The sequence below is a fragment of the Erythrobacter sp. RANMB8 genome, assembly GCF_056848235.1.
This window is the reverse complement of sequence record NZ_JBREHG010000015.1, coordinates 1-55711: the sequence shown is the minus strand read 5'-3', so window position 1 is coordinate 55711 and position 55711 is coordinate 1. Positions and strand designations below refer to the sequence as shown.

Genomic DNA, 55711 nt, shown 5'->3' with positions numbered 1-55711 from the left:
TGCCAGCACCGCAGCGGCGTGATAGGCCTTGGCCCGCGCCTTGGTGGCCTTGGACACGATCCCGTCAAACCCCTGCCCGCGCAGAATCCGCACCGGGCCGTCAATCTCGGCAAAGCTGACCGCGATGGCGTTGGGCGCGGGTTCGACCGCCGTTGCCGTCGGCGCGAGTTCCAGCGCGGCGCGCCAGCCCGCCTTGCCCGCCCATTTCGCCAGCCGTTCGGGATCGAGCGCCAGGACGATCTCTGCCGGATCACCCGCCGCCTCGCCTTCACCGTCCGCCGCGGCGGCTTCGCCACCACCCGCGCCCGGCGCGGCGCTGCGCAGGTGGATCACCGCCGCGATCCGGTGGCGGCACACGGCCACCGCCTTGCAGGCGCAGTCGGCCTTGCCCGGCCCGCGCGCGTCCAGCGTGACGCGGTGGCCGTCAGCCTCGACCAGCAGCTGTCCGGCATCGCCTGCCACCACCTGCACCTTGCCCTCCTCGACATCGCGGTGGGCGCGGCGGACGAGGCCGGGGTTGGCCAGCGTCGCCAGCGCGGCATCGTCAAAGGCGGCGAGGGCGGCGTGGAGCGCGGGGTCGATCACGTGATCACCCCGCCGATCCATTCGGCGAAATGTTCGGGCGTCAGCGCGGCGACCTGCATCCCGCACCCGGTCAGCCGTTCGGCCATGCGCCGGTCATAGGCGGGGGAGGCATCGTCGCTGAGCGCGCCCAGCCCCAGCAGCGTCACCCGCGCCGATGCCATGCGCCGCGTCGCCGCGAGCATCCGCGCCACCGATCCGCCTTCCTCGAAATCGCTGACCAGCACGAACACCGTGCGGCTGGGCTGGGTGATCAGCCCCTCGCAATATTCCATCGCCCCGGCGATGTCGGTGCCGCCGCCCAGTTGCACCGCCATCAGCACCTCGACCGGATCATGCGCCTCGCTGGAAAGATCGACGATCGAGGTGTCGAACACGATCAGCTTGACCTCCACCGCCGGCAGCGCGGTGAGGATCGAGGCCATCACGGCGGCATAAATGGTCGATGACAGCATCGATCCCGACTGGTCGACGCACAGGATGATCGTCCACGGCAACCGGCGGCGGCTGCGCCCGTGGAAGCGCAAGGCATCGGCGATGATCACCTGCCGCCCGGCGTCCCAGTTCTTGAGGTTGGCGCGGATCGTCGCCTGCCAGTCGAAGGTCTGCATCGACTTCAGCTGGCTGCGGCGGAAGCGATTGGGGCGCCCCGCCAGCGCGGCTTCGACCTTGGGCTTGAGGCGGCGGACGATCTCTTCCACCACCTTGCGCGTCACCTCGCGGATCTTCTCGCGCATCGCCGGATCGGCCCCGCCCTTGTAGGCGATCAGCGCCTTCAGCAGATCCTTGTTCGGCTCCAGCGCATCCAGCACATCGGGATCGCGCAGCAGATCGGTCATGCCGAGATTGTCGATCGCGTGGGCCTGCACTGTCTCGTAAACCGATTGCGGGAACAGGGCGCGCAGTTCGCCAAGCCAGCCCAGCGCGGTCAGCTGGCTGGGGTCCATGGAGCCGAAGCGGCCCGTCCCGCGCTTGTCGCGCCGCAAGCCGCGTCGCTCCATCTCGCGGGCGTAGAGGTAATCCATCGCGCGGTCGGCACGCTGCTGGTCGCGGGTCATGCCGTCGGACGGCAGGTGCTTTTCGGCATAGCGGCCCAGCACCATCCGCCAGCGCCTGAGGTGTGCGGGATCGGCGCTCATGCCACACCGTCCCGCGCCAGCACATCGGCCAGCATCCGGTCGAGCCGCAGGTTTTCGTGCATCTCGCTCTCGGAAATGCCGATGTCGGTCGCCAGCGCGCCGGGCTTTGCGCCGAGCCGTGCGGCGACATCTTCCGCCAGCCGGTCCACCTCGCGCGGGTCCAATGGCATCAGCGCGAGGCGCAGATAGGGCAGCAGTTCGGTGAAGGCCTCCTCGTCCAGCCCGGCGATCACGGCGTCGAGCGTGTCGATGATAACCGGCAGCGTCCACAGCAGCTCGCGGGCGATCACGATCACCCCGCCCAGAAAGGCCAGTCTGTCGCGCGGATCGACATAGCCGCCCGCCAGCTCGCCGCGCAGCCGCGCTTCCAGTTCGCCCGCGTCGATCAGCCCGCCCAGCAGGGCAAAGGCGGTCACCGCGCCATCGAGCATCGGGTCGAGTTCGCGCTGCCGCAACCCGGCAAGCGCCTGATCGGCCAGCGCCAGATCGACCGGCGCATCCGAAGAGCGCGCCAGTTCCACCGCCCCGCGCAGATCGGCCAGCGCCTGCACCGCAGCGCCCACCTGATCCGCGCCGCAATCGGCAAGTTCGGGCAGCAGCAGCACCAGCCGCCGCCATGCAGCCTTCACCAGATGATCGAGCGGGCCGATATCGCTGATCCCCAGCACCTCGCGCCCGCGCCGCAGCAGCACCAGATCGGTGAAAGCGGCGACCACCGAGCCGAGTTCGGGGTCTTCGATCACCTGCTCCTCGATCAGCGCCAGCACCGCGCCTGCCTCGGCCCCCAGCCCGGCGCGGCAGGCGGCGGCGAACAGATCGATCGCGGCCAGCGCGCTGCGGCCCTTGCCCGCATCGGCCAGCGCGGCAATGCGGGTGGCAAGCACGAAGGCGAGCGCCTCGCCGATGGTATCGGCAGCCTCGGACAATTCGATCAGCCGCGCCTCGACCAGCGGCGACCAGCACACCGCCCACATCTCGTGCAACCGGTCGAGCGCGGTGTCGTTGCGGAAATCCGGCCCGCCGGTGCGTTCGGCAAAGGGCGTGCCGAGCAGCGCCATGGCGTGGGCAAAGCGGCTGGCGTCGCGGTGGCGGGGCTTGCGGTAGATATCGAGTTCGCGGGTGCGGCGCTCGCCATCTTCGGTGCTGAAGCCCAGCGCCCTGGCCTGCGCCCGCGCCGCCTCGACCAGCGGGGGGGAGCCGGTGCCGGGCGGCACTTCGCCCAGCGCCGTGCCGGTCAGCCAGGCACGCAGTTCATTGAGCAGCGGCACCTGATCGGCGGGAATCTCGTCCTTGATGAAGCTGGAACGGACCGCGTCGATCACATCGTCGCGGGTCGGGAACGGCCGCCCGCGCAAGGCCGCCAGCCGCTGTGCCTGTTCGATCGCGTTGGCGATCACGGGGAAGGACGGCGCCTCGCCCTTGCCACTGCGCAGGTGCGCGGCAAAGCCGGTGACGAGATCGGTCGCCAGCCCCGCCGCGCCATCGCATCGCACCTGCCACAGCCGGTCGTAATAGCCCGGCAGCGGCAGGCCCGCGCTGTAACCGCGCAGGGCATCCAGCTGCCGCATCCCGTAACGGATCAGATAGGATCGCCCCGCGCCCGCCTTGGCCGCCAGCGGCTTGGCAGGATCGGGCGCGAACACGGCTTCGGCGTGGAAACCGCCGACAATCGCGATCACCGGCCCTGCCACCTCGCCCCGCACCGCGGTGATGATCCGCCGCATCTGCGCCTCGCGCTCCAGCGTGCCGTCACGCGCCATTTCGGCAGGGTCGGTCGCCCCCCTGATGCAGGCGCAATAGCGGGCGACATCGGCGAAGAACCCCTGCCAGTCGGGCGCGGCAAGGCGGGTTTCGAACAGCTGGTCCCACACCTCGTTGCCATCGCGGCACCCCAGTTCGCGGGCCAGCGCGGTGACATAATCGCCCACGGTAAAGCCGTGCTCGCTCCCCAGCAGGGAACGGTCGGGCTGCTCGTCATCCGCTCCCTCGCCAGCCCCCTCGCCTGACCATGCCCGCGCAGTCGAAGGCAGGTCGATAAACCGCGCCGGAACCCCCAGCGCCTGCGCCGCCTGCAAGCCGACAAATTCGGGCGAATGCGCGCAGAACGGAAAGTAACTCGCCACGCGTCGCGTCTTCTGCCCTGCGCCCGCCTCCGCCTCGCGCAGCGACACGATCGCCACCGGCGGCCGCGTGCGGGCATCGCACAGGCTGGCGATCAGCGGATCGAAATCGCACGGGCCTTCGATACAGATCGCGGCGGGCTGCACTTCGGCAATCAGCCGCTCCAGCTGCGCCGCACAGGCCGGAGAGTGGTGGCGCACCGGCACCACCCACAGATCGCGGGCCGCATCGTGGAGGATCGGAGCATCCACCCGCAATCAGCCCAGCTTCAGTGCGCGGGCCGCCTGATAGAATTCCTTCCACGCGCCCGATTTGCCCGCCCGTTCCTTCGCGATATGTTCGACATAGGCGCGCAGGCGCTTGCCATCCTCGGGCGCGTCTTTCAGCACCACCCCCTGCAATTGCCGGGCGACATGGGCGGCCGACAGCCTGCCATTGTCGAGATAGGCGGCCTCCAGCGCGGCGGCGTGCATCACGTTGACCGCTTCGGCGGTGGACATCACCGCATCGGGCCGGTTGAGGCTGACGCCTTCCGCCGTGCGCCCGGTGCGCAGGTCCTGAAAGGTGCGCACCAGCACTTCGGCCACTTCGCGTTCGCCGCTCACCGCAACGCCCGCCGGGCCAAGCCGTTCGGCAAGCTGTTTCAGCACCAGTTCGCGCTCGAACTCCGGGTCATTGATGGGGTGCACGGTTTCGAAATTGAAGCGGCGTTTCAGCGCGCTCGACATTTCGTGCACGCCGCGGTCGCGCAGGTTGGCGGTGGCGATGACATTGAAGCCGGGCGCGGCGCTCGCCACGGCATCGGGGCCGAGTTCGGGCAGGGCCAGCGCCTTTTCCGACAGGATCGAGATCAGCGCGTCCTGCACTTCGGGCGGGCAGCGGGTGATTTCCTCGAACCGCACGATCCGGCCCGATCGCATCGCGTTGAGCACGGGGGACGGCACCAGCGCCTTTTCGGATGGCCCCTCGGCCAGCAGCAGGGCATAGTTCCAGCCGTAGCGGATGTGATCCTCGGTCGTGCCGGCGCTGCCCTGCACCACCAGCGCCGATGTGCCGCTGATCGCGGCGGCGAGCAGTTCGGACAGCAGCGATTTGGCGGTGCCCGGCTCGCCCACCAGCATCAGCCCCTGCTGGCTCATCAGGGAAACGATAGCGCGATCGACCAGCGGATCATCGCCATAGAACTTGCGCGCCACCCCCAGCTTGGGATCGCCCAGCAGAAACCGCCGCACCGCGCGCGGGGACAGGTGCCAGCCGGCCGGCTTGGGCGCGGTGTCACCGGCGGCCAGCGCGGCGAGTTCGGCAGCATAGCGCGCCTCTGCCGGCGGGCGGATCGCGACCAGTTCAGTATCCATGATAGGCCTTCTTCTTCCAATCGGGATCAAGCCCCGCACCCTTGTCGGCAATGTCGTGGAAATCGCGCCAGCTTTCCGCCAGCAGCACCGGCGGCACTTCCGACAACAGCATCGGTCCGCCCGCCGTGGCACCGCGCAGCCTGCGGAACGATAGCGAGATCAGCGCGGATGTCTGGTTCTCTTCGGGCAGCGGACTGCCGGTGAATTCGATCACCACCATCACCCCGGCATCGCGGAACTGCTTGTCATAGGTATAGAACCAGCCGCCATCCTCCGCCGCGCCGCGCTGGTAGCCGAGCTTTGTCGCCGCGCCGCGCAGCTTGAAGCTTTCGATCATCCAGCCTTCGCGGTCGGTGATGGTGGTGGCCTTGGCCTGCGTCACATCCAGCACCGGCAGATCGCGGCCCAGCTGGTCGAAGGGCGGCTCGACCGCGTAATCGGCGAGATGCTGGCGCCACGCCGCAACCGCATCAGCCGCCAGCAGCGATGAATGGGCAAGGCGGATTGTGGCAAAGCCTGCCAGCGCCACATCATTATCGGCGGCGTCGGTGTAGCTGCCATCGCCCAGCGGGCGGAACAGGCCGAGCGGCTGGCCGATTTCATCCAGCCCCTGCCACACCAGCCGCGCCGCGATCCGCCCCACCAGCGGGTGTCCGGCAAGGAAGCTCTCCCATTCGACCACCTCCCATTCGCGCTGGAGGAACATCGCCTCCTGCAAGCGCAGGCCCTGTGCGGCCAGCACCTGCTTTACCTCCTTGCGGGCGTTGCTCAGCTGCTTCTTGGCGGCATCCACCAGCGGCTTTTCATCGTCGATGCGCGGGCCGGGCAGCGCCTTCACCTCGCGCCCTTCTGGGTTGAGGATCACGATCTCGTCGCCCGCGCCCAATTGCAGGCGGTAGGTGCGATCTTCCCCGCAATCGAGCTCCTGCGTGCCATCGGCGTCAAACCCGCCGGTGGGCACGGTGCGATCGGCCAGTTGCGCCGGGGTCCAGCCGTTGCGCGCCGCGATATCATCGACCAGCGCGCCCGCGAAATCCTGAACGCTGCGCTGCTTCATGCGGTTGGCCGCGCCCAGCAGCACCTGCAAGGCGGCACTGGTGCCGATCGCGGCGAGCACCTCCATCAGCGCCTTGGCCTGCGAGATGCGCGAGCCGTGGTCTTTCAGGAACGGCCGGATGCGCTGCGCCGCGTCCGCGCCGTTGACCCTTGCGGCGAGCGCGAGGATGCCCTTGCTGTCGGTCGCGGTGCCGAGATAGACGCTCGCCTTCTGCCGTTTCAGCTGCGCGAACAGGGCGGTGCGGTCGGTGATGAAGTAATCCGCGCTGTGCGGCCAGCGTTTCACATTGGCGATGTTCTGCGCCAGCACCGCATCGACATTCTGGGCGGCGTAGGCGTTGGCCTCTTCCTCGGTCGGGCGGCGGGTGTCCTCGTCGATCCAGCCGGTCAGCACCATCCAGCCGAGCCGGTGCGCATCGCCCGGCGCCAGCCGGTCGAGCCACAGGTTGATCAGCGCATTGCCGCCCGGCTGCTTCAGCTTGGCCGCCAGCGTGATCCACCAGCGCGGCAACACCGGATCGACCGGCGTGCCATCAGCCCAATGGAGCGCAGGGAGCATGTCGAAGGCGAACCAGTCGAGCCCCTTGGGTTTCGCCTTGGCAAGGCCCGCCTGCGCTTCCTTCACCAGCAGCGCGGGGTCGAACAGGTGCGACACATCGTCGCCCAGCCGCTGCAAGGCGGTGATCATCGCGGCGCGGCCGACGTCGCTTTTCTCCTTGGCCAGCGCGGCGCGGATTGCGGGAAGCTGCTCCACCGCCCCGCGCGCCGCGAGCCATTCGGCGGCCAGAGCGCGGACATCCTGCTTGCCATCGCCCAGCTGCACCGCAATCGCCCCGTCGATCCCCGGCGTGTCTTTCAGCAGCCCGCGGGCCGCATCGCGCACCTTGGCGCCGCTGTCGCCCGCCAGCACCATCAGCCGCGCCTGATAGCGGGCCGGCAGGATCGGGAAATGCTCCAGCAGATCCAGCCCGCGCTGCACCAGCTTGGGCTCGCTCCCCGATTGCGGTACCAGCCCCAGCGCCTGATCGATCTCGTCAAACCGCCCGCACAGCGCGGGCCATAGCGGCGCATCGAAGCCCGGCAGCGCCGATCCCCAGCGATATGTCAGCTGGTTCGCGATGAAGTCCTGCCCGCCTGCCTCGATCCACATGGCGATGAACTGGCGCAGCGCCTCCCCGTCGGTCAGCCGCGCCTGCAACGCCCGCCCGACCGGCCCCGCCCAGTCGCCGAACAGGCCATGGATGTAGCAATTGGTCATCCCCACCGCGAACCGCGTGAGATGCCGCAAGGTCAGGCGCGGATCGTGGAAGAAGGCTTCGATCGCGGGATGCTTGAACTGGTGGAACCGCATCCAGTCCAGCGCCGGATTATAGGATGAAGCGGTCAGCCGGGTATCGCCCTCGGCCAGCCGCCCCAGCGCCTTCAGCGTGCCCTTGTCCTTGGGGCTGAACTGCCTCGTCCAGTGCCAACGCTGCCACAGGGCCTCGGCCTTGCCCTTGGCCAGCAGCGTGTTGAAAGCCTCCACCGCCGGTTCGAGGATGGCGAGCACTTCGGGCGGCACCGGCGTCGGCTGCGGCAGCACCAGCGCCCCGCCGGCATCGGTCCATTCGCCGCTGACCGCGGTATAGCCTTCCGCGCTATCGGGCCGCAGCGGCGGCGCGGTATCGTCGGCCGTCATGGAGGCTGCGGGCGCCGCTGCTCCGCCAGCCTGATCGAGCACGGCGATGACCTTGGGCGCGCTTTCGCCTTCGCGCCACTTTGCCAGCAGCGGCGGCGCGGCCTTGCCCAGCGCCCCCATCGCCAGCTCTACCAGATCGGCCCGCCCACCGGGCGCCGCCTTCGCGAAGCGGGCATCAAGCGCCTCGGCCAGCGCGGGTTTGTCGCACACGGTCAGCGCCTGCCTTGCGCTGGCCCGCACCTTCTTGGCCGAACCGCAGGCGAGATCGATCAGCAGTTCGCGGTAACTGTCCGGCAAGCCGAAACGGCCCATCGCCGCCGCCAGCTCGCTGCGCACATCGGCGGCCAGCGCGGGGGTGGCGGCGATGATCGGCCCATGCATCGCAGCCAGCCACTCGCCCAGCCCGGTAAAGCGCGCCGCGGCATTGCCCGCGCCATAATTCCACGGATCGCGGGCGAAGATGATATCGAGCACCGGGCCAAGCGCATCGCCCCCCTGCGCCGCCAGATCGGCGAGCACCGCCACCGGCTGCGGCTTGCGGTTGCGCGGCATCCACATGGTGACGACATGGCGCAGCCAGTCGGGCGATTTTTTCGTGCCGAAAAAGCCCCAGTCGTGGGTCAGCGGGTGGATTGCCGCCATCACCTCGCCCAGCCGCTGCATCTGGTCGATGCGCCAGTTGCCGGGATTGGCGAGCAGCGCTTCGGCATCGCGGTCGGGCCATACGCGGGCGCGGTTCATCCACCCCTGCTGCACCACGGTCTGCCCGAGATTGAGGATCGCGGAAGGATTGTCGCCCTCGGCGATGTAGCGCACCGCATCGCGATCAAGCCCGCGCACCACCTTGCCGAGCGGGGCGAAATAGCCGTTCAGCCGCGCCATCGGCAGATCGCCCCCGCCGGTGATTCCCCCGCCTGCGGCCCGCAATCCGCCGAGCAACCTGTTGAAGAACGACCCGGCCATGACCCCTCCCGTGAAACCCGCGCAAGGGGGTAACCGGCAGTGGTATAAGAGGAAGTTACCATGGCAGGCAACAGCGCCCAAGGCGGGGTCTGCGCGGCCGCTAACCCCGCTTCAGGATCAGGTAGAGCGCGCCTTCGCCGCCGTGGCGGATATGGGCGCGGCGCACGGCGGTGATCGCGCTGCCATGACGGCTCGCCGCCAGCCAGTCGAGCAGCTTGGCGCGGATGGCGCCGCGCTTGGCCATCCGGTCGGCCGGATCGACGGGCCGTTCGCGCCCCGCCACCACCAGCACCACCCGCGCCTGCATCGCCCGCGCCTGATCGAGCCCGGCCATGATCCGATCGTAAGCCGTATCGAGCGTGTGGCCGTGCAGGTCGAGCGTCAGGTCAGGCTCCAGCCGCCCGCCCTTCACCCGCCGGTCCCAATGGGAATCGAGGCCCGACGGCGCAGGAGCGGGTTGGGATAAGGCTTGGGGCGGACGAGGCTTGGTCGCAGGGGTTTTGGCGGCAGGCTTCACAGGCTTGACGAACTTGCCCGGCGGCGCGGGGGCGGCGGTCTTGCTCGCCCCTCCGCCACCTTCGGTGGTTCCCCTCGCCGGACGGGGAGGATCGGGACGGCGCTTGCCCGGCAACGGCTTCACGCTCGCTGCCAGATGCGCCCATGCCGCCTGCTCGCCGACAGAAAGCCCGCGCGGCGTTTTCATCGCGTGCCGAGCCGGGCGGCGGCGTCTTTCGGGATCAGCACGAAGGCGCGCCCGCGCCCGCTCATGCCACCCGCGATGACCCGCGCATCCGGCCCTGCGCCCCAGAAGGTGTCGAAGCGGTTGGCGCCCTTGATCGCCCCGCCGGTATCCTGCGCCACCCACAAGCCGTTGGCCTCGCGCCGGTCGAGATCGAGCCACACCGGCGCGCCCAGCGGCACGAAAGCCGGGTCTGCCGCGACCGAATTCTCGCGCCGCACCGGCACGCCCAAGGCACCCAGCGGCCCGTCGCCCTTCAGCTCGGTGAAGAAGATCCAGCTCTTGTTGAGGCGCATGAGATCGCGGCCTTCGGCCGGGTTTTCGCGGATATAGGCCATGATCCCCTGCATCGATCCCGGATATTGGCCCGGCCCGCTGCCCAGCAGGCCGCGCTCGCGCATGACCCCGCCGATGCCGGTATATTCGCGCCCGTTCTGCCCGGCATAACCGATGCGGATCACCTCACCTTCGGGCGTGATCAGCCGGCCGGAGCCCTGGATCTGGAGGAAGAAGAACTCCACCGGATCGGCGGCGTAAGCGATCACCTGCGCCTTGCCGTCGAGGGCCCCGTCCTCGATCGCGGCACGATCGTGGTAGAGCACGAAGCGGCCCTGTTCGTCATAGCGCCCCAGCGGCGGGCGGCCGGTGCGTTCGGCGGGCGGCACGTCATCGGGCCAGCCGCGAACGAGATCGCTCGGCATGGCATAGACCGGCACCGCATAACCGGGGCGCCGCGTGCGGCTGCCTGCGATTTCGGGTTCGAAATAGCCGGTGGCAAAGGCCTTGCCATCGCCGACCTGCACGGGGGTGAAGGCTTCCGCAAAGAAGGCCCGCGCCCGTTCGGGCTGCCAGCTACGAGCGGCATCGCAGGGTCTCTGCCAGTCCTCGCGCCGGGTCAGCCCGCTGGCATCGTCACGCGCCAGCAGCTTGGGGCAGGATTCGATGAAGCTGGCCAGCGCGCCGCGGGCGTCGGCATCGCTCACCGACAGGGCGGCAAAGGCCGGGCCTGCCGCGACCCCGGCGAGCACCGCGTTGGCGACCGCAGGCGCCGCGCCGCCAGTCGATACCGGAGGCGGCACGCTGCCCTGCGGGATCAGCCGCCCGCAGCTTGCCACCATCAGCAGCATCGCGACAGCCAGTAGGGGGCGCATCACAGGCTCCTGCGGAATTATCGGACCCTTCCGGCCCCGATCAGCCCTCGTCGGTTTCGTCGAGCAGCCAGTTGGGATCACGCGCCGCGGTGTTGCGCGAGAAGGTCCAGACATCGCGGCTTTCGATCGCATCGTCGAGCGATCCGGCGATGACATTGCCATCCCGGTCGCGGGTCACGGCAGCGACATCGGCGACAAACAGCAGCGCGATGCGGGCGGTGCGCCCGTCGAGCGAGGCCGAATGGATGCGGGTTTCCTCGATCCGGATAAGGGTGTTGTCCATCGTCTCGCCCGCCGCCTCGCGCGCGTCGATCGCGGCGGTGAAACCGGCATAGACATCATCGTCGCACAGCTCGCGCAGCGTCTCGCGGTCGCCGGTCCAGAAGGCTTCGAGCACCATGCGATAGGCACCCCGCGCCCCTTCGAGGAACTGTGCGATGTTGAAATTGCTGTCGGCGGCGGCAATGTCGCGCAGGCCGCGTTCGACCGCGGGCATCACGCCTTCCAGCTCGGGCGGGCGCGCAGGCACCACCGGCGCAGCGGCGGCCGGGCGCGGCAGACCCGCATTCGGCCCGTCCGAATCGAAGCGCTGCGGCACCGATTCCTCCTCCTGCTCGGCACGGCGTCCGAGCACCGAATAGAGGCGCAGGCCGAGGAACGCGGCCACCATGGCGAGGAGAACGATTTCGAGCACTGTATTCATCCGATCTGCGTAGGGACACGCGTGCAGATACGCCCGCACACGCCCCAAGGTTGTCACACTGCCTTAAATGGGGTTGGATTACAATTCGCCAACAGGGATTAGGTTGCCGCACGGGCCGGATTGCCGCAGTTGCGGGGCGGCCACGCCCCTGCTAGGCGCGCTGCCAGCCTTGCTGCGTGCGCCGGCGCGTGCACACAGCGCAAATCCTGTTACCCAATTTGAAAGACACAAAGCAGCCATGGCCGACGAAGAAGGCGTCCTCACCGATCTCGACAACCTGAACAGCGGCGGCCCTGTGCCCAACGGCGCGGACACCCTGCCCGCTGTCGGGATCATCACGCAGTATGTGAAGGATCTGTCGGTCGAAAACCCGGCTGCGCCCGATGTGTACCAGTGGCCCGAACCGCCGCAGATCGACGTGCAGTTCAACATCGGTGCAGAGCCGATCGCGGCCGACATGCACGAAGTCACGCTGAAGCTGACGCTGACCGCCGCTTCGCAGCGCGGCACGATGTACATCGTCGATCTGGCCTATTGCGGCCTCATCGGGATGCGCAACGTGCCCGAGGATCAGGCCCACGCCTTCCTTTATGCCGAAGCGCCGCGCTTGCTGTTCCCCTTCGCCCGCAGCGTTGTTGCCACTGCGGTGCGCGATGCCGGTTTCCCGCCGCTGATGGTCGATCCGGTGGACTTCAACGGCCTCTACGCGCAGCAGCTCGCCTCGCGTCAGGCCGAAGCAGCCGCCGGCGGCGAACCGATCAAGCCGGTCACCGGCAACGCCTGATCGCTAGCGCCGGAAGGCACGCGCCATGAGCCTGCTGAAGAACGTCGGCACCATCGGCGGGCTCACGCTGGTCAGCCGGATCGGCGGGTTTGCCCGCGACATCCTGCTCGCCCGCGTGCTTGGGGCAGGAGGCGTTGCGGATGCGTGGCAGCTCGCCTTCCAGCTGCCCAACCTGTTCCGCCGCCTGTTTGCCGAGGGTGCCTTCGCATCCGCCTTCGTCCCGCTGTTCAACCGCCACATGGCCGAGGACGAGCACGCCGCCCGCCGCTTCGCGGGCGAGGTGCTGGCCGTGCTGCTTCCCATCCTCGTGCTGTTCGGCGCGCTGATGATGCTCGCCATGCCGTGGGTCTTGTGGGGCTTTGCCAACGAAGACCTGCGCGGCGATGCGCGCACCTATGAACTTGCGGTGCTGATGGGGCGGATCGCCTTCCCCTACCTGATGTTCATGAGCCTGGCGACGCTGGTGGCGGCGATCCTCAATTCGCTGTCGCGCTTTGCCGCTGCCGCCGCTGCGCCGATTCTGCTGAACATCTGCCTGCTGGTGGCGCTGGTGTGGGGCGCGTTCCAGCCTGCCGGAGAGGCCACCCGCGCCGCCACCGGCGTGGGCCTTGCCATCGCGGTTTCGGTGAGCGGGTTGTTGCAGCTGGCGTGGCTTTACTGGTTCATGCGCCGCGCCGGTTTCCGCATTCCGCGCCTGACGCCCAAGGTCACGCAGCGGGTGAAGGAAATGGGCGTGCTGATCGTGCCGGCGGTGTTCGGCGCAGGGGTCTACCAGATCAGCCGCTTCATCGACCTCGCCTTCATCCGCGGCCTGCCCGACGGGAGCCTGACCTACATGGCGATGGCCGACCGCTGGAACCAGCTTCCGCTCGGCATCATCGGCATCGCGCTGGGCACGGCGATCCTGCCCGCCCTGTCGCGCTACATTGCCAGCGCCGAGGACGAGGAGGCGGTGCGCCTGCAAGCCAATGCGATCGAACTCGCGATGCTGCTGACCCTGCCCTGCGCGGTGGCGCTGTTCTTCACCGGCTTCGCCTTTGTGAAGGCCTTCATGGAAGGACAGGCCTTCACCGCCGAGGATGCGCGGATCACCGGCATGGTCACATCGGCGCTGGTGGTGGGCCTGCCTGCCTATGTGCTGGTGAAAGTGCTCACCCCCAATTTCTTCGCCCGCAAGGATACGCGCACCCCGGTCTACACCGCAGGCGCATCGCTGGTGGTGACGGTGGGCCTCAACATCGTGCTGGTGCCGCTGCTGGGCGTGGTCGGCCTCGCGCTGGCAGGGGCGGTGGGCGCGTGGGTCAATATCGCGCTGCTCGGTGCGATTCTGGCACGGCGCGGGTTCTTCCGTCTGCCCGCCCGCGTGGTGGGCCGGATCGGACGGATCGCGCTCGCCTCAGGCCTGATGGGCGCCGCGCTGTGGGGGCTGATGCAGGTCATCACCCCCTGGCTCGACGGGCCGTTCACCCTGCGCCTTGCAGCGATCGGCGCGATCATGGGCGTCAGCCTTGTCACCTATGGCGCAGCGACCGTGCTGTTCGGCGTGCTCGACAAGGCGACCATCCAGCGCCTAATGCGCCGCCAGAGCTAAACCACAGGAACCATCCATGCGCGTCGTTTCCGGCATCCAGCCCACCGGCAATCTCCACCTCGGCAATTATCTGGGGGCGATCCGCAACTGGGCCGCGATGCAGGATTCGCTGGAGGCGGGTTCGGAAGCGTTGTTCTTCCTCGCCGATCTTCACGCCATTTCGCAGCCGCATGATCCGGCGGGGCTGAAGGCCGCCACCCTCGAAATGACCGCCGCGCTGGTCGCCTGCGGGATCGACCCGGATCGCAGCGTGCTGTTCAACCAGGCGCAGGTCCCGCAGCATGCCGAACTGCAATGGCTTTTGAACGGCACGGCCCGGATGGGCTGGCTCAACCGCATGACCCAGTGGAAGGACAAGGCCGGCAAGAACCGCGAAGGCCAGTCGGTCGCACTGTTTACCTACCCGGTGCTGCAAGCCGCCGACGTGCTGCTCTATCAGGCGACCCACGTTCCGGTGGGCGAGGACCAGAAGCAGCATCTGGAGCTGGCCCGCGATATCGCGCAGAAGTTCAACAATGATTTCTGCACCGAAGACGCCCCCGTCTTCACCCTGCCCGATCCGATCATCCCGGCCGAGGCCGCCCGCATCATGTCCCTGCGCGATGGCAGTGCCAAGATGTCGAAGTCCGATCCCAGCGACATGAGCCGCATCAACCTGTCGGACGATGCCGACACCATGGCGCAAAAGGTGAAGAAGGCGAAGACCGATCCCGAACCGCTGCCGTCAGAGGAAGCGGGGCTGGCAGACCGGCCCGAGGCGCGCAATCTGGTCGGCATCTATGCCGCGCTGTCGGGGAAATCGGCGGCCGAGGTTCTGGCGGACTATGGCGGGCAGGGCTTCGGCGCGTTCAAACCGGCGCTGGCCGATCTGCTGGTGACGGCGCTGGGGCCGATCCGCGAGAAGTTCGTCGCGCTCAAGGACGACCGCGAGGCGCTGGACGCGATCCTCGCCCGCGGCGCCGCCAAGGCCCGCGAACGCGGCGCACCGACGCTGGATGCGGCCTATCAGGCGCTGGGGCTGGTGCGGCACTGAGCTTCGGCGTCCTGCGGCGGAGCGGGGCACAGCCAGGGCGAATATTCAATCGCCATTCATGCGCATGGGATAGTATCACGCGCGCAAGCACCGGTGCCATCATTGCACTGGTGACAGAACAAGGGTTGTGTCATGTTGCCCATGATGATCTCGATCAAGCCTCTCGCCCGTATCGGGCTTCCGCTCGCGTTGCTGGCCGGTCTGTCGGCCTGCGCCGCCCCCGGTTTCAAGGCCGATGTGTCGCGCTTTGCCGTGCCGCTGCCGGCCCCGGCGGGACAGACCTTCGCCGTTGTCGCCGAAGACCCCAAGCTCGCCGGCGGGCTGGAATTCGCGATGTATGCCGATGCTGTCGCGAAGGAGATGCAGGAACTGGGCTATGCCCGCGCCGCTTCGCCCGAAACGGCGGATATGCTGGTGCGGTTCGATTACGGGGTGGATAACGGGCGCGAGCGCGTCCGCACCGATCCCGGCATCGGCGCAGGCTTCTATGATCCCTTCTGGGGCCCGTGGGGCCGGTTCGGCGGCTGGGGCTTCAATCGCGGCTGGGGTTTCGGCTTCAACGATCCGTTCTTCGGCGGGCCGAACGTGCGCAGCTACACCATCTACACCAGCGGGATCGACCGCAGAGCCGATGGCCAGCGCCTGTTCGAAGGCAAGGCCGAAGCCGTGTCGCGCACCAACCGCCTGCCCAATCTCGTCCCCAATCTGGTGGACGCGATCTTCACCGGCTTCCCCGGCAATTCGGGCGAGACCCTGCGGATCACCATCCGCGATGATGAAAAGACCGTGCGCCCCACCAAATGATGGTGTAGAGCGTTCGCAAGAGACCCTTGGACGGGGAAAGAGAGGCGGCGCCAGGGGATCGGCGCCGCCTTTTTTGTTGGGTAATGCGCGATGGCGGAGAAGCCCACCCCGCTGCGACTAGCCTCACCTTAGGTTCGGCAAGTCTCGCTCCCCTCCCGCTTGCCCTCGGCCTTCGCCGGGGCGGGTATCGGGGCGGGGGGTGGGAATCAGAGCTTCGCGTGCCCGCCGGTCGAGCCGAACCCGCCCTCGCCCCTTGTCGTTGCGCCCAGTTCCGCGACTTCGTCCCACACCGCCTGCACGACGGGCGCGAGCACCAGCTGCGCCACGCGGTCGCCGCGCTGGATCACGAAGGGCTCGCTTCCGTGGTTGATCAGGATCACCTTCAACTCGCCGCGATAGTCGCTGTCGATCGTGCCGGGGGTGTTGGGCACCGTGATCCCGTGCTTGAGCGCGAGGCCTGATCGCGGCCGCACCTGGATTTCGTAGCCTTCAGGAATCGCCAGCGCGAGGCCGGTGGCGACCGCGTGGCGCGCACCGCAAGCGATGGTGACATCCTCGGCCGCAACCACATCCATCCCCGCCGCACCCGCCGTGGCATAGGCCGGCAGCGGCAGGCCTTCGCCATGGGGCATGCGTTTTACTTGCACGGGGATCGTCATGGTGCGCTACCGCCTTCGGCTACTTGAGCGCGGCTCATTCCGCCGCCTCCGCGTGGAACACCGCCGCAATGCGTTCGGCCAGCGCCATGGCGACCGCGGCCTTGGGCATTTCGTCGAGCGTTTCGACCCCTTCCGCGCTGACGATGTGCACGCGGTTCATGTCGCCGCCCATGACATCGCCCGACACATCATTGGCCACGATCCAGTCGCAGCCCTTGCGCTTGCGCTTCTGCTTGGCGTGGTCGAGCACGTGCTCGGTCTCGGCGGCAAAGCCCACTACCAGCGCGGGGCGGTTGGTGCCGCCTGCGACATTGGTGAGGATATCGGGGTTTTCGGTCAGCATCAGCGCCGGCGGGGCCGAGCCGCGCTTCTTGATCTTCTCTCCGCGATAGTCCTTGGGCCGCCAGTCGGCGACCGCCGCGACCATCACCGCGACATCGGCAGGCAGGGCGCGCTTGACGGCATCGGCCATCTCGACCGCGCTTTCGACATCGATGCGGGTCACGCCTGCCGGGGTTTTCAGCGACACCGGCCCCGCCACCAGCGTCACCCGCGCACCAAGCGCGGCAGCGGCGGCGGCGATCGCAAAGCCCTGTTTTCCGCTTGAGCGGTTGGCGATGTAGCGCACCGGATCGATCGCCTCCCACGTCGGCCCGGCCGTGACAAGCACGTGGCGTCCGGCGAGCGGGCGGTGACCATCTTCCAGCCCGAAATCCGCCCCTTCGGCCACTTCGCCGAGCACGGTTTCGATCGCGTCGGGAACAGCAGGCGCGAAGAATTCGGGCGCGCTCTTGCGCGGATCGACCATGTGGTTGATCGCGCCGGCATCCATCGGCGGCGCAGCATTGGCGCTGCCTTTCTTCGCCAGCAGCGGCCCGCCCAGATCGGGCGCAAAGTCGGGCGCGGGGTCTTCGGGCGGCAGCATGGCGGCGTCTTCGGACGGGAGCAGTTCCTCGTACTCCGCCTCGATCTCCTCGTGGCTACGCTTGGCGGTGGAACGCGGGATGATGCGCGACAGGAAGCCGCCCAGCCCGCCCGCCGGTTCGATGTCGATCGCGCCGTCATCCTCGGCCTCGATCGCTTCGACATCGACCGCCGGACGCGGCAGCACGGGCGCGGGTTCGGGCACGGCAATGTCGAAATGCGCGGCAATCTCGCGCCAGATCGCTTCGGGTTCGGGCAGGCGGCCATAGCCAAATTCACCGCAGGCCATCGGCCCCTTGTCGGGGTGGAGCACGGTCACGCCCGCCGATTGCAGCAGCGCGATGTTGCGCTGCGTCGCGGCGTGTTCCCACATCTTCACGTTCATCGCAGGCACGGCCATCACCGGCTTGTCGGTGGCAAGGATCAGCGTGGTCGCCAGATCATCGGCAATCCCGTTGGCCATCTTGGCGAGGAAATCTGCGGTCGCCGGGCACACCACCACCAGATCGGCTTCTCGGCTCAGCTGGATGTGGCCCATCTCGGCCTCGTTCTTGAGGTCGAACAGGTTGGTGTAGACCTGGTTTTCGCTGAGCGCCGCGAGCGCCATCGGGGTGACGAATTGCTGGCCGCCCTTGGTCACGACGCAAGTGACATCGCCGCCGCCCTTGCGGATCAGGCGCACCAGCTCGCACGCCTTGTAGGCCGCGATGCCGCCGCCCACGACCAGCAGGATGCGCGGGAACTTGCCCGTCACCGCCCTGCTCCGATCCGTTCGCCGGTTCCGACCATCGCCCCGCTCAACTCCTCTGCCGCGCTGTGCCTTGCCGCGACACCTCTAGACGCGTTGATGCACAGCGCCAAGCGGCCTGCGCGGCATCACGCGTGGCATGCTTGTGGTTAAGATTGCGCTTAAGCCCGCGCAAATCGGTGCATCAGCCGATCCAGCCGGCCGCCAGCGCACCCCACACCGCGCCCGCGCCTGCCAGCCCGGCGAGGATATAGCCCAGCCACCCGGTGCCAGCGCGCTTGTCGGTGATCAGCGGGATTTCGGGCAGCGGCGGCGGTTCGGGGGCGCCGCCCTTGGGCGGGAACATCTCCTCCACCCGGCGGATCAGTCCCGGCAGGCGCAGCAGGGTTTCGGTATCGGTCTTCAACCGGTCGGCGAGCGCCGCTTCCGGCCCCAACTCGTCGCGGATCCACTCGCGCACATAGGGGGCGGCCGTGTCCCACATGTTGATGTCGGGATTGAGTTGGGTCGCGATGCCCTCGACCATCACCATGGTCTTTTGCAGCAGCAGCAGGTGCGGCTGGGTCTGCATGTCGAAATCGCGGGTGATGGCGAACAGCCCGTCGAGCATCTGGCCGACCGAAAGCTCCTTCACCGGCTTGCCGCGCATCGGCTCGCCCACGGCGCGCAGCGCGGTCGCGAATTCGCCGACCGAATGGTAGCTGGGCACATATTGCGCCTCGAAATGGATTTCGGCGACGCGCTGGTAATTGCCGGTGGTCAGCCCGTAGAGGATTTCCGCCAGCCATTGCCGCGCCCGCCGGTCGATCCGGCCCATGATCCCGAAATCGATCGCGACGATGGTGCCGTCATCCTCCACAAACAGGTTGCCCTGATGCATGTCGGCATGGAAAAATCCGGTGCTGATCGCCTGCGTGAGAAAGCTGATGACGAGCTTTTCCGAAATCGCCGCAAGATCATGCCCGCGCGCGCGCAATTCGTCGACGCGGCTGATCTTGATCCCGTCGATCCACTCGATCGTCATCACCCGGCCATTGGTGCGGTCCCAGTCGACATTGGGGATGCGGTAGCCCGGAACCCCCGCCATCTGTTCGGCGAGTTCGCTGGCGGAGGCGGCCTCGCGCCGCAGGTCGAGTTCGGAATTGGTCCAGCGCTTGAAATTGGCGATGGTGAGGCGCGGACGCAGCCGCGATGCCTCGCCGCCCATCGCCTCGACATGGGCGGCGGCCCATTCATAAGTCTGGATATCGCGGGCGAATTTCTCGCGGATGCCGGGGCGCAGCACCTTGATCGCGACTTTGCGGCCATCGGTGGTGACACCTTTGTGCACCTGCGCGATGCTGGCCGCGCCGACCGGCTCGGGGTCGATTTCGGCGAACAGGTTTTCAAGCGGCTGGCCGAAGCTCGATTCAATCGCCGCCCTGATCTGCGCGAACGGCACCGGCGGGAGCGAATCCTGCAAGGACAGCAGGTTGTTGGCCGCCTCCTCGCCGACAAGATCGGGGCGGGTGGCAAGGCTCTGCCCCAGCTTGATCGCTGCCGGGCCGATGGCACGGAAGGCGCCGGCATAATCGCGGGTGCCGCCCTTCCCCGTAAAAGTCGCCAGCCGCGCCAGTCGCACCAGATTGCGCACGGCGGCAGGCGCGTTGGGATCATTCTCGATCCCCACAAGCGCACGGCGGCGGGCCAGCGTCACGCCCCAGCGGGCGAGGCGGGAAAGGTGGACGACAGAAGATGTCACTGCTTCAGATCTTCCACCCCGAATGGATCGCCACGAGGCCGCCCATGATCGGTTCGACCTTGGTGTTGGCGAAGCCTGCCTTGCGGATCATCTGTTCGAAAGCCGGCATCGGCGGGAACTTGCGGATCGATTCGGCGAGATAGCGGTAGGAATCCGCGTCCCCCGCAATCGCCTGCCCCATGCGCGGCAGAAGGTGCTCGGAATAGATGTCGTAAGCCTCCTTCAGTCCCGACCATTCGACGGTCGAGAATTCAAGGCAGAAGAAGCGGCCACCCGGCCGCAGCACGCGCAAGGCTTCGGCCAGCGCCTTGTCGATATGGGTGACGTTCCGGATGCCGAAGGCGATGGTGTAGGCATCGAAGGTGTTCGAGGCAAAACTGACGCTTTCCGCATTCTGGCAGGTGAAGACGAGACTGCCGTCATCCTCGTCGAAACCCCGCTCCAGCGCACGTTCGGCGCCCACATCGAGCATGTCCTGATTGATGTCGGCGACCGTGATGTGCGCGCCGCGGGCCGCCATGCGGAAGGCGATGTCGCCGGTGCCGCCTGCCATGTCGAGGATCTGCTCGCCCGGCTGCGGCTTCACGCGCTTGACGAAACGGTCCTTCCACAGCCGGTGCATCCCGCCCGACATGGCATCGTTCATGATGTCGTATTTGCGGGCGACGCTGGAGAAGACCTCGCCGACCTTGCGGGTCTTTTCCTGAGGGGTGACCTGCTGGTAGCCGAAGGAGACGGTTTCGTCGGTGGTTTCGCTCATGCGCCGTTCCCTAGAGGGAATTGAGCCCAGCGCAAAGGGTGTTACAGGCACCTTTTGTTGCGTTTGCCGCGCCGTGCGGCCCGCGAGCGGAAGCGAGCACAGACCAGAATGCCTGAACTGCCCGAGGTCGAAACCACTGTCCGGGGTCTCGCCCGCTTTATCGAAGGCGAGCGGATCACGCGCGTCACGCTGAACCGGCCCGACCTGCGCCGCCCCTTCCCCGCCGATCTGGTGCAGGTGATGACCGGCGCCACGGTCAGCGCCCTCTCGCGCCGCGCCAAATACGGGCTGATGCATCTTGATCGCGGGGCGACGATGATCTTCCATCTCGGCATGAGCGGGCGCTGGCGGATCGACCCCGAAGTGCCTGACACCCACGATCACCTGCTGCTGGAGACCGCGCACCACCGCTTCGCCCTGTGCGATCCGCGCCGCTTCGGTTCGGTCGATCTGGTGGCGAGCGACGCGCTCGATCGCTGGCCGCAATTCGCCGCGCTCGGGCCGGAACCGCTGGGACCGGGGCTGACGGCGTCCCACCTGAAGACCGCATTGCAGGGCAAGACCCAGTCCATCAAGCTGTGCCTGCTCGACCAGCGGATCGTCGCAGGGCTCGGCAATATCTATGTGTGCGAGGCGCTGTGGCGCGCGGGAATCCGCCCGACGAAGCCCGCAGGCAAGGTCACGCAGGCCCAGCTGGCGCGGCTGGTGCCTGCGATCATCGCCGTGCTCGAAGCCTCGATCCGCGACGGCGGTTCGACCTTGCGCGACTATGCCCGCCCAGACGGCGAACTGGGCTATTTCGCCAGCAGCTTCGATGTCTACGGACGCGAGGGCGAGGCCTGCCGGCGGGACGATGGCGGCGTGATCCGGCGGATCGCGCAAGGCGGGCGCAGCACCTGGTATTGTTCCACCTGCCAGAACTAGGCGAGAATCGTTGACCTCGGGCAGCTTCGCGACTATGCGCGCTGCTTTCCGGCGGTCGGACCCTGAGTCTGCTCGCCCTTTTCGAGCACACCCACGGATTTCATTCCGGTCGCTCCACGCGGCCCGAACCAAACGCGAGACAGACACGAATTATGGCCAACACGCCGCAAGCCAAGAAGCGCATCCGCCGCAACGCCAACCGCGCCGAAATCAACGGTGCGCGCATCAGCCGCATTCGCAGCTTCATCAAGAAGGTCGAATCGGCATGCGAAGCCGGTGACAAGGAAGCGGCAGCTGCGGCGCTCAAGGCGGCCCAGCCCGAAATGGCCCGCGGCGTTGCCCGCGGCGTGCTGCACAAGAACACCGTGGCCCGCAAGATGTCGCGCCTGACGCGCCGAGTCGCCACGCTCTGATCCGATTCGCACTGCTCCCGTAATCATGCCTAAGGGGTGATTACGGGTTGCAGGATGCGCCATTGCGCCCAAGGGCCGCGCCTCACCAGCGCGGCCTTTTCGCGTTTGCGCTGGCTGCAACACCGGCGCCCCTGACAAACCCTAGGAATCCCCGCGATTCGCACGATGTTAAGGGTCAATTTTCAGCAAAAACAGTCACTTGAACGCAAGTCTGCGGCATAGGGCCGAGTCAACAGGAATATTTCACTTTTTTTAAAAGTCCGCGCTTGCGCAAAGCCGCGATGCGCTCTTTACATGAACTCCACCCGCCGCGGGACAGCGCGGGTTTTTACAAACGAGCCGACAGGGGGGTTCTCCGGAAACCATGTTTCCGGGGGAGGGAAAGGCATTGCCTGTCGCGGTGGGACAAATCGACTTGCAGGTCATGCGATCTGCGGGACAAGAGTGAATCGGGGACGAGATTGTGCACAGGATCGACAAGGCACGGGCATCCGGCCGGCAGGCGGATGAACATCTGATGGAAGACTCCGAAGCCGTAAATCTCGCCGCCGACTGGTCCGACATCAGCCAGGGCCTGCGCAAGGATCTTGGCCACCAGCTGCACAGCCAGTGGATCAAGCCGATCCAGCTCGGCGGGCTGAACCGCGAAACCGGCGCGCTCGACCTTTATCTGCCCACCGAATTTTCGGCCAACTGGGTGCGCGACCGGTTCCATGACCGGCTGCAACTGGCGTGGAAGATCGCGCGCAGCGAAGTGCGCAGCGTCAACATCCAGGTCCACCCCGGCCGCCGCCAGTTGCCCGATCTGCGCCTCGACGATGGCCGCCGCCCCGCCAACGATGGCGCAAGCGCGATTGCTCTGGCCGCAGGCAGCCTGGGCGATGCGAGCTTCACCTCCTCGGTCGGGCTTGACCCGTCGCTGACCTTCGCCGCCTTCGTGACCGGCGAGGCGAACATCCTCGCCTGCAACGCCGCGCAGCGAATGGCCGCGCTGGAGCAGCCGCAGTTCTCGCCGCTCTATCTCAAGGCCGCGACCGGACAGGGCAAGACGCACCTGCTGCACGCGATCGGGCACGGCTATCTTCAGGCGCACCCGCGTGCGCGCATTTTCTACTGTTCGGCCGAACGCTTCATGGTCGAATTCGTGCAGGCGCTGAAATCGAGCCAGACGATCGAGTTCAAGGCGCGGCTGCGCAGCTTCGATCTGCTGCTGGTGGACGATATCCAGTTCATCATCGGCAAGGCGAGCGCGCAGGAAGAACTGCTCTACACCATCGATGCGCTGCTGGCCGAAGGCAAGCGGCTGGTCTTCGCCGCCGACCGCGCCCCGCAGGCGCTGGACGGGGTGGAGCCGCGCCTGCTCAGCCGCCTGTCGATGGGTCTGGTTGCCGATATCCAGCCCGCCGATATCGAGCTGCGCAAGAAGATCCTGGTGTCGAAGCTGACCCGCTTCGCCCCGCTCAATGTGCCCGAGGATGTGATCGATTTCCTCGCCCGCACCATCACCCGCAACGTGCGCGAGCTGGTGGGTGGCCTCAACAAGCTGATCGCCTATGCCCAGCTGACGGGGCAGGAAGTCTCGCTCCAGCTGGCCGAGGAGCAGCTGACCGATATCCTGTCGGCCAACCGCCGCCGCATCACCATCGATGAAATCCAGCGCACCGTGTGCCAGTTCTACCGCATCGACCGCGCGGAAATGAGCAGCAAGCGCCGTGCGCGCGCCGTGGTGCGCCCGCGGCAGGTGGCGATGTATCTGTCCAAGGTGCTCACGCCGCGCAGCTACCCCGAAATCGGGCGCAAGTTCGGCGGGCGCGACCATTCCACCGTGATCCACGCGGTGCGCCTGATCGAGGACCTGCGCCAGCGCGACGCCGACATGGACGGCGATGTGCGCAGCCTGCTGCGCCAGCTGGAAAGCTAAGTTACAGGCCCACCCCCGGCCCCTCCCGCAAGCGGGAGGGGTGATTGTGGCGTGACCAGTTCCTCTCCCGCTTGCGGGAGAGGTTAGGGGTGGGCCCGGCTTTCCCCGTCCCCGCCTTCTCCCTGCGATTTCGACAGGCTGATCCACAGCCCTGTCGACAGACGGTGCACAGGCTGTAAACAGCCTGTCCATGCCCCATCTGCGCCTTTCCTCCGATCTCATCACCCTGCCCGAAGGGTGGATTCCCGCCCTCGTCAGGGGCGCAAAATGCCGTTGCCCGCGCTGCGGTGAGGCGGCGCTGTTTCGTGCATGGCTCAAACCCGTCGACCGCTGCGGGCACTGCAAGCAGGACTGGTCGGTGCAGCAGGCCGATGATTTCCCCGCCTATATCGGCATCTTCGTGGTCGGCCACCTGCTCGCGCCGGTGGTGATCGCGATGATCAGTGGCGGGGTTTCGGCGTGGCTGACGCTCGCCATCACCCTGCCGGTATCGGTGATCATGCTGCTCGCCATGCTCCAGCCGACCAAGGGCGCGGTGATCGCCTTCCTGTGGTGGCACGGGATCGGCGCCTTCCGGCAGGAGCGGCGCAAAGCCGACGACCAGCCGTGAGCCTTTCGCCAGCCCCGTTATCTTCGGCACGGCTCGACCGGTTCGCCCGCCATATCGTGCTGCCCGAAGTCGGCGGCGCGGGGCAGGTGAAGCTGGCGGCGAGCAAGGTCGCGATCATCGGCCTCGGCGGCATCGGCAGCCCGGCCCTGCAATATCTCGCCGCAAGCGGGATCGGGCGGCTGGCGCTGGTCGATGATGATGTGGTCGATGTGTCGAACCTCCAGCGCCAGACGATCTTCACGCAGCGCGATGTCGGATATGGCAAGGCGGTCTCGGCCCGCCGTTGGCTCGCCAATTTCGATGACGCGTGCCAGGTCGATGTGTCCGATGCGCGCATCACGCCGGACAATGCCGCCAGCCTGATCGCAGGTGCCGATCTGGTGATCGACGGCACCGACAATTTCGCCACGCGCCTCGCCATCTCGGACGCCTGCGTGGCAGCGGGCATCCCGCTGCTGTCCGCCGCCGTGGGCCGCTTTCAGGGGCAGGTCGCAGCCTTTGCCGGGCACCTTTCGGGCGAGGCGTGCTATCGCTGCTTTGTCGGCGATGCCTTCGATGCCGAGGATTGCGACACCTGCGCCGACGACGGCATGCTTGGCGCGATGGCGGGCTGGGCGGGCACCTTTGCCGCGCTTCAGGCGATCAGAGTGCTGCTGGCAGGCGTGAGCGGCATGGGCGATCCGCAGTGGGGGCGGCTCCACATCCTCGATGGCCTCGCGCCGGGGATGCGCACGATCCGCATTGCCAAGGATGCGAGCTGCCGCAGCTGCGGTTAACTCAGTCGACCTCGAACCACTGCCTGCGCTTGCGGGCGGCGTTGATCCGGTCGAGTTCCGAAGGCCGATCCGCTGCGGGATCGGGGCGGCAGGTGGCGCTGCCCCCACTCGTCTCGCAGATCCGGCCCAGACTGTCGCGGCCCTCGTCGGGCGTGTAGAGCATCAGGTAGAACAGCCCCGCGCAGGCCGGCAGCGCCGCGACCAGCAGGGTTGCGCCAACCCAGAACCGCAGGCCGCCGCCCACGCCTTGCGCGACCGTGCCGACCGTGGGCTTGCGCGTCGTCCCGGCTGCAAGCACGCGCCGCGCCCCGCCCATCATCACCCCGCCCCCGATCATCAGCATGACAAAGGGCACCGCCACCAGCGCAACGAAGGTGTAGAACAGCATGTGGCCATCGAACCGGCAGCCGGTCGCGAGGCATCCGGTCCAGTAGACGACCAGATAGCCATAGGGCAGCGCCAGCACGGCCAGCAGGATCATCATCCAGCGCGACATGGGCTAACCCTATCGCGGCACGGTTAAATTCCGGTGTGCAGCACCTCGTCCACCCATTGCGGCACCAGCACGCTGGCCGGGCCGTGGCGCGATTCGTGGAAGAACCGCGATCCCTCGCTGGGTTCGAGATTGAGTTCGAGCGTGCGGGCGCCGTTCGCCCGCGCTTCCTGCACGAAACCCGCCGCCGGATAGACCGCGCCGCTGGTGCCGATGCTCACGAACAGGTCGCAGGTCTCCAGCGCCTGATAGATCCGGCCCATCTGGTAGGGCATCTCGCCGAACCACACGACATCGGGGCGCAAGCTGGGTGCGCGGCAGACGGGGCATGGCGGGCGGTCGATCATCGCCTCCAGCCAGGGCGAGCGTGTCTCGCAGGCGGTGCACAGCGCCGATTTCAGCTCGCCATGCATGTGCAGGACCCGCGCCGATCCGCCGCGTTCGTGCAGGTCATCGACATTCTGGGTGACCAGCAGCAGTTCCCCCGCGAAGGCCCGTTCCAGCCGGGCGAGCGCCATGTGCGCAGGATTGGGCGCGACATCGGCAAGTGCGGCGCGGCGCATGTCGTAGAAATTGAGCACGAGGTCAGGATTGCGCGCAAAGCCTTCGGGCGTGGCGACATCCTCGACCCGGTGCTGCTCCCACAGACCTCCTGCGGAGCGGAAGGTGTCGATCCCGCTCTCGGCCGAAATCCCTGCGCCAGTGAGGATGACGATGCGATTGAAGTCTGCCATGACGCCATCAAACATGATCGGCAGAGGCGAGGCAATGGCACAGCTGCAATTCGGAGTGATCGGACACAAGGGCCGCATGGGACAGGCGCTGGAGGCGGCCATCCGCGATGCCGGCCATGTGCTGCATGTCGGCGTGGATGCAGGCGGCAATATCGGGCCGTTTGCGGCGCATTGCGATGTGCTGGTCGATTTCTCCGCTCCGCAAGCGCTGGCGGCAAACCTCGCCGCGGCGAAGGTTGCGGGCAAGCCGATCGTGGTCGGCACGACGGGGCTGGAAGAGCCGCATTTCGTGATGCTGGCCGAAGCGGCAAAGGCGGTGCCGGTGCTGCAATCGGGCAATTTCTCGCTCGGCGTGACGCTGATGGCGCATCTGGTGCGCGAGGCGGCGGCGCGGCTGGGGCCGGACTGGGATATCGAGGTGCTGGAAATGCACCACCGCATGAAGGTCGACGCGCCGAGCGGCACGGCCAAGCTGCTGGGCGAGGCGGCAGCGGCGGGGCGGGGGATCGTGCTCAGCGACAACATGGAGAGCGGCCGTCACGGCATGACCGGGGCACGGGGGCCGGGCGCGATCGGCTTTGCCACCCTGCGCGGCGGCACCGTGGCGGGCGAGCATTCGGTGATCTTCGCCGGCAGCGAGGAGCGCCTGACACTGTCACATTCGGCCGAAAACCGCATGATCTTCGCCCGCGGTGCGGTGAAGGCGGCACAGTGGCTGACCGGCAAGCCCGCCGGGCGCTACACCATGAACGATGTGCTGGGGCTGTAAGGCTTGACGCCGCGCGACCGCGGTGCATTACTCGCATAATACACAGTGATCCACAGGGGAGCGATCATCATGTCCGGCACACTTACCCCCGCCCAGCAGGCGGCGCAGATGGTCGACAGCCTCGGCCCGGAGGCGCTGGCACGGGCCGAGGCCTATACCATCGGCAATCACTGGCTGTTGCTGGGCAGTCTGGTGGTATCGGTGCTGGTCGCGCTGGTCATGGTGCGCCTGAGGCTGCTTGACCGGATCGCCGCCCGCTTTGCCGATCCGCAGCGCTTCTTCGCGACCTTTACCGTCAGCGCCGCCTTTCTGCTGATCTCGACCCTGATCGCCCTGCCCTGGACGCTCTACACCGATTGGCACCGCGAACGTTCCTATGATCTGTCGAGCCAGCCGCTCGGCGATTTCCTCGGCCAGATGGCGATCGGCGAAGCGCTGGGAGCGGGGCTGGGCGGGCTGTTCCTCGCCGGTGTCTATGTCCTGATCCGCCGCACCGGAGCGCGCTGGTGGCTGTGGAGCGGCGGGCTGGCGGGCGTGGTCACGCTGGTAATGCTGCTCGCCGGGCCGCCGCTGATCGAGCCGCTGTTCAACGATTACAAACCGGTGCCGCCGGGCGAGGTGCGCACCGCGCTGGAACAGATCGCAGAGGATGTCGATATCCCGAAAGACCGTATCTTCATGTATGACGGATCGCGCCAGTCGGACCGCTTCACCGCCAATGTTTCCGGCATCGGCCCCGCGGCCCGCATCGCGATTTCCGATGTGGCGCTGAAGGAAGCGAGCCTTGCCGAGGTGCGGGCGGTGACCGGGCACGAGGCCGGGCACTACAAGCTGGGCCATGTCTGGCGCTCGGTTGTGCTCTTGCCGTTGCTGGCCATGCTGCTGTTCTATCTGCTGCACCGCCTGTTCACCCCCACCGCCCGCCTGCTGGGCAGCGATGCGCGGCTCGACGAAGCCCGCGGTCTGCCGGTGTTCGCTGTGGTGGGATCGGTGCTGGGCCTGCTTGTCACCCCGATCACCAACACCCTCACCCGCGTGGGCGAGACCGAGGCCGATCGCTATTCGCTCCAGACCGTGAACGAGCCCGATGCCCTTGCCACAGCGCTGGTGAAGACCGCCGAATACCGCTATCCGCGCCCCTCGCCCTTGCAGGAAGCGCTGTTCTACACCCACCCCTCGGTCGAAAACCGGGCGCTGATGGCGATGGAGTGGAAGGCAGCGCACCCGCAGCAAAGCGCGCCTGATCCGGAATGACCAAAGACCAGATCTTCGAATTCTTCCGCCGTCTGGCCGAGGATAACCCCTCGCCCCAGACCGAGCTGGAATATGGCAATGCCTACCAGCTGCTCGTCGCGGTCGCGCTGTCGGCGCAGGCGACCGATGTGGGGGTCAACAAGGCCACCCGCGCGCTGTTCGCCCGCGTGCAGACGCCGCAGCAGATGCTCGATCTCGGCGAGGACGGGCTGAAGGAGCACATCAAGACCATTGGCCTGTTCAACTCCAAGGCCAAGAACGTGATCGCCCTGTCGCAGATCCTTGTCGATGAACACGGGGGCGAGGTGCCCGATACCCGCGAGGCGCTGGTCAGGCTGCCGGGCGTCGGGCGCAAGACCGCCAATGTGGTGCTCAACTGCTGGTTCGGGCAGGAAACCTTCGCGGTCGATACCCACATCTTCCGCCTCGGCAACCGCACCGGCATGGCCAAGGGCAAGACCCCCGATCAGGTCGAGGCCAAGCTCGAAAAGCGCGTGCCCCAGCCCTTCCGCCGCGATTCGCACCACTGGATGATCCTGCACGGCCGATACGTGTGCAAGGCGCGGACACCAGAGTGCTGGCGCTGCAAGGTCGTGGACCTGTGCAGCTTCAGGAAGAAGGTGCTGGAAAAGAGGTAGGGCGATGAGCGGCAAACTCCGGATGGCGCATCGCAATCGAACCGGCGCAAGGCATGGCACGCAAACCCGATAATGTGACCAGGTTTCGCAGACCTTTGCGGGTGCGGTGGTGGCGTCGCCCGCGCGTTCAACCACCCCGATTCCGGCGGCAGGCAAAACGGGGATCGTCATGGACGCAGGCGTGGCGTGACATGCGCCCGTTCATCTCCCTGATCGCCCTCGTCACGATAGGCTTCATCATCGCTCTCCCCGGAGCCTACGAGCCGCCTGCCTTCCTGCAATCCGATCCGGAGCGGATATCCGGCACCTTCACGCGCTGCGGCAAGGGCCGGGGGTATTATTGCGTGATCGACGGCGACACCTTCCGGATAGGCGAGCGCCGCATCCGGGTGGTCGGAATCGATACGGCCGAAATCCGCGCGCGTTGTCCGGCAGAGGCCAGGCAGGCGGAGCAATCAGCGGCGGCCCTGCAAACGTGGCTCAACCGCGGTGCTTTCCAGATGACGGCGCGGGTCGATGAGCCTTACGACCGGTACGGACGCGAATTGCGTATAGTGAAGCGGATCGAAGCCGATGGCCGCGTCTCGCACCTGGCCGAATGGATGCAGGCCGATGGAGGCGCGCGCGGCTATCTGGGTGAATGGCGCGGGGGATGGTGCGAGAGCGCGGATTAAGCCGCGGTTCAACTGCAAGGGCGTTCATACCGTCGCTCTGGTGGAGAAACCGTCATGATGATCCCTCGCCTTTCGCTGATTGCCCTGCCGCTTGCCGCTGCCGCCTGTGCGCCGGTGGAACGCGCCACCGATGCCAACCCTGCTGCCGGTGCGCCCGCAGTGAAGGTGCTCGGCGAAGGCCAGCGCTGCATCATGCGCGACCAGATCCGCCAGACCGTGGTGCGCAGCGACCGTGTGATCGATTTCGAAATGCAGAGCGGCAAGGTCTGGCGCAACACCCTGACCCAAAGCTGCCCGGGCCTCAGCTTCGACCGTGCGATCACCTACGAAACCTCGATCAACCAGCTGTGCAGCGTCCAGATCGTCTATGCGCTCCAGAACATCGGCGGCGTGCCGCAGCGCGGCGCGGGGTGCTCGCTCGGCGAATTCGTGCCGGTGGAGTATGTGAAGGGCGGCTGAGGCAGCCTGCCCCTAACCCTTCCCGTCCCCGAAATTGCTTTCATCGAGTTCCAGCCCCGCCCGCCCATCGGCGGCGGTGTGGGCGGGTGCGTGGGGGTGCTCGACATACTCGGGCTCCTCGACCTCCAGCATCCCTTCCCACTTGGTGATCACCGCAGTCGCCACCGCGTTGCCGACCACGTTGGTGGCGGTGCGGCCCATGTCGAGGAACTGGTCGATCGCAAGGATGATCGCCACGCCTTCAACCGGCAGGCCGAACATGGCGAGCGTGCCGGTGATCACCACCAGCGAAGCGCGCGGCACGGCAGCGATGCCCTTGGACGAGATCATCAGCGTCAGCAGGATCATGATCTGCGTGCCGACGCTCAGATCCATGCCATAAGCCTGCGCGATGAAGATCGTCGCGAAGCTCATGTACATCATCGAGCCATCGAGATTGAAGCTGTAGCCCAGCGGCAGCATGAAGCCCGAAATGCGGCGCGGCACGCCGAAGCGGTCAAGCTGTTCGAACAGCTTGGGCAGCGCAGCTTCGGACGATGCGGTCGAAAAGGCGATCATCAGCGGCTGGCGGATGTAGCGGATCAGCGCCCAGATGCGCCGGCCCAGGAACAGCGCGCCTGCGCCCAGCAAAATCACCCACAGCAGCACCAGCGAGAAATAGAACTCGACCAGCAGGGTCAGATAGGTTCCGAGGATCGCCAGCCCGCTCGCCGCGACCACATTGGCAAGCGCGCCGAACACCGCCACCGGCGCATAGCGCATGACGTAGCCGGTGACCTGCAACATCATTTCGGCCAGCGCATCCGCGCCCTTGACCAGCGCCTGCCCCCGCTCGCCGATGGCCGACAAAGCGACCCCTGCAAAGATCGAGAAGACGAGGATTTGCAGGATATTGTTGGTCGCCAGCGCCTCCACTGCGTTCTTGGGGAAGATCGAGAGGATGAAGTCGGTCGCCTTCAGTTCCTTCACCTCGCCCACGGCAGCGGCGGCTTCGGCGACATCGGGGATCGGCGCGCCCACGCCGGGCTGGAACAGGTTGACGAGGATCAGCCCCAGCCCGATCGAGACGAGGCTGGCGGTGATGAACCATGTCAGCGCCCGCACCCCGATCCGGCCCAGCGCCGCGCTGTCGCCCATATGCGCGATGCCGACCACGATCGTCGACAGCACCAGCGGCGCGACCAGCATCTTGATCAGATTGAGGAAAATGTCCGACAGCAGCTTGAACCATGGCGCGATATCGGCCTTGATCACATCGGCGGGCACCATCTGGTTGAGCACCTGTCCGACGATCACGCCAAGCACCATGCCGGCGAGGATGTAGAGGGTCAGCTTGCGGTCCATAATCTCTCCCGTGCGCCGCGCAGGCGCTATTCTTCCGTTGGCGCCAGAGCCAGCGCGTCGCCTGCAATGCGGGCATAAATGCGGGCGAGAGCCGCCAGATCGGGGATCGCCACGGCTTCGTCGCGCTTGTGCATGGTTGCGTTGCACAGGCCGAATTCGATCACCGGACACACGGCGCGCAGGAACCGCGCATCGGACGTGCCGCCGGTAGTGGACAGTTCGGGCTTCACGCCGGTCTCGGCCTCAACGGCGGCGCTGACCAGCGCGGAAAACGCGCCGGGTTCGGTCAGGAACGGCTCGCCCGAAATCACCGGGCGCGCCTTGCCGCCGTGCTTTTCGGCGATCGCCATCACCCTCTCGGACAGGCTGTGGCCGGTGTGCAGATCGTTGAAGCGGATCGAAATCCGCGCCGCACCGCGCGCCGGAATGACATTGTGCGCCTTGTTGCCGACATTGATGTCGGTGATTTCGAGGTTGCTCGGCTGGAACCAGCGGGTGCCCGTGTCGAGCGTCAGCGCGTCCAGCTCCGCCAGAATCGCCACCAGTTTCGGCAGCGGATTATCGGCAAGGTGCGGATAGGCGACATGGCCCTGCGTCCCTTCGACATCGATGAAGATATTGACCGAGCCCCTGCGACCGATCTTCACCATGTCGCCCAGCCGGTTGACCGAGGTGGGCTCGCCGACAAGGCACAGGTCGGGCTGGATGCCTTGCGCCGCCATGTAATCGATCAGCGCACGGGTGCCGTGGAGCGCGGGGCCTTCCTCGTCGCCGGTGATGATGAAGCTGATCGTGCCGGCGTCCTGCGGCACGTCGGCGACGGCGGCGACCATCGCGGCAATCGCGCCCTTCATGTCGACCGCGCCGCGCCCGTGGAGCAGTTCGCCGCGCACCTGCGGATCGAAGGGATCGGACGCCCAGCCGTCACCCGGCGGCACCACATCGAGGTGCCCGGCAAAGGCGAAATGGCGCGAGCCTTCGGGCCCGTGCCGGATCGCGAACAGGTTCTCGACCGGCGCTTCCTCGCTCCCCTCGGCGCCCTCCCCGCGAGTGAAGCGGTGAACGGCAAAGCCGAGCGGTGCCAACATCGCCTCAAGTTCGGCAAACACCGCGCCGGTTGCAGGTGTCACCGAGGGCGCGGCGATCAGGCGCCTGGCAAGGTCGAGAACATCAGTCATGCGTGCCCAAGGGTTAGCAGCGTGAAGCGACAGCGCAAGGCACGCTATTGCCCGCGCCGCCGTTCCTCCACCACCAATGGCCCCGGCGCAAAGGCGCTTTCGAGCAAATCCGCGATTCTGAGACCGGCCTGCTGCACCCGCCGCTTTGCGACCGGCACGCCGCGGATGATGTCCTCCTGCGACAGCGCGGTCTTTTCGGGCAGGGGCGCGGCGCACACGTTTTCGCTGTCGAAGGCGGTGGGGTAGACGAAACTGCGGGCGATCTCCCAGCTTTCGCGGCCCCAGTCATCGGGGGTGCCGCCTGCAAGGTCTGCACGTTCTGCGGGGGAATAGCGCCGCACCACCGGATCGGCGGGATCGCTGATGGCGCGTTCGGCCAGTGGGCCGTCCCAGATCGAATGGAGGTTGTAGCCGGGCCGGATGCCGTAATCGGCCTCGCGGTCATTGCCGCCGCGATCCTCGTTGTCGCCCGAATGCAGCGGCATGTGCACATCGCCTGCGAAATGCACCATGAAGGCCAGCGCCTCCAGCCGCACCGCAGCGGGCAGGCGTTCGTCGGCAAGGATGCGGTGGGCGCGGGTGATCTGCGCGGTGACGCAATTGCCGCCCGCGCAATTGGCGCGCGGGTTGAACGCCTCGCACACCGGCGCGGTGCGGTAATGCCACGCGGCGGTATAGCCCCAACGCCAGCCTTCGCCGCGCACGCAATCGGCCCAGACCGCCGCATCCTGCAAGGTCTTGAGCGGGCATTCGGGCGTGCCGAGCTGCTTTTCATAGGCCAGCAGCGCCCGGATCTTCGCCCGCACTTCGGGAGAGACATTGGCTTCGGCGATGGCGGCGGTCTGGCGGTGCGCGTAAAAGCCCCATGCGCTGGCGGGCGCGGGCAGCAGCGCGAGCGTCGCCAGCAGCACGGGCAGCAGCACGGGCAACAGGCGCATCATGCCGGGATCTCGTATTGTTCGATCACCCATTCCTCATGCCCGGCAGCCGCGATCCATTCGGCCATCCAGTCCTGCTCCCACATCGCCTGCATATAGGCCTGCGCGAAGCCGGGGACGCCGATACCATAGGTGACAAAGCGGGTGACGACCGGCGCGTAGAAGATATCCGCCGCGCCGAAGGTGCCGAACAGATAGGGCCCGCTGCCGCCATGGCGCGCCCGCGCTTCGGCCCATAATTGGAGAATGCGCACGATATCGGCGCGGGTCTGGTCGGAAATGCCCGGCAGTTCCACCCGGCGGCGGATGTTCATCGGCAGTTCCTTGCGCAGCGATTGGTAGCCCGAGTGCATCTCGGCCACCATCGCCCGGGCCATGCCGCGCGCGGCCTCGTCCTTCGGCCAGAACCGCTCGCGCCCGACCTTGTCGGCAAGGTATTCCATGATCGCAAGGCTGTCCCACACCACGGCATCGCCATCCCACAGGATCGGCACCTTGCCGCTGGAAGGCTGCACTTCGCCCATGTCCTGCTTCAGCCGGTCCCACTCCTCGCCCATGATCGGCACGGTCAGTTCGTCGAAGTGCAGGCCCGACTGCTTGATCGCGAGCCAGCCGCGCAGGGACCAGCTGGAGTAGTTCTTGTTGCCGATGATAAGTTTCATGTCCGCTGCGCTCCACCTTGCCGGGACTGATAATGGCGCTGCCCTAGATATTCAGGCTGGCGCTGTCGAGGCTGAACGGATTAGAGAGAGGGCCAACGAGGAGCCGCACATGTCCCTTCCCCCCTTCCACCTCGCCTTTCCGGTCGACGATCTTGCCGCTGCCCGCCATTTCTACGGCGAGGTGATGGGCTGCGGCGAGGGGCGTTCCTCCGACGAGTGGATCGATTTCGACTTCCACGGGCACCAGATCGTCGCCCATCTCGCGCCGGGGCAGGCGGGTGACCGCGCCTCCAACCATGTCGACGGCCACGGGGTACCGGTGCCGCATTTCGGCCTGGTGCTGGCGATGGACCAGTGGGAGGCGCTGGCCGAGCGGCTGCGCGCAGGCGGCGCGGATTTCGTGATCGAGCCGACCATCCGCTTCAAGGGCCAGCCGGGCGAACAGGCGACGATGTTCCTGCGCGATCCTTCGGGCAATGCGCTGGAATTCAAGGCCTTCGCCGATATCGGCAAACTGTTCGCCAGATAGGCGCGGGAGAGATTTGCGATGACGATCATGGTGCGTATGCTGGCGCTGGCCGGCGCTCTGGCTCTGCAAGCCCCTGCGGCACTGGCGCAGGAGGCCGCTCCGGGCGCCCTGCCCGCGCCGCTGCAACAGCATCTGGCAGGGCAATATGACCGGATCATCGCCGATCTGGTCACCATCACCGAAATCCCGGCCCCGCCCTTCAAGGAAGAACGCCGCGCCGCCGCCTTTGCGCAGATGCTGCGCGATGCGGGCCTCGCCGATGTCACCATCGACGAGGAAGGCAACGTCCTCGCCCTGCGCCCCGGCACCACCGACGGGCCGGTATTCGTCGTCTCCGCCCACCTCGACACGGTGTTTCCCGAAGGCACCCCGATCACCGTCACCCGCGAAGGCGATCGGCTGTTCGCACCGGGCATCGGCGATGACAGTCTCGGCCTCGCCTCGATCCTCGCGTGGGTGCGGGTGCTGGAACAGCAGAACATCTCGACCCGCCAGCCGATCCTGTTCGTCGGCACCGTGGGCGAAGAAGGGCCGGGCGACCTGCGCGGGGTGCGCCACCTGTTCACCAAGGGCGCCTACAAGGACCGCATCGGCGCGTTCCTGTCGATCGACAATGCCGATGCGGCGCGGATCGTCCACGCCGCGGTCGGATCACGCCGCTACAAGCTGGTGTTCAAGGGGCCGGGCGGGCACAGCTACGGCGCCTTCGGGATCGTCAATCCGATGGTCGCCATGGCCGAGACGGTGCGCGGGCTTTACGCCGTGAACGTGCCTGCCGAACCCAAGACGACCTATGCCGCCAGCGTGGTCAGCGGCGGCACCTCGGTCAATTCGATCCCGGCCGAAATCGCGCTGGAGCTCGACCTGCGCTCGGGCGATCCTGCCGCACTGCGTGATCTGGAGCAGGCCATGCTGGCCGCCGCCCATGCCGCCGTCGCGCAGGAAAATGCGGCGCGCTCGACCCGCGCGGGCACCATCGCGCTTGATCCGCAATTGAAGGGTGACCGGCCTGCGGGCGCGACCCCGCCCGATCACCCGCTGGTGCAGGCAGCGATGAAAGCCTCGGCCGCAGCGGGCTTCACCCCGCGCCTCGACGAAAGCTCGACCGATTCGAACATCCCGATGAGCATGGGCATCCCCGCCCTGACAATCGGCACCGGCGCCGGCGGCGGGCGCACCCATAGCACCGACGAATACCTCGACGTCGGGCGCGAACAGTTCCTCGCCGGGGTATCGGTCGGCCTCGCGGTGATCCTGGCGCAGGCGCAGGCGGATGTGACACCTCGTTAACGTCTCGGGTCTAATCTCCCTTGCATGAAGAACCATCTCGCGATTGCCCTCGCGGCAGTCTTCGTCGCCGCACCGCTTGAGGCACAGACGCTCACCGGTCCTGCTACAGTGATCGATGGCGACACCATCGACATGACCGGCACCCGGATCCGCCTGCTCGGCATCGATGCACCCGAAAGCGCGCAAGGGTGCACCCGCGAAGGCCAGCCATGGGCCTGCGGCGAAGAGGCCACCAATAGCCTGCGCGAGATTGTCGAGGGCCAGCGCGTGCGCTGCATGGCGCAAGGCGTGGATGTCTATGGCCGCACGCTCGCGACCTGCGAGGCTGCGGGGATCGACATCGCCCGCGAGGCAGCGCGGCGCGGGATGGCCATCGCACTCGACAATGCGCCCGAGGATTACCACGCTGCGGTCAATATCGCCCGCCAGTTCCGGCATGGCATGTGGGCGGGCGAGTTCGAGCAGCCCTCGGCCTGGCGTGTGGCCAACCCGCGCTCCGATGACCGCAACGTGCGGCTGGCGAGGTCGGAGCGCCCCGCTGCTGCGCCCGTCGCCCGGCCCGCTGCACCCCGACGCTACACCAATGCGCAGGGCTGCGCGATCAAGGGCAACCACAGCCGCCACGGGGATTTCATCTACCACTTGCCGGGGCAGAAATACTACAACCAGACCCGTCCCGAGGCGTTGTTCTGCACCGAACGCGAGGCGCAGGCGGCGGGCTTCCGCCGGTCGAAGGAGTAGTCCCTACCCCATCCATCCTTCGCCCAGCGCGTCACTGACCACAGCGGCGCGCAGGGCGGCGATGCCCATGCCTTTTTCGCTGCTGGTAAGGTGCAATTCGGGATAGGCCGCCACGTGCTTGCGCATTTCGGCGGCGGTCGCCTGGGCGACCTTGTCGAGCTCGCTCGCCTTGATCTTGTCCGTCTTGGTCAGCACCACGCGGTAGCCGACCGCCGCCTCGTCGAGCATCTTCATCATCGCCCGGTCAACGTCCTTCAGCCCGTGACGACTGTCGACCAGCACCAGCGTGCGCACCAGCACCTGCCGTCCGCGCAGGTAGGAATTGACCAGCGCCTTCCACTTTTCGACGACCTTCACCGGTGCTTTGGCAAAGCCGTAACCGGGCATGTCGACCAGCCGGAACAGCGGCAACGCGCCTTCTTCTTCGGGCCTGCCCACATCGAAGAAATTGAGTTCCTGCGTGCGCCCCGGCGTCACCGAAGCCCGCGCAATCGCCTTGCGGCCGGTCAGTGCGTTGAGCAGCGAGGATTTGCCCACGTTGCTCCGCCCGCAGAACGCGATCTCCGGCACCGCCGGATCGGGCAGGAATTGCAGCTGCGGCGCGGACAGCAGGAAATCCACCGGCCCCGAAAAGAGCTTCGATGCGGCGTCCTCGCGGGCCTGCTGTTCGGCTTCGTCCATCATCTGCGGCCTAGGTCTTGGCCTTGTCCGCCGCGGCGGCATTTGCCGCCTTCAGCTGCGGGTGGCGCGAATAGAGGTAGCTCTGCTGCGCCACGGTGAGGATGTTGGAAGTCACCCAGTAGAGCAGCAGACCTGCGGCAAAGGGCGCCATCACGAACATCAGGATCCACGGCATGATCGCAAACATCTGCTGCTGCACGGGGTCCATCGCCGAGGGGTTGAGCTTGAACGTCAGCCACATCGTGATGCCGAGCAATACCGCGAGCGGGCCAATCGCCAGGAAGCCCGGCACGTCGTAGGGCAGCATCCCGAACAGGTTGAGGATATGCGCCGGATCGGGAGCGGACAGGTCCTTGATCCAGGCGATGAACGGTTCGTGCCGCATCTCGATTGCCAGCACCAGCACCTTGTAAAGCGCGAAGAAGATCGGAATCTGGATCAGCAGCGGCAGGCAACCGGCCAGCGGATTGACCTTCTCGTCCTTGTAAAGCTTCATGATCTCCTGCTGCTGGCGCTGCTTGTCGTCCTTGAAGCGCTCCTGGATCTCTTTCATCTTCGGCTGCACGGCCTTCATCGCCGCCATCGAGGCAAACTGCTTCTGCGCGATCGGGAACATCAGCCCGCGGATGATGACGGTGAGCAGGATGATCGCCACGCCAAAATTGCCGACAAGGCCATTGAGCGTGCGCAGCAGCCACAGGATCGGCTTTTCGACGATCTCGAACCAGCCCCAGCTGATCGCCTTGCCGAAATAGGTGATGCCGCCGTCTTCATACTTGTCGAGGATCCGGCTGTCCTTGGCACCGGCATACAGCCGGGTGTCCTGCGTCAGGCTGCCGCCTGCGGGCACGGTGGTGGCGGCATAAAGCAGATCGGCGCGGAACAGGTTGTTGCCGAGGGAACGGAAACCGACGCTGCCGGTCTCGCCCTTGCCCGGCACCAGCGCCCCGAGCCAGTACTGATCGGTAAAGCCGAGCCAGCTGGCCGCGCCTTCGGGCTTTTCCCCGCCAAGTTCGGCCAGTTCCTCGTAGGAATACGGGTCCCACAGCGTTCCGCCGAACACGCCGACCGGGCCCGAATGGGCCACCCACTGGTCGATCGTGGCGGTGGTGCTGGTGCGCTTGATCAGGGCAAAGGGCTGGATGATCGCCGCTGCCGCGCCCGCGTTGGTCGCGGTCTGGGTGGCGGTGATCATGTAATCCTTGTCGACCGTGAATTTGATCGCATAGGTGATCCCCGCATCATCGGTGCGGGTCAGGGTGACGGGGGTTTCGGGCGTCAGTTTGGTCCCGTCGGCCTGCCACAGCGCGGTCGAAGGCTGGCGCACACCGCCAGCGACAAAGCCGAACTCGGCGAAATATTGCCCCGGCGTGCCTTCGGGCATGAACAGGCGGACTGGGCCGGAATCCTTCTTGAGGCTCTCGCGGTAATCCTTGAGCTCGATGTCGTCGAGGCGCGCCCCCACGAGATTGATCGAGCCGGTGACCCGCGGCGTATCGATCGCCACGCGGTTGGGGCTGGCGAGCGCAGCCTTGAGATCGACCTTGCCGTTCGCTGCGGCCTCTGCCCCCAGATCGCCGCCGGCCTTGGCGCTGGCCGCCACAGGCTTGGCCTCGGTCGCCTCGGCAGTCAGCGCGGCTTCGGGGTAGAAATACCGCATCCCCACGTCCCACCCGAGAATGAGCAGGCCCGAAAGCAGAACGGCGAGCAGAAGATTGCGATTGTCCAAGTGTATGCCCCGAAAGAATGCGACGAGAAGTGTATTATGGGGTTAGAACGGTCCCGTTTCCAGACCCCTAGGGCACCGGATCATGCCCGTGTCCGCCCCAGGGGTGGCAGCGCATTAGCCGCTTGAACGCCATCCATCCACCCTTGAACGCACCATACTTGCCGATCGCCTGGATCGCGTATTCCGAGCAGGACGGCGCGTAGCGGCAGGTGGGCGGCAAAATGCGCGAAGGGCCAAGCTGCCATGCCCGTGCGACGAGGATCAGAACCTGCTTCACTTTTTGCGGTTCCCCTTGCGCGGGCGGCGTCCACCGGAAGGATCGCCCTTGCCCTCACGAGCGCGATCGAGGGCGCGGCCCAGTTCATCCGCCATCAGGTGAAAATCGCGCTCGATCCCGCCAGCGCGGCCGATCAGCACATGATCATGATCGGGCAGGCCCTGCACCGGCAAGGCGGCGCGCAGCAATTCGCGGAAGCGGCGCTTCATGCGGTTGCGCACCACCGCATTGCCGATCTTCTTGGTGACGGTGATGCCGTAGCGGATGCCCTGCCCATCGTTCGGGCGGGTCAGCAGCACAAACCCGGCCCGCGCATTGCGGGTGCCGCTATTGGCGCTGAGAAAATCGGCGCGCTTGGTCAGGACCGAAATCATGATGTGCCCGATAACGCAAACGGGCTCCCTGAGGGAGCCCGCAAGGGCGACTGCCCATCGCGGCTTATGCCGCGAAAGCCAAGCGGGCCGGACGGCCCGCGCCCGGCACCTGAGGGCGCCAGAAAATTAAGCGCAGAGCTTCTTGCGGCCACGCGCACGGCGGGCGCGCAGGACCTTGCGGCCACCCGGGGTCGCCTTGCGCGCGAAGAAGCCGTGACGACGGGCACGCACGAGATTGCTGGGTTGGAAGGTACGCTTCATATCATCCTCGAAAGATTACCGGCCGGACTGCATCGGGATCATCCCACGCGCCAACCGTGGCCGCGTCACCACGACCGTGAACAGGCGGGTGCCGTTATGGGAAAGCCACCCCTGAGTCAAGCAAACCCGCACCCGTGTCGGCATAAGCAAGCTGCGGCGCGATCTGCGGGGCCGCGAATGCGATGCGCGGCGACCGCAGGGCGTCGGCAAGCGCCGCACCCGAACGGACCAGCGCAAAGCGGATCCCGGCTTCCAGTTGCGGGGTCAGTTCCTGCGCGTCCGGAGCGATCCAGCGGGCCATATCGCGGCCATCGATCCACAGCGCGCCCGAATGCGGCACCGAATTGGTCATGGCGTAAAAGGCGCGGGCCTCTGCCGCGGTCATGCCCATTTCGGCATAGTAATCGAGATAGAGCCGGTTTTCCGGCGCATCCGGGGCAAAGTCGGCAGGCTCGCGTCCGCGCTCGTCGCGCCAGGAATGCACCGCGAACAGTGCCTGCGGGTCCATCGTGCGGCGGGTGCCGGCAAGAAACAGCTCGACCGCGCCGGAACGCGCCGAGCCGCCTGCCGGAACATGGGTCGCCAGCCCCGCGGCGCGGATGGCACGTCCCAGCTTCAGGTTGGCCAGATCATTGCTGGTCCCCGCCGCATCGGCGAATTCGATCACTTCCAGCCCCGGATGGGCCGCCAGCATCGCGGCAAAGGCCTGCGGGGACGCCGAATCGGTCGAACCGACCAGCGCGGCGCGCTTTTCGTCGAGCACACGGAACGGGCCGTACTGCGCCAGCGCGGCCCCCGGTGCGGCGCGGGCCGGCAGGGCGATGAAGCGCACCGGTTCTTCGCGCACGGTTTCGGTGATGGTGACATGGCCGGCCTGCACCAGCGTGGTGGTGCGCGCTTCGTATCCTGCCGGAGCGACCGCCGCGGGGCTGTCTTCCACCCGCACCCATTGGCCGCTGACCGGATCCCATTCCTCGACCCAGCTGACGCTCGCCACCACGCGCGCGCCGTTCTGGGCCAGCGCCGCCGTGTCGGGCAGCAGCAGCGCAAAGGCGGCAAGCAGGAGGGCAAGGGCGCGGTTCATAGCCTGCACCATGGCCCGCGCCACCTTTGGGAATTGCCAAGATTTATGCTTTCAAAATTCCTTAACGCCCCGCCCAAGCTGCTCGACAAGTGCCTCTTAAACCTGCACTATCTGCAAACAGGGCTAAGGGGGTTCGCAGATGGTCGCGCTGGTAAGAACCGTTGCCTATCTGGGGCTGGAGGCTCGCGCTGTCGAAGTGCAGTGTCAGGTCGCGCCCGGCATGCCGCGCTTCACGGTGGTCGGCCTGCCCGACAAGGCGGTGAGCGAAAGCCGTGAACGGGTGCAGGCGGCATTGTCCGCCATGGGTCTTGCGCTGCCGCCCAAGCGGATCACGGTGAACCTCTCCCCCGCCGATTTGCCCAAGGACGGATCGCATTACGATCTGCCGATCGCACTCGCCCTGCTGGCGGCGATGGGCGTGACCGATGCCGAACAGCTGGGAGACTGGATCGCGGTGGGCGAACTGGCGCTGGATGGCCGCGTGGTCGCCAGCCCCGGCGTGCTGATTGCAGCGCTCCACGCCAGCGAGGCGGGCACCGGCCTGATCTGCCCCGCCGATCAGGGCCCCGAAGCGCGCTGGGCGAGCGGGGTGCCCGTGCTTGCCCCGCGCGATCTGGTCAGCCTGCTGGGGCATCTCAAGGGATCGCTGGTGCTGCCAGAGCCGCCCCGCGGCGAAGTCGCCGATGGCGCGGGCGGGAATGATCTCAAACAGGTCAAAGGGCAGGAAACGGCCAAGCGCGCGCTCGAAATCGCGGCGGCTGGCGGCCACAACCTGCTGATGGTCGGCCCGCCGGGTTCGGGCAAGAGCCTGCTCGCATCTTGCCTGCCCGGCATCCTGCCCGACCTGACCCCTGCCGAGGCGCTGGAAGTGTCGATGGTGCAATCGGTCGCCGGAACGCTGGAAGCAGGCCGCATCAGCCGCGCCCGCCCGTTCCGCGCGCCGCACCATTCGGCCAGCATGGCAGCGCTGACCGGCGGCGGGCTGAAGGTGCGCCCGGGCGAGGTCAGCCTGGCACATCTCGGCGTGCTGTTCCTCGACGAGTTGCCCGAATTCCAGCGCCCGGTGCTCGATTCGCTGCGCCAGCCGCTGGAGACGGGGCACGTCGATGTCGCCCGCGCCAATGCCCATGTCACCTTCCCCGCCCGCGTGCAGCTGGTTGCGGCGATGAACCCGTGCCGCTGCGGCTATGCCGGCGATCCGGCGAGGAACTGCAACAAGTACCCGCGCTGCGTGGGCGATTATCAGGGGCGGCTTTCGGGGCCCTTGCTCGACCGGATCGATCTCCACGTCCATGTCGCCGCTGTCAGCGCGATCGACATGGCCCTGCCCCCGCCGGCCGAGGGCAGCGCCGAAGTCGCCCGCCGCGTCGCCGCTGCCCGCTCGCGCCAGACCGCCAGAGGGGTGCGCTCGAATGCCGAACTCGAAGGCGAGAAGCTGGAGCATTTCGCCACGCCTGACGAGGGCGGGCGCAAGCTGCTGTTGCAAGCCGCCGAAAAGCTGCGCCTGTCGGCCCGCGGCTACACCCGGATGCTGAGGGTATCGCGCACCATCGCCGATCTTGCCGGAGCCGACACCGTCGGGCGCGCCCACATTGCGGAAGGCCTGTCCTATCGGTTGATCACGGGTTAAAGGGCAGCGCAAGGCCGCTTCCCTCTCCGGCCCTGCGCAAAGGGCCATTGGCGATTTCTCACGATTCTTCAGCATTGGCGGATGATGTGCCGCAGCGGGGGCCGCCGGTCTGGCACGGCGGCAGGCGGCGCAAGGCAGCGAGTTTCGGCATCGCGCTGGCGCTGGAGGCACTGATCATCCTGCTGCTGCTGACGCTCGGCGCGCAGATCATCGGCGATGCGGACGGCAAGGAGGAGGTGGCGACCTTCAAGGCGGTCGAATTTGCCGCGCCGCCCCAGCCCGAACCTGAACCCGCGACTGACGCTCCGCCCGAGACCACCTTGACCACGCCGCAGGATCGGCCCCTGCCGACGCCCGATCCGCCGCGCCCGTCGCCGCTCAATCTCAATCCGGCACCCGCGCCCGAGCCGCCCCCGCCTGCCCCGCCCGCAGCGCCCCAGCCGACCCCCAAACCCAGCGCCACACCCAAGATCGGCGCACGGATCAATCCGGGGCGATCCTATGGCCCTGCCGACACCGGCAACCCGCGAACGGCAAGCGATAGCCAGCAGGTCGGCACCGCCCCCAATGGCGAGCCGCTCTATGCGGCGCGCTGGTATCGCGAGCCGACCGATCAGGAACTGGCCGGATACCTCTCGACCGCCAACGGGCCGGGTTCGGCGCTGATCGCCTGCCGCACAGTGCCCGATTACTATGTCGAGGACTGCGTGCTGCTGGGCGAATCGCCGCAGGGGTCGCAGATCGGGCGGGCGGTGATGGCGGCCGCATGGCAGTTCCGCGTGCGCCCGGCCCGGATCGGCGGGCGCGAACAGTTCGGATCATGGGTGCGGATCAGGATCGATTATTCGGTGCGGCAGGCGCGCTGAGGCGCGACGCAGACCACCCGCCCCGCCGATTTCCAGCAGCTAACCCCGCAGGTGATCCTTCACCACAGCGACGAAATCCGGCCCCCAGGTCTCCAGCTTCTTCGCGCCCACGCCGGAAATCGTGCCCATTTCCGCCAGCGTTTCGGGACACTGGAGCGCCATGTCGCGCAGCACCGAATCGTGAAAGATGACATAGGCAGGGATGCCATGTTCGCTTGCCAGTTCCTTGCGTCTGGCTCGCAATGCCTCGAACAGCGGGTTGCCGACCGGGTTGGGCGCAGCATTGCCGGCACCGGCGCGGCGGCTGCGGCGCTGGCGCACGGGCGGTTCGGCGATGACGACCGCTGCCTCGCCCTTCAGCACGCTGCGCGCTTCCGGCCCCAGCATCAGCCCGCCGTGCTCGGTCGCCGCCAGCATGCCCCGCGCCACCAGCGTGCGGGCCAGCGGACGCAGCAGCCGCGCCTCGCCCGCGCCGACGATGCCGAACACCGACAGCCGGTCGTGCCCGCGTGATGTGATGCGATCATCGTTCTGCCCGGTCAGCACCTTCTCGATATGGCCGATGCCGTAGCTCTGCCCGGTGCGATAGACCGCCGAAAGCAGCTTTTGCGCCAGCTCGCTGGCATCGATGACCTCGGGCGGGTTTTCGCAATTGTCGCAGTTTCCGCAGGCCTCGGGCGGGTGTTCGCCGAAATGGCGCAACAGGATGGCGCGGCGGCAGCCGGGGGCCTCGACCAGCGCGGCAAGGGTGGCGAGCTTGGCCCGCTCGACCGCCAGCCGCTCCGGCTCGACTTCGGACAGCCACTGCTGCGCACGGGCGAAATCGCTCACCCCCCACAAAAGATGCGCCTCCGACGGATCGCCATCGCGGCCAGCCCGCCCGGTTTCCTGATAATAGGCCTCGATCGATTTGGGCAGGCCGGCATGAATGACGAAGCGCACGTCGGGCTTGTCGATCCCCATGCCGAAGGCGATGGTGGCGACCATCACCATGTTTTCCGACGCGACGAATTCGGCCTGCACGCGGGCGCGGCGTTCGGGCTCAAGCCCCGCATGATAGAACGCCGCCTCGCGGCCCGTGCGGGCGATGTGGGCGGCGATATCCTCGGCCTGCTTGCGGCTCGGCGCATAGACAATCCCCGCACCATCGAGCCGGACGAGCAGATCGGCGATCTGGCGCGGGCCATTGTCGCGGGGCGTGATCGCATAGCGGATATTGGGCCGGTCGAACCCGGCGATAATCATGCCTTCGTCAGGAATACCCAGCTGGCGCAGGATATCGACGCGGGTGGTCTGATCGGCAGTCGCCGTCAGCGCGAGGCGCGGGACATCGGGAAACCGGTCCAGCACCGGGCGCAGCATCCGGTAATCGGGGCGGAAATCATGCCCCCATTCGGACACGCAATGCGCCTCGTCGATGGCAAACAGCGCGATCCGCGCGCGTTCGAGCAGCGACTGGAAACCGGGCGTCGAAAAGCGTTCGGGCGCGACATAGAGCAGATCGAGCGCACCGCTGCGGAAGGCCTCGGCGGTGGCGGCGTTGTCGGCGTCGGCCGACGTCATCGAGGCGGCGCGGATGCCCGCCGCGCTGGCCGAACGGATCTGGTCGTGCATCAGCGCGATCAGCGGCGATACGACCACCGCCGTGCCCTCGCGGGCGAGCGCGGGCACCTGATAGCACAGGCTCTTGCCCGCTCCGGTCGGCATCAGCGCCAGGCTGTGCTGCCCGCGCATCACCCGCGCAATCACCGCCTCCTGCTGCCCGCGAAACCCGGCAAAGCCGAAAGTGCGGCGCAGGATTTCGTGAATGTCGGGGGCAAGCGCGGCGTCCATCGCCCCGCCCTAGCCGATGCGATGCAGCAAAAGCACCCGCCCGCGGCGGGCTATCGACCGATTATCTCGCCGCGGCCTTGGCGGCAGCCAGATCGACCACGTCACCCTTGCCCAGACCCGCAGCGGGGCTGGCAATCGAGCCGTCAGCCCGCACGCCGAGGTTCGCAGGCCGGGTGAGCCACAGATCCTGCGGCCCCAGAATGCGGCCATCATGGGCAAGGATCGAGACCGGGCCGATCGGCAGCCGGTCCCGCTCGTCCACCAGCACCGGGTCTTCGACCACCTGTTCGGTGCCGTATTTTTGCCCCCACTGGCGCAGCGCCAGCATCGCGGGCAGCAGATCGAGCCCCTTTTCGGTCAGCCGGTATTCGATCTTGCGGCGGTCATCGGCGCAGGGTTCGCGCTTGAGGATGCCGTGTTCGACCAGCTTGGCGAGGCGATTCGACAGGATGTTGCGGGCAATGCCCAGCTCGGTGAGGAATTCCTCGAAGTGCTTGAGACCATTGAAGCTCGCGCGCAGGATCATGAACGACCAGCGTTCACCCATCACTTCCAGCGCCTGCGGCAGTCCGCATTCGATCAGATCGCGCAGCGGTTCTCTCAAGTCACCCATTCACGTGTCCCTTCCCCTGATGGGGCGTTTGTAACCACTTTTCGGGCCGGTCACAAAAAATTTCAGTTTTCAGTTGCAACCCGCAACCTAGTTGGTTAGGTAGCGAATAGCAACTGGTTTCGAATCGAAATGTTGCGTTGCAAAATGAGATCACAGAGGCCACAGGGCAACCCGCCCCTCAACATAAGAACGCAAAGGATTCCCCGATGACCAACACCCTCTCCATTCCCCGCACCGGCAAGCTGGCCGTTCTCGCCACCGCGCTGCTCTACACCGGCGTGAGCTTCGGTTTCGCCACCTCGACCCCGGCCAACGCCGCCGGCAACGCCTATTACAACGCCACGCTGGCCGCTCCGGCGAGCGACACCAAGGCGGTTGCCGATGGCGTGGCATGGGCCTGCAAGGAAGCGACCTGTGTCGCCAACAAGACCAGCGCCCGCCCGCTGCGCGTGTGCCGTGCGCTCAACCGCAAGTTCGGCGAAATCGCGACCTTCAAGGTGAACGGCGAAGAAATGGCCGCCGAAGAACTGGCCAAGTGCAACGGCTGATCGCCGCCTGACACAAAGTCCCTCTCCGTGGCAGGGCGCCTCTCCAGCCCGCACGGATATCCCGACCCCCGGCACGCTTTCCCCAAGGCGTGACCGGGGGGCGTTTTTTGTGTTTCGCTCGCCCCTCCGGGCGAGCGTCCTCGGCGCGGTTTCAAGCCCTGCGGGCTTGAGCGCCTGCGGGCGGCCGGTCGGCCTTGCGGACCCTACGGGTCCGTTCATTTGCGCACAGAAGCGGGTGTTCTACAGCAATCCCGCCTCAACCAGCGCCGTCTCCAGCCCCTTGGCATCGGTGAAGAGGTGCGCGTCCCACCCTCTTGCCCTGGCGGCGGCGATGTTGTCGGGGTTGTCGTCGGTAAAGAACAGCGCCTCCGGCCCGCGCCCGCTGCGCTGCTCCACGATCTGGTAAATGCGCGGATCGGGCTTGGCGACCTTTTCGACGCCCGAGACGATGATGTCCTCGAAATGGTCGAAAATCGGCTGGGTCGGGCGGAACATCTGCCAGAACTCGTCGCCGAAATTGGTGAGGCAGAACAGCGGCACGCCCGCTGCCACCAACCGCTCGACAATCGCGTGCGAGCCTTCCACCGGCCCCGGCACGGTTTCGTTGAACCGCGTGGCATAGGCGCGGATGTGGTGTTCGTATTGCGGGAACAGCGCGATTCGTTCCGGCACCATATCGGCAAGTGCGCGGCCGCGATCATGTTCGAAATGCCATTCCTCGGTAACGACATGGCTGAGGAACCAGTCGAGTTCCTGCCGATCATCGATCAGCTTTTCGAACAATGCGCCCAGTTGCCACCGGAACAGCACCCGCCCGACATCGAACACCACCGCCTTGCGCATCGCCTGCCCCCGCTCCCAAAAGCCTGCGGCCCGCGCTCCTGTGGGGAGGCGGGCCGCTGGATTATCCGGCCACCCTCACGGGCAGCCGCGCCATGCTTCGATCAGCCCTGACGAGCCTTGAAGCGACGGTCGGTCTTGTTGATCACATAGGTGCGGCCGCGACGACGGATCACGCGGTTATCGCGGTGACGGCCCTTGAGCGACTTCAGGCTGTTGACGATCTTCATGATGGTTGCTCTCAAATGCAAAGCGCGCCGGATCGGGCCCGACGCGCGGAAATCGAAGGCAGCCGTTAGCGACACCGCCTCCCCGCGTCAATGCAAGTCTATGCCTTGCCCGCTCGCAAACCGGCCAATTTGCGCTCCCACGCCAGCGCATGGGCGATAATCGTGTCGAGATCGGCGTGCTGCGGCTGCCAGCCGAGTGTCTGCCTGAGCCTTGCGGGGTTGGATATCAGCGAATCGGGATCGCCGGCCCGCCGCCCTTCCAGCCGCCGCACCAGCGGGCGATTCGTCACGCGGTCGACCGCATCGAGCACCTCGGTCACCGAGAAACCCCGTCCATAGCCGCAGTTCATGGTCAGCGAACGCTTCGGATCGGCGATCAGCGCCTCCAGCGTCAGCACATGGGCCGCTGCCAGATCGCTGACATGGATATAGTCGCGCACGCCGGTGCCATCGGGCGTGGCGAAATCGGTGCCGAACACGCTGACCGATTCGCGCAGACCCAGCGCCGCCTCGATCGCGACCTTGATCAGGTGCGTTGCGCCTGCGGTCGATTGCCCGGTGCGGGCCTGCGGATCGGCCCCTGCGACGTTGAAGTAACGCAGCACGCCATAATTGAGCGGATGCGCGGCAGCGGTGTCGGCCAGCATCTGCTCGGTCATCAGCTTGGACCAGCCATAGGGATTGATCGGACGCTGCGGGGTATCCTCATCCACCGCTGCGACATCGGGCATCCCGTAAGTTGCCGCGGTCGAGGAGAAGATGAAATGCGGCACCCTCGCGCTCACCGCCGCCGCGATCAGCGACCGGCTTCTGGCGGTGTTGTTGTCGTAGTATTTGAGCGGATCGGCGACGCTTTCAGGCACCACCACAGACCCGGCAAAGTGCATGATCGCGCCAACCTGCCGTTCGGCAAAGATCCGCGCCAGCAAGGCACCATCGGCGATGTCGCCTTCGTAGAACGGCACATTGTCCGGCACGGCCCAGCGGAAGCCGGTCACCAGATTGTCGATCACCGCCACCGGCCAGCCGGCATCCGTCAGCGCCAGCACCGCATGGCTGCCGATATAGCCCGCACCGCCTGTAACCAGCACGCATGGTTTGTCGAAAGTGGTCATGCAGGCGCGGTTAACACAGCAACCGCTTAGAAAACGTCAACCTTCACTACGCCAATGCAGGCCTGTGCAGAGCGCCGTGCCAAGCCTATAAGTGACCCGAGAGGAAAGGACCCCCGCCATGATCGCTCGCCGCCTGCCCACTACCCGCTTGATCGCCCCGCTCGCTGCCGCCCTCGCCTTGTCGGCCTGCGCGACATCGCCCTACACCGGCCCGGTGGAGGTGACGCGCTTTGTTGCGGCGCAGCCCGCAGGGCTTGGCCAGGGCACAATCGCGCTGGTCTTCCCCGACGAGGTCAGCAACGAGGCGGCACGGGTCGCCTTTGCCGATTCGGTCAAGGCAGAGCTGACGCGGCTCGGCTACACCGTGGTCGCAGCGCCCGGCCCCGGCATCCAGACCGCCGCGGTGCGCACCAGTCGCACGCCGATTGCCGCTGCGGTCGAAAACAACCGCGGCCCCGTCAGCATCGGCGTGGGCGGGCAGACCGGCAGCTTCGGATCGGGCCTCGGGATGGGGGTCGGCATCAATCTTGGCGGCGGGCGTGAAGGCCCGGCGGCCAACACCCTGCTCGAAGTGCGCATCACCGGCGCCGATGGCAACGCCCTGTGGGAAGGCCGCGCCCAGATGGCGACGGGGGTGAAATCGCCCTATTCGCAAGTCGGCACCAGCGCCCGCGCCCTGACCGCCGCCTTGTTCCGCGACTTCCCCGGTGGCAATGGCGAGACCGTGACGATCGACGTCAAGAAGCTGCAAGGACAATAATGACCGCCCTTTTCATCGATGCCGCCTTCGACAGCGGCAATATCGACGTGCTGGGGATCGACGGGCGCACCGCGCGTCTGGCGATCAGGCGCGACAATGAATCCGAATTCTTCCAGTGGTTCCACTTCCGCGTTGCGGCCAGTGCGGGCGAGGAGGTGGTGCTCAAGATCACCGGCCTCAATGCCAGCGCCTATCCCGGCGGCTGGCCCGACTATAATGCCTGCGTTTCGGAAGACCGCGCCTACTGGGCCCGCGCTGCCAGCAGCTTCGACAAGGACGAGGACGGCGGCACGCTGACCATCCGCTACCTCCCTTCGACCGACGTGTTCTGGTGCGCCTATTTCGCCCCCTACTCGATGGAGCGGCACCACGATCTCGTCGCCGATGCCGCTTCGAGCGAAGGGGTGGATTATGTCCGGCTCGGCACCACGCTCGATGGCCAGCCGATCGATTGCCTCGAAATGGGCGAGGGTTCGACGCAGGTATGGCTCTATGCCCGCCAGCATCCGGGCGAGACGCAGGCCGAATGGTGGATGGAGGGCGCGCTTGAATGCCTCACCGATCCCGCCGATCCGGTCGCGCGCGCGCTGCGCAAGGCCTGCCGCATCCATATCGTGCCCAATTGCAACCCCGATGGTTCGCGGCGCGGGCATTTGCGAACCAATGCGGTTGGCACCAACCTCAATCGCGAATGGGCCGAACCGACGCCGGAACGCTCGCCCGAGGTGCTGGCGATCCGTAACCGGATGGACCAGACCGGCGTCGACTTCGCGATGGATGTCCACGCCGACGAGGCGATTCCGGCCGTGTTCCTTGCCGGGTTCGAAGGCATCCCCTCGTGGACCGACGCGCAGGGCGAAGGCTATTACCGCTACGAACGCATCCTCGACCGCCGCACGCCCGATTTCCAGACGAAGCTCGGCTACCCCAAGGCACCCGCAGGCCGCGCCAACCTGTCGATGAGCACCAACCAGCTCGCCCAGCGTTTCGGTGCGGTCGCGATGACGCTGGAGATGCCCTACAAGGATCTGGCCGATTTCCCGGAGCCCGAACAGGGCTGGTCGCCGGAACGCTGCAAGCTGCTGGGTCGCGAATGCATGGCGGCGCTGGTGGAGTGGCTGGAAGGGCGCGAGGCCTAGAGCGAAGTCGAGAGGCTGGCTCAGGGTGTCTCAACTGCGCTCGACACGAACGGATTCAACCCAGATGCGAAGGCCCGAAGGCGTGCGGCAATAGCGCGGACAGCGTCACGCGCCGCACGTCATCCTTGCTCACACACAGCACCAAGGGATCGGTGCCGCCGAGTGCGGCGACTTCGTTGAGCACCTGACGGCAGCGCCCGCAGGGCGTGATCGGCTCGGCATCGGCCTTCAGCCCCACCACCGCTACCGCCAGCAGCCCGCCGCGCCGCCCTTCGCCCATCGCCTTGGCGACCGCCACGGTCTCGGCGCACAGCGCGAGGCCGTAGCTCGCGTTCTCGACATTGCAGCCGGTGATGACCGCGCCGTCATCGAACAGCAGCGCTGCGCCGACGGGGTAATCGGAATAGGGCGCATAGGCATGTCCGGCGGCGGCAAAGGCTGCCTTGACGAGCGCCTGTTCCTGTTCGTTTTCGAGCATCACTTCTGCACCACCACCCATTCGATCGGCTCCTCGCTCGCCTCGGTCACCAGCGCGGAATTGGCGCTCCATAGCAGCCACGGGCGGCCCGCATAGTCGGGACGGGCGCGGTCGCGGGTCAGCCACAGGTCGCGGGTCAGGGCGGTGGCGGTCTTGTGGCGTTCCTCGAAGGCGCGGCCCAGCTTGAGGATCACTGGCCGGCCGCTGTGCATCTCGATCTGGTTGATCAGCGTCATCAGCTCGCTTTCGACCGCCGCATCGCTGACGCCGGGATCGCAGCTGTCAGCCAGCCGGGCAAGGCCGATGGCGGGCGGCAGCAGGCCGGCATCGCGCGGCACCATCTGGGCAAAGGCGCCGCTCTGCGCGTCAGCCCGCACACAGGGATCGAAATCGAGCACCACGCCCACCTTCAGCCCCGCCGCCTGCGCCTGCGCGAAGCGTTCGGCGAAGCTGATACCGCCGCCGGTCGCGGCCTGATCGAGCAGCGGCAGATAGACGAACTGCGCGCCGACTGCCTTCAATGTTTCGAACCTGACCGGCGTCCCATCGGCAGGCAGCAGCGCCCCCTGTTCGGGATAGAGCGCGGCGTCCGGGCGCCAGCTGCGCATGTCCCACCACAGCCACGCCGCGAAGGCAAGCCCGAGCAGCACCGCCAGCGCCACCAGCCGCACCAGCCAGCGCCGCGGCCCGCCGCGCGCGGATTTCCTGCGACCCCGCGCCATGCCTCAGCCCTTGATGTGCAGCACGCAGATCAGCGTGAACAGGCGGCGGGCGGTGGCGAAATCGGTTTCGACCTTGCCCTCCAGCCGTTCGAGCAGCAGCTCGGCCGCGCCATTGTGGATCCCGCGCCGCGCCATGTCGATCGTCTCGATCTCCATCGGAGTCGCCTTGCGGATCGCCTGATAATAGCTGTCGCAGATGGCGAAGTACTCGCGGATCGGGCGGCGGAACCGGGCCATGCCGATCAGCAGGGTTTCCAGCAGCTGCCCGCCGGTATCGGAGATGTCCATCACCAGCCGCCCGTCGACCACCGAAAGATGCAGGTTATAGGGCCCGCTTGCTCCGCGCTCTGCCGATCGCACCGGCTTGAAGCTGTTTTCCTCGATCAGATCATAGATCGCGACGCGGCGTTCCTGTTCGACATCGGCATTGCGCCACAGGATCGTCGCCTCGTCCAGCGTGACCTGGGCAATGCGATAGCCGCCCGCCGCGCCGGCGGCAGGAGACAGGGGCAGGGAATCGGACGGCGGCGGTGCCATAGCCTCTGCCTTCGCAGATGCAGGGCCTGCACTTCAAGCACTTCGGCACTCTGTGGCCAAACTCTCCACGCTATCCACAGCGCCGCAAATAAATATTGGCGCGTCCGGCCCTTGCACGATGGGGGTGGCAAAGCGCATCAGGCGGCCATGACCGAACCTGCCAAAGTCACCAGAATCAGCCCCGCCGAAGGCGAGGTTCCCGCCCGCAAGCTGCCCTTCAACCTCGAAGCGGAAGCCGCCTTTCTGGGCGCGGTGCTGATCGACAACCGCGTGATCGAGGAATTGCAGGTTCCGATCCGGCCCGAACATTTCTTCGAGGCGCTGCACGCCCGCATCTATGACCGCGTGCTGGTGATGATCGAACGCAACACCACCGCATCGCCCGTCACCCTGCGCCCCTTCTTCGAGGCGGACGAGGCGCTGAAGGAGCTTGGCGGCACCAGCTACCTTGCGCAGCTGACCGCCAGCGGCGCAGGACTGCTCGCCCCGCGCGAACTGGCGCAGCAGATCTATGACCTCGCCCTGCTACGCGAACTGGTCAGCGTCGGGCGGGGGCTGGTCGAAGGCGCGCTCGACACCTCGGAAGACACCTCGCCGATGGACCGCATCGCGCAGGCCGAGGCCGATCTGTTCCGCGTGGCCGAAGGCGCAGCCACCGGTCGCGAGGCGGCGACCTTCCGCGAGGCCGCGATGCACGCGATCAAGATGGCCGAAAAGGCAATGGCATCGGGCGGGGGCCTTTCGGGCCGCACCACCGGCCTTGCGTCGATCGACCACAAGACCTCGGGCCTGCACGATTCCGACCTCATCATCCTCGCCGGGCGCCCCGGCATGGGCAAGACCTCGCTGGCCACCAACATCGCCTTCAACTGCGCCGAGAAGCATCTCGAATGGCAGCGCGACGGGGGCGATTTCAATTACGGCGCGCCGGTCGCCTTCTTCAGCCTCGAAATGAGCGCCGATCAGCTGGCGACCCGCATCCTTGCCGAACAGGCCGAGATTTCCTCGGAATCCCTGCGCAGCGGGAAACTCAGCCGCGATGATTTCCAGAAGCTGTCCTATGCCAGCCAGCGGCTCGCCGAACTGCCGCTCTATATCGACGATACGCCCGCGCTCACCATCGCTGCGCTGCGCACCCGCGCGCGGCGGATGAAGCGGCGGCACGATATCGGCCTCATCATCGTCGACTACCTGCAACTGCTGCAAGGCTCGGGCCGGGCCAACGACAACCGGGTGAACGAAATCTCGGAAATCAGCCGCGGCCTGAAAACGCTGGCCAAGGAATTGCAGGTGCCGGTGATCGCGCTCTCGCAGCTCAGCCGTGCGGTCGAAAGCCGCGAGGACAAGCGCCCGCAGCTGTCCGACCTCAGGGAATCCGGCTCGATCGAGCAGGACGCGGACATGGTGTGGTTCATCTTCCGCGGCGATTACTATCACCTGCTGGTCAAGCCCGACACGCCCGACGCGAGCAGCCCGCCCGACGTGCAGGAGAAGTATCGCCAGTGGGAAGAAAAGTTCGAAGGGCTGGTGGGCCGCGCCACGCTGATCGTGGCGAAGCAGCGCCACGGTTCGACCGGCAACGTGCCGCTGCACTTCCAGAGCGAGATCACCAAGTTCACCTCGCCCAACTTCAAGGACTATTCGGACTACGGCTTCGAATAGGGAGCACAGCGGAAACCGTTTTGCCTGCCTGCCAAGGTCGGATATTGTCCTGTTTTGCAGGATGAATTCTGGCGAGAGGCGGGCCACAGATGGCAATCATTCCGACTTACAATGTGGTCAACCTTGCGGGGATCTCGCAAAGCGTGATCGATCTGCTGCTCGGCCTGGCGGACGAGGCGTTCCGCATGTGGGGCGCGGTGCTGGCGGGCAATGCCAACGTGTCGGTGCGGATCGAACTGGTCGAAACCTCCGGCGCCGGGCGGGCCGAGGCGACCTGGGGCAACGGCACCAATATCGGTCAGGTCAATGGCGTGAACCTCCTCGTCGGCGCGACCGCGCGCGAGTTGCAGACCGGCCAGAACGTGCCTGACACACAGCAGGACATCCTGATCCGGATCAGCCGCAATTATCTGCTGAACGAGATGTTCCTCGATCCGACCCCGCAGACCCGCGACGATATCCCCTCCAACCGCACCGATGGTTTGAGCGTGATGATCCACGAAATCGGCCATGCTCTGGGCTTCACCGGGTTCTGGAACACCGATACCAACCAGCAGGGCAATTTCGCCACGACCTATGATCTGCGGCGGCTGGATATCGGGGGCGAGGATTTCTTCCGCGGGCCCAATGTGCAGGCACTGCTCGGCACCGATCTTGAACTGACGCGGGGCAATTACACCCATTACGGCAACAGCAACGCCTTCCCCGGCACCAGCAATGATCCGCTGACAGGGCTGATGAACGGCGTCGTGTTCTACCGCGGCTATGCCTACACCATCTCCGATCTCGATCTGGCGATTCTGGCGGACACCGGGCTGGGCACGATCCGCAATGACATCCTCGACAATCCGCTGCACACCCACCTGCGCGGCGGGGCGGGCGATGATCACATCATCGGCGGCGATATCGACAATGTATTCTACGGCGATGACGGCAACGACTTCCTTCAGGGCTTCGGCGGGAATGATCAACTGTTCGGAGGAGACGGCAACGATACGCTGGACGGCGGGGACGGGGCGGACATCCTGATCGGCGGTGCGGGTGAAGACAATCTGATCGGCGGCGCGAATGTCGATACGACAATCATCTTCGGCAATCGTGCCGATTTCGAAATTTCCCAGCCGGGGGTTGGAGGTTTCATCATCCGCCGGATCACCTTTGGCCCCGGCACGCCTGATATCGGCGCGATCATGCAAGGGGTCGAGTTCGTGCAATTCGACGACCAGACCATCCGTCTGCTGCCGGGCACGGGGGTGAGCGTCAATTTCAACACCGCCGATCCTTCGATTTACCAGACCGCGATGAACGCGATCCGCGATTTTGACGGGAACGCGCTGGGTGGCAATGGTTCGTGGCTGCGCATCGGGCAGGCCGATGTGAACGGCGATGGCGACATCGACCAGATCCTCGTCAATCGCGCCATCGGGCGCTTCGCCACCGTCGGCACCGCGCCG

General features: G+C 66.8%; 56 protein-coding genes (1 of these 56 cut by a window edge). 24 read left to right on the top strand and 32 right to left on the bottom strand.

The window, feature by feature from the left end; translation table 11 throughout:
* From ACU0AG_RS14485 to ACU0AG_RS14450, 8 genes are all read right to left on the bottom strand, one after another.
* A protein-coding gene (locus tag ACU0AG_RS14485) for an SWIM zinc finger family protein (RefSeq protein ID WP_482782988.1) crosses the window boundary here: on the bottom strand, nt 1–606 show its 5' end (the start). It extends 1437 nt beyond the left edge of the window; the window shows 606 of its 2043 coding nt (coding positions 1–606); the start codon lies at nt 604–606; its stop codon lies off the left edge, out of view.
* Entirely contained in the window at nt 582–1721 is a 1140-nt protein-coding gene (locus ACU0AG_RS14480; RefSeq protein WP_482782987.1) for a VWA domain-containing protein, read from the bottom strand. Before ACU0AG_RS14480 ends, ACU0AG_RS14485 begins: the two co-directional genes overlap by 25 nt.
* A complete protein-coding gene (locus ACU0AG_RS14475) occupies nt 1718–4093 on the bottom strand; it encodes a DUF5682 family protein (RefSeq protein WP_482782986.1) in 2376 nt (791 codons plus the stop codon). The genes ACU0AG_RS14480 and ACU0AG_RS14475 overlap by 4 nt, the downstream gene beginning before the upstream one ends.
* Nucleotides 4094–4099: 6 nt before the next feature.
* Nucleotides 4100–5197: an ATP-binding protein gene (locus tag ACU0AG_RS14470; RefSeq protein WP_482782985.1), complete on the bottom strand. Its 1098-nt coding sequence runs from the start codon at nt 5195–5197 to the stop codon at nt 4100–4102.
* On the bottom strand, nt 5187–8894 hold the full coding sequence (locus ACU0AG_RS14465; protein ID WP_482782984.1) for a DUF4132 domain-containing protein: 3708 nt from the start codon (nt 8892–8894) through the stop codon (nt 5187–5189). The genes ACU0AG_RS14470 and ACU0AG_RS14465 overlap by 11 nt, the downstream gene beginning before the upstream one ends.
* A 100-nt stretch (nt 8895–8994) precedes the next feature.
* Nucleotides 8995–9597, bottom strand: a complete 603-nt coding sequence (locus ACU0AG_RS14460; RefSeq protein WP_482782983.1) for a Smr/MutS family protein — start codon at nt 9595–9597, stop codon at nt 8995–8997.
* Complete coding sequence (gene mltA, locus ACU0AG_RS14455) at nt 9594–10784, bottom strand: murein transglycosylase A (protein ID WP_482782982.1); 1191 nt, start codon at nt 10782–10784, stop codon at nt 9594–9596. The genes ACU0AG_RS14460 and mltA overlap by 4 nt, the downstream gene beginning before the upstream one ends.
* Nucleotides 10785–10824: 40 nt before the next feature.
* Nucleotides 10825–11487: a Tim44/TimA family putative adaptor protein gene (locus ACU0AG_RS14450; protein ID WP_482782981.1), complete on the bottom strand. Its 663-nt coding sequence runs from the start codon at nt 11485–11487 to the stop codon at nt 10825–10827.
* Nucleotides 11488–11725: 238 nt separating this feature from the next.
* Here ACU0AG_RS14450 and secB point away from each other — a divergent pair, with 238 nt between their 5' ends.
* From secB to ACU0AG_RS14430, 4 genes are all read left to right on the top strand, one after another.
* Nucleotides 11726–12271, top strand: coding sequence for a protein-export chaperone SecB (gene secB, locus ACU0AG_RS14445; protein WP_482782980.1), 546 nt, complete (start codon nt 11726–11728; stop codon nt 12269–12271).
* Between the two features lie 25 nt (nt 12272–12296).
* Complete coding sequence (murJ, locus tag ACU0AG_RS14440) at nt 12297–13862, top strand: murein biosynthesis integral membrane protein MurJ (protein WP_482782979.1); 1566 nt, start codon at nt 12297–12299, stop codon at nt 13860–13862.
* 16 nt (nt 13863–13878) lie between these two features.
* Nucleotides 13879–14895, top strand: coding sequence for a tryptophan--tRNA ligase (trpS, locus tag ACU0AG_RS14435; RefSeq protein ID WP_482782978.1), 1017 nt, complete (start codon nt 13879–13881; stop codon nt 14893–14895).
* Nucleotides 14896–15036: 141 nt separating this feature from the next.
* Entirely contained in the window at nt 15037–15699 is a 663-nt protein-coding gene (locus tag ACU0AG_RS14430) for a DUF4136 domain-containing protein (protein WP_482782977.1), read from the top strand.
* A 206-nt stretch (nt 15700–15905) separates the two neighbouring features.
* Here ACU0AG_RS14430 and dut read toward each other — a convergent pair whose 3' ends face one another.
* From dut to ACU0AG_RS14410, 4 genes are all read right to left on the bottom strand, one after another.
* Entirely contained in the window at nt 15906–16358 is a 453-nt protein-coding gene (gene dut, locus ACU0AG_RS14425; protein ID WP_482782976.1) for a dUTP diphosphatase, read from the bottom strand.
* Between the two features lie 34 nt (nt 16359–16392).
* Nucleotides 16393–18036 carry a bifunctional phosphopantothenoylcysteine decarboxylase/phosphopantothenate synthase gene (locus tag ACU0AG_RS14420; protein WP_482782975.1) on the bottom strand — a complete coding sequence of 548 codons (1644 nt, stop codon included), beginning with the start codon at nt 18034–18036 and terminating at the stop codon, nt 16393–16395.
* 178 nt (nt 18037–18214) lie between these two features.
* Entirely contained in the window at nt 18215–19771 is a 1557-nt protein-coding gene (ubiB, locus tag ACU0AG_RS14415) for a 2-polyprenylphenol 6-hydroxylase (protein WP_482782974.1), read from the bottom strand.
* A gap of 4 nt (nt 19772–19775) precedes the next feature.
* Nucleotides 19776–20531 carry a class I SAM-dependent methyltransferase gene (locus ACU0AG_RS14410; protein WP_482782973.1) on the bottom strand — a complete coding sequence of 252 codons (756 nt, stop codon included), beginning with the start codon at nt 20529–20531 and terminating at the stop codon, nt 19776–19778.
* A 108-nt stretch (nt 20532–20639) separates the two neighbouring features.
* On the opposite strand from ACU0AG_RS14410, the gene mutM reads away from it, so the two are divergent.
* From mutM to ACU0AG_RS14385, 5 genes are all read left to right on the top strand, one after another.
* Nucleotides 20640–21455, top strand: a complete 816-nt coding sequence (mutM, locus tag ACU0AG_RS14405) for a bifunctional DNA-formamidopyrimidine glycosylase/DNA-(apurinic or apyrimidinic site) lyase (RefSeq protein ID WP_482782972.1) — start codon at nt 20640–20642, stop codon at nt 21453–21455.
* A gap of 152 nt (nt 21456–21607) precedes the next feature.
* Nucleotides 21608–21868, top strand: a complete 261-nt coding sequence (rpsT, locus tag ACU0AG_RS14400) for a 30S ribosomal protein S20 (RefSeq protein ID WP_482782971.1) — start codon at nt 21608–21610, stop codon at nt 21866–21868.
* A 517-nt stretch (nt 21869–22385) separates the two neighbouring features.
* Nucleotides 22386–23789: a chromosomal replication initiator protein DnaA gene (gene dnaA, locus ACU0AG_RS14395; RefSeq protein ID WP_482782970.1), complete on the top strand. Its 1404-nt coding sequence runs from the start codon at nt 22386–22388 to the stop codon at nt 23787–23789.
* A gap of 190 nt (nt 23790–23979) precedes the next feature.
* Nucleotides 23980–24399 (top strand): DUF983 domain-containing protein, encoded by a 420-nt coding sequence (locus tag ACU0AG_RS14390; protein ID WP_482782969.1) that lies wholly within the window; start codon nt 23980–23982, stop codon nt 24397–24399.
* A complete protein-coding gene (locus ACU0AG_RS14385) occupies nt 24396–25175 on the top strand; it encodes a HesA/MoeB/ThiF family protein (protein WP_482782968.1) in 780 nt (259 codons plus the stop codon). Before ACU0AG_RS14390 ends, ACU0AG_RS14385 begins: the two co-directional genes overlap by 4 nt.
* A gap of 1 nt (nt 25176) precedes the next feature.
* On the opposite strand, the gene ACU0AG_RS14380 is transcribed toward ACU0AG_RS14385, so the two are convergent.
* Complete coding sequence (locus ACU0AG_RS14380) at nt 25177–25671, bottom strand: hypothetical protein (RefSeq protein WP_482782967.1); 495 nt, start codon at nt 25669–25671, stop codon at nt 25177–25179.
* 23 nt (nt 25672–25694) lie between these two features.
* The gene (locus ACU0AG_RS14375) at nt 25695–26402 is read right to left on the bottom strand and encodes an NAD-dependent deacylase (protein ID WP_482782966.1); all 708 of its coding nucleotides are present in this window, start codon (nt 26400–26402) and stop codon (nt 25695–25697) included.
* Nucleotides 26403–26436: 34 nt separating this feature from the next.
* On the opposite strand from ACU0AG_RS14375, the gene dapB reads away from it, so the two are divergent.
* The 5 genes from dapB (at nt 26437) to ACU0AG_RS14350 (ending at nt 30196) form a co-directional block, all read left to right on the top strand.
* Nucleotides 26437–27171 (top strand): 4-hydroxy-tetrahydrodipicolinate reductase, encoded by a 735-nt coding sequence (gene dapB / locus ACU0AG_RS14370; RefSeq protein ID WP_482782965.1) that lies wholly within the window; start codon nt 26437–26439, stop codon nt 27169–27171.
* 69 nt (nt 27172–27240) lie between these two features.
* Nucleotides 27241–28425 carry a M48 family metalloprotease gene (locus ACU0AG_RS14365; protein WP_482782964.1) on the top strand — a complete coding sequence of 395 codons (1185 nt, stop codon included), beginning with the start codon at nt 27241–27243 and terminating at the stop codon, nt 28423–28425.
* Nucleotides 28422–29063 carry an endonuclease III gene (gene nth, locus ACU0AG_RS14360; RefSeq protein ID WP_482782963.1) on the top strand — a complete coding sequence of 214 codons (642 nt, stop codon included), beginning with the start codon at nt 28422–28424 and terminating at the stop codon, nt 29061–29063. Before ACU0AG_RS14365 ends, nth begins: the two co-directional genes overlap by 4 nt.
* Before the next feature lie 191 nt (nt 29064–29254).
* Nucleotides 29255–29737 (top strand): thermonuclease family protein, encoded by a 483-nt coding sequence (locus ACU0AG_RS14355; RefSeq protein ID WP_482782962.1) that lies wholly within the window; start codon nt 29255–29257, stop codon nt 29735–29737.
* Nucleotides 29738–29791: 54 nt separating this feature from the next.
* Complete coding sequence (locus ACU0AG_RS14350) at nt 29792–30196, top strand: hypothetical protein (protein WP_482782961.1); 405 nt, start codon at nt 29792–29794, stop codon at nt 30194–30196.
* A gap of 12 nt (nt 30197–30208) precedes the next feature.
* Here ACU0AG_RS14350 and ACU0AG_RS14345 read toward each other — a convergent pair whose 3' ends face one another.
* The 4 genes from ACU0AG_RS14345 to ACU0AG_RS14330 are packed head-to-tail and all read right to left on the bottom strand — an operon-like array spanning nt 30209 to nt 34318.
* Nucleotides 30209–31540 (bottom strand): dicarboxylate/amino acid:cation symporter, encoded by a 1332-nt coding sequence (locus ACU0AG_RS14345; protein WP_482782960.1) that lies wholly within the window; start codon nt 31538–31540, stop codon nt 30209–30211.
* Nucleotides 31541–31566: 26 nt separating this feature from the next.
* Nucleotides 31567–32718, bottom strand: a complete 1152-nt coding sequence (gene dapE / locus ACU0AG_RS14340; protein WP_482782959.1) for a succinyl-diaminopimelate desuccinylase — start codon at nt 32716–32718, stop codon at nt 31567–31569.
* Nucleotides 32719–32762: 44 nt separating this feature from the next.
* Nucleotides 32763–33656, bottom strand: a complete 894-nt coding sequence (locus ACU0AG_RS14335; RefSeq protein WP_482783014.1) for a S1/P1 nuclease — start codon at nt 33654–33656, stop codon at nt 32763–32765.
* On the bottom strand, nt 33656–34318 hold the full coding sequence (locus ACU0AG_RS14330; RefSeq protein ID WP_482782958.1) for a glutathione S-transferase family protein: 663 nt from the start codon (nt 34316–34318) through the stop codon (nt 33656–33658). Before ACU0AG_RS14330 ends, ACU0AG_RS14335 begins: the two co-directional genes overlap by 1 nt.
* A gap of 109 nt (nt 34319–34427) precedes the next feature.
* On the opposite strand from ACU0AG_RS14330, the gene ACU0AG_RS14325 reads away from it, so the two are divergent.
* The 3 genes from ACU0AG_RS14325 to ACU0AG_RS14315 are packed head-to-tail and all read left to right on the top strand — an operon-like array spanning nt 34428 to nt 36878.
* Complete coding sequence (locus tag ACU0AG_RS14325) at nt 34428–34847, top strand: VOC family protein (RefSeq protein ID WP_482782957.1); 420 nt, start codon at nt 34428–34430, stop codon at nt 34845–34847.
* 18 nt (nt 34848–34865) lie between these two features.
* Nucleotides 34866–36137: a M20/M25/M40 family metallo-hydrolase gene (locus tag ACU0AG_RS14320; RefSeq protein WP_482782956.1), complete on the top strand. Its 1272-nt coding sequence runs from the start codon at nt 34866–34868 to the stop codon at nt 36135–36137.
* 24 nt (nt 36138–36161) lie between these two features.
* The gene (locus ACU0AG_RS14315) at nt 36162–36878 is read left to right on the top strand and encodes a thermonuclease family protein (protein ID WP_482782955.1); all 717 of its coding nucleotides are present in this window, start codon (nt 36162–36164) and stop codon (nt 36876–36878) included.
* Between the two features lie 3 nt (nt 36879–36881).
* On the opposite strand, the gene yihA is transcribed toward ACU0AG_RS14315, so the two are convergent.
* From yihA to ACU0AG_RS14285, 6 genes are all read right to left on the bottom strand, one after another.
* On the bottom strand, nt 36882–37559 hold the full coding sequence (yihA, locus tag ACU0AG_RS14310) for a ribosome biogenesis GTP-binding protein YihA/YsxC (RefSeq protein WP_482783013.1): 678 nt from the start codon (nt 37557–37559) through the stop codon (nt 36882–36884).
* Nucleotides 37560–37569: 10 nt separating this feature from the next.
* Nucleotides 37570–39288, bottom strand: coding sequence for a membrane protein insertase YidC (gene yidC / locus ACU0AG_RS14305; RefSeq protein ID WP_482782954.1), 1719 nt, complete (start codon nt 39286–39288; stop codon nt 37570–37572).
* A gap of 67 nt (nt 39289–39355) precedes the next feature.
* Complete coding sequence (gene yidD, locus ACU0AG_RS14300; RefSeq protein ID WP_088915331.1) at nt 39356–39565, bottom strand: membrane protein insertion efficiency factor YidD; 210 nt, start codon at nt 39563–39565, stop codon at nt 39356–39358.
* The gene (gene rnpA, locus ACU0AG_RS14295; protein ID WP_482782953.1) at nt 39562–39939 is read right to left on the bottom strand and encodes a ribonuclease P protein component; all 378 of its coding nucleotides are present in this window, start codon (nt 39937–39939) and stop codon (nt 39562–39564) included. Before rnpA ends, yidD begins: the two co-directional genes overlap by 4 nt.
* 126 nt (nt 39940–40065) lie before the next feature.
* Nucleotides 40066–40200: a 50S ribosomal protein L34 gene (rpmH, locus tag ACU0AG_RS14290; protein WP_057884309.1), complete on the bottom strand. Its 135-nt coding sequence runs from the start codon at nt 40198–40200 to the stop codon at nt 40066–40068.
* Between the two features lie 94 nt (nt 40201–40294).
* Nucleotides 40295–41296 carry an alpha/beta hydrolase gene (locus ACU0AG_RS14285; protein ID WP_482782952.1) on the bottom strand — a complete coding sequence of 334 codons (1002 nt, stop codon included), beginning with the start codon at nt 41294–41296 and terminating at the stop codon, nt 40295–40297.
* Nucleotides 41297–41423: 127 nt separating this feature from the next.
* Here ACU0AG_RS14285 and ACU0AG_RS14280 point away from each other — a divergent pair, with 127 nt between their 5' ends.
* Together ACU0AG_RS14280 and ACU0AG_RS14275 are read left to right on the top strand one after the other, a co-directional pair.
* Nucleotides 41424–42914: a YifB family Mg chelatase-like AAA ATPase gene (locus tag ACU0AG_RS14280; RefSeq protein WP_482782951.1), complete on the top strand. Its 1491-nt coding sequence runs from the start codon at nt 41424–41426 to the stop codon at nt 42912–42914.
* A 47-nt stretch (nt 42915–42961) separates the two neighbouring features.
* Nucleotides 42962–43780 (top strand): hypothetical protein, encoded by an 819-nt coding sequence (locus ACU0AG_RS14275; protein WP_482782950.1) that lies wholly within the window; start codon nt 42962–42964, stop codon nt 43778–43780.
* Nucleotides 43781–43819: 39 nt separating this feature from the next.
* Here ACU0AG_RS14275 and recQ read toward each other — a convergent pair whose 3' ends face one another.
* Together recQ and ACU0AG_RS14265 are read right to left on the bottom strand one after the other, a co-directional pair.
* Complete coding sequence (gene recQ, locus ACU0AG_RS14270; protein WP_482782949.1) at nt 43820–45613, bottom strand: DNA helicase RecQ; 1794 nt, start codon at nt 45611–45613, stop codon at nt 43820–43822.
* A 61-nt stretch (nt 45614–45674) separates the two neighbouring features.
* The gene (locus ACU0AG_RS14265) at nt 45675–46226 is read right to left on the bottom strand and encodes a winged helix-turn-helix transcriptional regulator (protein ID WP_482782948.1); all 552 of its coding nucleotides are present in this window, start codon (nt 46224–46226) and stop codon (nt 45675–45677) included.
* A 206-nt stretch (nt 46227–46432) separates the two neighbouring features.
* Between ACU0AG_RS14265 and ACU0AG_RS14260 the strand changes: the two genes are divergently transcribed.
* Complete coding sequence (locus ACU0AG_RS14260; protein ID WP_482782947.1) at nt 46433–46774, top strand: DUF8200 family protein; 342 nt, start codon at nt 46433–46435, stop codon at nt 46772–46774.
* A 240-nt stretch (nt 46775–47014) separates the two neighbouring features.
* Here ACU0AG_RS14260 and ACU0AG_RS14255 read toward each other — a convergent pair whose 3' ends face one another.
* The 3 genes from ACU0AG_RS14255 to galE all read right to left on the bottom strand — a co-directional run bounded on the left by ACU0AG_RS14255 (nt 47015) and on the right by galE (nt 48959).
* Complete coding sequence (locus tag ACU0AG_RS14255; RefSeq protein ID WP_482782946.1) at nt 47015–47617, bottom strand: HAD family hydrolase; 603 nt, start codon at nt 47615–47617, stop codon at nt 47015–47017.
* Nucleotides 47618–47718: 101 nt separating this feature from the next.
* Nucleotides 47719–47844, bottom strand: a complete 126-nt coding sequence (ykgO, locus tag ACU0AG_RS14250; protein ID WP_017666014.1) for a type B 50S ribosomal protein L36 — start codon at nt 47842–47844, stop codon at nt 47719–47721.
* A gap of 98 nt (nt 47845–47942) precedes the next feature.
* Nucleotides 47943–48959 (bottom strand): UDP-glucose 4-epimerase GalE, encoded by a 1017-nt coding sequence (gene galE, locus ACU0AG_RS14245; RefSeq protein ID WP_482782945.1) that lies wholly within the window; start codon nt 48957–48959, stop codon nt 47943–47945.
* Between the two features lie 118 nt (nt 48960–49077).
* On the opposite strand from galE, the gene ACU0AG_RS14240 reads away from it, so the two are divergent.
* On the top strand, nt 49078–49719 hold the full coding sequence (locus tag ACU0AG_RS14240; protein WP_482782944.1) for a DUF4136 domain-containing protein: 642 nt from the start codon (nt 49078–49080) through the stop codon (nt 49717–49719).
* A complete protein-coding gene (locus ACU0AG_RS14235; protein WP_482782943.1) occupies nt 49719–50858 on the top strand; it encodes a M14 family metallopeptidase in 1140 nt (379 codons plus the stop codon). Before ACU0AG_RS14240 ends, ACU0AG_RS14235 begins: the two co-directional genes overlap by 1 nt.
* A gap of 55 nt (nt 50859–50913) precedes the next feature.
* Here ACU0AG_RS14235 and ACU0AG_RS14230 read toward each other — a convergent pair whose 3' ends face one another.
* Genes ACU0AG_RS14230 through ACU0AG_RS14220 form a run of 3 tightly spaced genes read right to left on the bottom strand, consistent with a single transcriptional unit; the run spans nt 50914 to nt 52595 of the window.
* Nucleotides 50914–51357, bottom strand: a complete 444-nt coding sequence (locus ACU0AG_RS14230) for a cytidine deaminase (RefSeq protein ID WP_482782942.1) — start codon at nt 51355–51357, stop codon at nt 50914–50916.
* A complete protein-coding gene (locus tag ACU0AG_RS14225) occupies nt 51336–52058 on the bottom strand; it encodes a glycoside hydrolase family 25 protein (RefSeq protein ID WP_482782941.1) in 723 nt (240 codons plus the stop codon). The genes ACU0AG_RS14230 and ACU0AG_RS14225 overlap by 22 nt, the downstream gene beginning before the upstream one ends.
* Before the next feature lie 3 nt (nt 52059–52061).
* Nucleotides 52062–52595: a UPF0262 family protein gene (locus ACU0AG_RS14220; protein ID WP_482782940.1), complete on the bottom strand. Its 534-nt coding sequence runs from the start codon at nt 52593–52595 to the stop codon at nt 52062–52064.
* A 147-nt stretch (nt 52596–52742) separates the two neighbouring features.
* Here ACU0AG_RS14220 and ACU0AG_RS14215 point away from each other — a divergent pair, with 147 nt between their 5' ends.
* Together ACU0AG_RS14215 and ACU0AG_RS14210 are read left to right on the top strand one after the other, a co-directional pair.
* Nucleotides 52743–54257, top strand: a complete 1515-nt coding sequence (locus ACU0AG_RS14215) for a replicative DNA helicase (RefSeq protein ID WP_482782939.1) — start codon at nt 52743–52745, stop codon at nt 54255–54257.
* 89 nt (nt 54258–54346) lie between these two features.
* Nucleotides 54347–55711: calcium-binding protein (locus ACU0AG_RS14210; RefSeq protein WP_482782938.1), on the top strand; the 1365-nt coding region annotated here is incomplete at its 3' end.

Bases quoted from the DNA above. Each gene is read 5' to 3' on its own strand.
- ACU0AG_RS14480 (WP_482782987.1), bottom strand. From the start codon at position 1,721: ATGAGCGCCGATCCCGCACACCTCAGGCGCTGGCGGATGGTGCTGGGC.
- ACU0AG_RS14470 (WP_482782985.1), bottom strand. From the start codon at position 5,197: ATGGATACTGAACTGGTCGCGATCCGCCCGCCGGCAGAGGCGCGCTAT.
- ACU0AG_RS14465 (WP_482782984.1), bottom strand. From the start codon at position 8,894: ATGGCCGGGTCGTTCTTCAACAGGTTGCTCGGCGGATTGCGGGCCGCA.
- ACU0AG_RS14460 (WP_482782983.1), bottom strand. From the start codon at position 9,597: ATGAAAACGCCGCGCGGGCTTTCTGTCGGCGAGCAGGCGGCATGGGCG.
- mltA (WP_482782982.1), bottom strand. From the start codon at position 10,784: ATGCGCCCCCTACTGGCTGTCGCGATGCTGCTGATGGTGGCAAGCTGC.
- ACU0AG_RS14450 (WP_482782981.1), bottom strand. From the start codon at position 11,487: ATGAATACAGTGCTCGAAATCGTTCTCCTCGCCATGGTGGCCGCGTTC.
- secB (WP_482782980.1), top strand. From the start codon at position 11,726: ATGGCCGACGAAGAAGGCGTCCTCACCGATCTCGACAACCTGAACAGC.
- murJ (WP_482782979.1), top strand. From the start codon at position 12,297: ATGAGCCTGCTGAAGAACGTCGGCACCATCGGCGGGCTCACGCTGGTC.
- trpS (WP_482782978.1), top strand. From the start codon at position 13,879: ATGCGCGTCGTTTCCGGCATCCAGCCCACCGGCAATCTCCACCTCGGC.
- ACU0AG_RS14430 (WP_482782977.1), top strand. From the start codon at position 15,037: ATGATGATCTCGATCAAGCCTCTCGCCCGTATCGGGCTTCCGCTCGCG.
- dut (WP_482782976.1), bottom strand. From the start codon at position 16,358: ATGACGATCCCCGTGCAAGTAAAACGCATGCCCCATGGCGAAGGCCTG.
- ACU0AG_RS14410 (WP_482782973.1), bottom strand. From the start codon at position 20,531: ATGAGCGAAACCACCGACGAAACCGTCTCCTTCGGCTACCAGCAGGTC.
- mutM (WP_482782972.1), top strand. From the start codon at position 20,640: ATGCCTGAACTGCCCGAGGTCGAAACCACTGTCCGGGGTCTCGCCCGC.
- rpsT (WP_482782971.1), top strand. From the start codon at position 21,608: ATGGCCAACACGCCGCAAGCCAAGAAGCGCATCCGCCGCAACGCCAAC.
- dnaA (WP_482782970.1), top strand. From the start codon at position 22,386: ATGGAAGACTCCGAAGCCGTAAATCTCGCCGCCGACTGGTCCGACATC.
- ACU0AG_RS14390 (WP_482782969.1), top strand. From the start codon at position 23,980: ATGCCCCATCTGCGCCTTTCCTCCGATCTCATCACCCTGCCCGAAGGG.
- ACU0AG_RS14380 (WP_482782967.1), bottom strand. From the start codon at position 25,671: ATGTCGCGCTGGATGATGATCCTGCTGGCCGTGCTGGCGCTGCCCTAT.
- ACU0AG_RS14375 (WP_482782966.1), bottom strand. From the start codon at position 26,402: ATGGCAGACTTCAATCGCATCGTCATCCTCACTGGCGCAGGGATTTCG.
- dapB (WP_482782965.1), top strand. From the start codon at position 26,437: ATGGCACAGCTGCAATTCGGAGTGATCGGACACAAGGGCCGCATGGGA.
- ACU0AG_RS14365 (WP_482782964.1), top strand. From the start codon at position 27,241: ATGTCCGGCACACTTACCCCCGCCCAGCAGGCGGCGCAGATGGTCGAC.
- nth (WP_482782963.1), top strand. From the start codon at position 28,422: ATGACCAAAGACCAGATCTTCGAATTCTTCCGCCGTCTGGCCGAGGAT.
- ACU0AG_RS14355 (WP_482782962.1), top strand. From the start codon at position 29,255: ATGCGCCCGTTCATCTCCCTGATCGCCCTCGTCACGATAGGCTTCATC.
- ACU0AG_RS14350 (WP_482782961.1), top strand. From the start codon at position 29,792: ATGATGATCCCTCGCCTTTCGCTGATTGCCCTGCCGCTTGCCGCTGCC.
- ACU0AG_RS14345 (WP_482782960.1), bottom strand. From the start codon at position 31,540: ATGGACCGCAAGCTGACCCTCTACATCCTCGCCGGCATGGTGCTTGGC.
- dapE (WP_482782959.1), bottom strand. From the start codon at position 32,718: ATGACTGATGTTCTCGACCTTGCCAGGCGCCTGATCGCCGCGCCCTCG.
- ACU0AG_RS14335 (WP_482783014.1), bottom strand. From the start codon at position 33,656: ATGCGCCTGTTGCCCGTGCTGCTGCCCGTGCTGCTGGCGACGCTCGCG.
- ACU0AG_RS14330 (WP_482782958.1), bottom strand. From the start codon at position 34,318: ATGAAACTTATCATCGGCAACAAGAACTACTCCAGCTGGTCCCTGCGC.
- ACU0AG_RS14325 (WP_482782957.1), top strand. From the start codon at position 34,428: ATGTCCCTTCCCCCCTTCCACCTCGCCTTTCCGGTCGACGATCTTGCC.
- ACU0AG_RS14320 (WP_482782956.1), top strand. From the start codon at position 34,866: ATGACGATCATGGTGCGTATGCTGGCGCTGGCCGGCGCTCTGGCTCTG.
- ACU0AG_RS14315 (WP_482782955.1), top strand. From the start codon at position 36,162: ATGAAGAACCATCTCGCGATTGCCCTCGCGGCAGTCTTCGTCGCCGCA.
- yihA (WP_482783013.1), bottom strand. From the start codon at position 37,559: ATGGACGAAGCCGAACAGCAGGCCCGCGAGGACGCCGCATCGAAGCTC.
- rnpA (WP_482782953.1), bottom strand. From the start codon at position 39,939: ATGATTTCGGTCCTGACCAAGCGCGCCGATTTTCTCAGCGCCAATAGC.
- rpmH (WP_057884309.1), bottom strand. From the start codon at position 40,200: ATGAAGCGTACCTTCCAACCCAGCAATCTCGTGCGTGCCCGTCGTCAC.
- ACU0AG_RS14285 (WP_482782952.1), bottom strand. From the start codon at position 41,296: ATGGTGCAGGCTATGAACCGCGCCCTTGCCCTCCTGCTTGCCGCCTTT.
- ACU0AG_RS14280 (WP_482782951.1), top strand. From the start codon at position 41,424: ATGGTCGCGCTGGTAAGAACCGTTGCCTATCTGGGGCTGGAGGCTCGC.
- recQ (WP_482782949.1), bottom strand. From the start codon at position 45,613: ATGGACGCCGCGCTTGCCCCCGACATTCACGAAATCCTGCGCCGCACT.
- ACU0AG_RS14265 (WP_482782948.1), bottom strand. From the start codon at position 46,226: ATGGGTGACTTGAGAGAACCGCTGCGCGATCTGATCGAATGCGGACTG.
- ACU0AG_RS14260 (WP_482782947.1), top strand. From the start codon at position 46,433: ATGACCAACACCCTCTCCATTCCCCGCACCGGCAAGCTGGCCGTTCTC.
- ACU0AG_RS14255 (WP_482782946.1), bottom strand. From the start codon at position 47,617: ATGCGCAAGGCGGTGGTGTTCGATGTCGGGCGGGTGCTGTTCCGGTGG.
- ykgO (WP_017666014.1), bottom strand. From the start codon at position 47,844: ATGAAGATCGTCAACAGCCTGAAGTCGCTCAAGGGCCGTCACCGCGAT.
- galE (WP_482782945.1), bottom strand. From the start codon at position 48,959: ATGACCACTTTCGACAAACCATGCGTGCTGGTTACAGGCGGTGCGGGC.
- ACU0AG_RS14240 (WP_482782944.1), top strand. From the start codon at position 49,078: ATGATCGCTCGCCGCCTGCCCACTACCCGCTTGATCGCCCCGCTCGCT.
- ACU0AG_RS14235 (WP_482782943.1), top strand. From the start codon at position 49,719: ATGACCGCCCTTTTCATCGATGCCGCCTTCGACAGCGGCAATATCGAC.
- ACU0AG_RS14230 (WP_482782942.1), bottom strand. From the start codon at position 51,357: ATGGGTGGTGGTGCAGAAGTGATGCTCGAAAACGAACAGGAACAGGCG.
- ACU0AG_RS14225 (WP_482782941.1), bottom strand. From the start codon at position 52,058: ATGGCGCGGGGTCGCAGGAAATCCGCGCGCGGCGGGCCGCGGCGCTGG.
- ACU0AG_RS14220 (WP_482782940.1), bottom strand. From the start codon at position 52,595: ATGGCACCGCCGCCGTCCGATTCCCTGCCCCTGTCTCCTGCCGCCGGC.
- ACU0AG_RS14215 (WP_482782939.1), top strand. From the start codon at position 52,743: ATGACCGAACCTGCCAAAGTCACCAGAATCAGCCCCGCCGAAGGCGAG.